Genomic DNA, 56,323 nt, shown 5'->3' with positions numbered 1-56,323 from the left:
GGAGCCGTAGATGTCGATCTTCGTCGACGAGCGCACTAAGGTCATCGTCCGATTCACCGGCGGCCAGGGCCGGTTCCACGGCCTCGCAACCGCGACTACGGCACCCAGGTCGTCGCCGGCGTCAACTCCGGCAAGGGCGGCCGTGACGTCGAGGGCATCCCCGTGTTCGACACCGCGGCCGATGCCGTGGTGCCACCGGCGCCAACGCGGTGCCGTTCGAGTCGGTGCCGCCCAAGATGGCCTCGGGCGCCGTCCTCGAAGCCGCCACCGCCGCCGATCCCGTTCATCGTGTGTATCACCGAGGGCATCCTGACGCACGACGAGGCCCGCAACTTCAACCTGCTGAAGCGCGACCACGCCGAGAGCCGGCTGCTCGGCCCCAACTGCCCGGGGTGATCAGCCCCGGCAAGCGTAACATCGGCATCACCGCCGGTGAGATCGCACTGCCGGGCGGGCCCGCGTCGGCATCGTCGGGGCCGGTCGGGCACGCTCACGTACCAGGCGCTCTACGAGCTGAAGCAGATGTGGCATCGGCGTCACCACCTGCGTGGGGATCGGCGGCGACCCGGTGCCGGGCAACCAACTTCATCGACCGCCTCTCGGCCTTCGGAGGCCGGCCCCACACCCAGCGCCGGGGATCGCGATCGGCGAGATCGGTGGCGAGGGAGGAGGGGAAGGCGGCGGTCTTCATCGCCGACCGTCGAAGCCGGTGGTCGCGCATATCGCGGTGGCCCCGCCCTGCCGGCAAGAAGATGGGCCACGCCGGCGCCATCATCAGCGGCTGAAGGCAAGGCTCAGGCCAAGATGGAGGCTCCTCGGGGCTGCGGGCGCCAGGGAGGGCCAGAACCCCACCGAGACCGGCCTGCTCATGGTCGAGGTGCTCGCCACCTTCTAGCGGGGGCGCGGCCGGCGAGGACGGCGAAGGGGGGAGGAGCACCCGTGGCAGCCCTGAGTCAGGTTGGGACCGGGCTTCGAGGGCGTGCGCGATGCCTTTCGAGCGGAACCTCGCCGAGCACGGCGAGGTGGGCGCGCCGTTCGCGGCGTACCACGGGGGCGTCAGGTGGTCGACCTTCTGGGGCGGCGTCGCTGACGCCGACACCGGCTGGCCGTGGGAGCGCGACGCCATCGCCCTGTTCTTCTGCTAATCACCAAGGGCGTCACCGCGGTGTGCGCCAACAAGCTGAGTCCGTGAGGGCCGGCTCGACCTCGAGGCGCCCGTCGCCACCTACTGGCCCGAGCGTTCGCCCAGGAACGGCAGGGACGACATCACCGTCGCCCACCTCCTCGTCGCACCAGGCCGGCCTGGCCTGGGTCGACGGCGACATGACGGCCGAGGAGGCGCCCGTGGGAGCCGGTGGTGGAGGCGCTGGAGAACCAGCACCTGTACTGGCACCTGGGGTCGCAGCATGGGTACTACGCCACCACCTTCGGGTGGCTGGTGGGCGAGGTCATCCGGCGGGTCACCGGCCGCAGCGGGGACGTACCTGCGCGAGAGGTGGCTGACCCGCTGGCCTCGACCTGTGGATCGGCCTCCCGGAGGAGCAGGAGCACCGGGTCGCACTCCTCATCAGCATGCTCCCGCCTGGCGTCAGCGTCGAGGCCCTCGCCGACCCCGGCCACGATCCGGTGCTGCAGCCCATGTCCCAGTTCCTCGGCCCCGAGTCCAGGTTGGGCAAGGCCCTGTTCGCCTGCCCGGGCGGCGCCCTCACCGATCAGGACATCTGAACTCCCGGGCCATGCGGGCTGCAGAGGTCCCGTCGGCCAACGGGGTCGGTGACGCCTGTTCCCTCGCCCGGCTCTACGCCGCCTGCGTGGGGGAGGTCGACGGGATCCGGCTGCTTGGGGCCTGCGCAGGTGGACGCGGCGGTGACCCAGCGCACCGAGGCCCGAACACCGTGCCGTTCGACATGGACATCCAGTTCGGCCTGGGCTTCATGTTGAGCACCGGCATCCTCGCTCTGGGCGGCCCTCGCCCTTCGGGCACTTTCGGGGGCGGCGGCTCCGTCGGTTGGGCCGACCCCGACGCCGAGCTGGCCGTCGGGTACGTGATGAACCGCATGGAGATGGGCCTGGCAGGGGACCCCCGCAGCGCCACCCTGGTCGAGGCCTGCTACGCGGCCATCGGCTGACGTCGGGCTACCCTCCCGACACTCACTATCACCTCCGTGCCATCGGGTGCCGGATTACCTTGCGCCTGACAGCAGTCAGGCCTGGAAGGGGACGCGGGAATGAGCAGTGCACTGGGCAAGCGGGCTGGCCGCCGAGTTGATCGGCACCTTCTGGCTCGTGTTCGGCGGCTGCGGGAGCGCCGTGCTCGCAGGCGTCTTCCTCAGCGACGGCGACGGCGGCTTCAACCTCGGCATCGGGTTCCTCGGCGTGTCGTTCGCCTTCGGCCTCACGGTGCTCACTGGCGCCTACGCCCTCGGTCGGATCTCGGGCGGCCACTTCAACCCGGCGGTGAGCCCGGGGTGTGGGCGGCCGGGCGGTTCCTGACCGGGGACCTGCTCCCGTACATCGTCGTCCAGCTCATCGGCGGGGGTGCTTCGGCGCCGGTGCCCTGGCCCTGATCATCAACGGCAAGCAGGGCTTCGAGGCCAGCGGGAACTGGCTCGCCGCTAACGGCTTCGGCGACCAGTCGCCCGGGCTGTTCAACGCCGGGTCGGCGGCGCTGGCCGAGGTGATCGCCACCTTCATGTTCCTCGTCGTGGATCATCGGGGCGACCCACAAGAAGGCGTCGCCGGTGGCTTGGTGGCCCGGCCATCGGCCTGGCCCCTCACGCTCGTCCACCTGTTCCTGATCCCGGTCACGAACGCCCGGTGAACCCGGCCCGCTCCCTCGGCCCGGCTGTCTTCGTGGTGGGCGACCACCACCCAGGTGTGGTTCTTCTTCCTCTTCCTGATCCTCGGGGGCGCTGGTGGCCGGGTTCACCTACCGGGCGCTGTTCGAGGCCGACGAGGAGGAGCCTGCCCCTCGAGGGCACGGCCACCTGACCGGCCTGGGGTGCCCTGGGGCCCGCTGCGCCAGCCGGGGTCGGACGGGGGGCTGGTAGCGTCCAGGGGTGCGGTTGGGCGTGCTTCGCATCCGGGAGCGGCACCATCCTCGAGGCGATCCTCGGGAGGGGCTTGCTGGTCGGGAGTCGTGCTCGTCGACCGTCCGTGCCGGGCGCTCGACGTGGCGTCGGCGGCGGGCCTGCCGGCGGTGCTGGTCGAGCGCGACACCTTCGGCGCGGGCTTCGACCGCGACGCCTACACGTCCTGCGGGGTCGCCGACTGCGGGAGCACGCGGGAGCTGGTTGCCATGGCTGGGTTCATGACCATCCTGGGCCGAGAGATGTTCGACGCCTTCGACGGTCGTGGTCACCACGCACCTGTCCCTCCTGCCCGCCTTCCGCGGGGCCCACGCGGTGCCCGACGCCCTGGCCGCCGGGGTGAAGGTCACCGGCTGCACGGTGCACGTCGCCACCCCGGCGGTCGACGAGGGGCCGATCCTCGCCCAGGAGGCCGTGCCCGTGCTGCCCGGCGACACCGTCGAGAGCCTGCACGAGCGGATCAAGGCGGTGGAGCGCGACCTCTACCCCCGCACGATCGCCGACCTGCTGGAGGCGTCGCCGTGAGAGCGCTGCTGTCCGTGTACGACAAGACGGGCGTCGTCGAGCTGGGTCGGGGTCTCGTCGACCTGGGCTGCGAGCTGGTGTCGAGCGGTGGCACCTCGCGGGCCCTGGCCGAGGCCGGGCTGCCCTGCACCGAGGTCGCCGACGTGACCGGCATGCCCGAGATGCTCCGGCCACCGGGTGGTGACCCTCCACCCGAGCATCCACGGCGGCATCCTCGCCGACCTCTCGCAGCCCGAGCACCTGGGCCGACCTGGAGCGCCACGGGATCCAGCCGTTCGACCTGGTGGTGGTGAACCTCTACCCGTTCCGAGCGAACCCTCGGTGGAGCTGATCGACATCGGCGGGCCGGCGATGGTCCGGGCCGTGGCAAGAACCACGCCCACGTGGGGGTGGTGGTCGACCCGGCCGACTACGGCGCGGTCCTCGACGAGCTGCGGGGTGCCGGCAGGCTCTCCGATGAGACCAGGCGCCCGGCTGGCGCGGACCGCCTTCGCCCACACCGCCGCGCATGACGCCGCCATCGTCGCCTGGCTCGACCGCGACGAGCTGCTGCCCCCCACGCTCAACCTGGCGCTCGAGCGCTCCAGTCCCTCCGCTACGGCGAGAACCCCCACCAGCAGGGGGGCCCGCTACCGGTTCGTGGGCCGCCACTCGTGGTCGGGACGACGCCGTCCAGCACGGCGGCAAGGAGCTCAGCTACCTCAACCTGTACGACACCGAGGCGGCCTGGCGGCTCGTCCACGACCTCGGGACCGCCCGGCGGTGGCGATCATCAAGCACGCCAACCCTGCGGGCGGCGGTCGCCGACCACCCCACCACCGCCTACACCTCGCCAACGAGTGCGACCCCACCTCGCCTTCGGCGGCATCGTGGCCGTCAACCGGCCGGTGCCCGGTGAGCCTGGCCGAGGCCCCCGCCGGTGTTCACCGAGGTGGGTGGTCGCCCCGGGCTACGAGCCGGGTGCGCTCGACGTCCTCCTGGCGAGGAAGGAACCTCCGGGTCCTCGAGGCAGCACCGCCGTCCCCGGTCGCCCTCGACCTCCGGTCGATCGACGGCGGTCTGCTCGCCCAGCAGGCCGACCGCGCCCGGTCGATCGGGCGGCCTGGCGGGTCGTCACCGCGGTCCCGCCCACCGAGGACCAGTGGGCGGACCTCGAGTTCGCCTGGCCGGTCTGCGCGGCCGTGAAGAGCAACGCCATCGTGCTGGCGGCGCGCGGCGGGCAGGCCGTGGGCATCGGCGCCGGCCAGCAGAGCCGGGTCGACGCCGTGCAGATCGCGGCTCGCAAGGCCGACGGCCGGGCCGCGGGCGGCGTGTGCGCCAGCGACGCCTTCTTCCCGTTCCGCGACGGCCTCGACGCGTCCGTCGCGCCGGGGTCACTGCGGTGATCCAGCCGGGCGGCTCGGTGCGCGACGACGAGGTGATCGCGGCGGCGGACGAGCACGGGGTGGCCATGGTGTTCACCGGCGAGCGGCACTTCCGGCACTGATGGCCGCGCAGCTGCTCGACGGCGCGGCCCTCGCAGCCGCGATCCGCGCCGACCTCGCCACCGCCACGGCCGAGCTGGCCGTCGCCGGCGTCCGGCCCGGGCTGGGCACCATCCTCGTCGGCGACGACGGTGCCAGCGCCACCTACGTCGGTGCCAAGATCCGCGCCTGCGACGAGGTCGGCATCGCGTCGATCCACGCGCACCTCCCGGCCGACACCGCCCAGGAGCAGCTCCTCGATGTCATCGGGCGGTTCAACGCCGACCCCGCCGTCGACGCCTACCTGGTGCAGCTGCCGCTGCCCGGTCACCTCGACGAGGAGGCCGCGCTGCTGGCCGTCGACCCGGCCAAGGACGCCGACGGCCTCCACCCGGTGAACCTGGGGAAGCTGGTCATGGGCACGCCCGGACCGCTGCCGTGCACGCCGCACGGCATCCAGGAGCTGCTCGTGGCCAACGGGGTGCCCATCGAGGGCCGCCACGTGGTGATCATCGGTCGTGGGCTCACGATCGGGCGCCCCCGGCGCTGCTGCTCGCCCTCAAGCGGCCGCACGCCAACGCCGCGGTCACCGTGGTGCACACCGGGGTCGGCGACCTGGGCGCCTACACCAGGCAGGCCGACGTCCTCGTGGCCGCGGCCGGCACCCCCGGGCTGGGGGCGACGCGCCCGTGACCCGCATCAGCGACCTGCTGCAGGCCGGCCCCACCGTCTCGTTCGAGTTCTTCCCGCCCAAGACGCCCGAGGCCGAGGAGGCCCTCAGCCGCGCCCTCGAGGAGCTCGAACCGCTCGGGCCCTCGTTCGTGTCCGTCACGTACGGCGCGGGCGGCTCCACCCGTGCCCGCACCCACGAGATCGTGGTGCGGATCCTCCGCGACACGGCGATGACGCCGATGGCGCACCTCACGTGCGCGGCCCACGCCCGCTCCGACCTCGTCGAGATCCTCGCCGGCTACCGCGAGGGCCGGCGTGGAGAACATCCTCGCGCTGGCGGGCGATCCCCCCACCGACCCGGACGCGCCGCCCACCGAGCTGCACTACGCGCTCGAGCTGGTGGAGCTGGCCCACACCGTCGGGGCCTTCTCCGTCGGCGTCGCGGCCCACCCCGAAGGCCATCCCCGCTCGCCCGACCTGGCCTCCGACCGCCGGCACCTCGCCGAGAAGCTGCGCGTGGCCGACTTCGCCATCACCCAGTTCTTCTTCGACGCCCTGCACTACCGGCGGATGGTCGACGAGCTGGCCGCTCTGGGCGTGGACAAGCCGGTGATCCCCGGGATCATGCCGGTCACCAACGTCGGCCAGGTCGAGCGCATGGCCCGGATGTCGGGCGCGGCCTTCCCGCCGGCCCTGGCCGAGCGGCTGCGGGCCGCCGACGGCCCCGACGAGGTCCGCCGGATCGGTGTCGAGGCAGCCACCGAGCTGTGCGCGGAGCTCCTGGCCCACGGGGTGCCGGGGCTGCACTTCTACACGCTCAACCGCTCCACCGCGACCCGCGAGATCGCGTCGAACCTGGGTCTGGCGCTGGCGTAGGGCGAGCCCGGTGGCGCCCGTCCGGGCGCACGTCGCCGAGCCCCGTGGCCGTTCGGGCGGCGTCGTCGGTAGGCTCGCACGGAAGCAGCGTCGCGTGGGGGAGGAGACCCGATGCACGTCCACGACAAGGTGTACATCGATGGCGCCTGGGTGGCGTCCAGCGGTGCCGGGGCCATCGAGGTGCACGACGCCTCGACCGAGGAGCCCATGGGCACGGTGCCCGAGGGCACGGCCGACGACGTCGACCGCGCCGTCGCGGCGGCCCGGGCCGCCTTCGAGGCGTGGGAGCTCACCCCCGCCGAGGAGCGGATGAAGTACGTGCAGCGCCTGGCCGAGGGCCTCCAGACCCGGATGGCCGAGATCGGCCAGGTGGTCGCCCGCGAGGTCGGCATGCCGATCAACCTGGCAATGATGATCCAGGCCGGCCTGCCGGCCGCGGTGATGAGCAGCTACGTGGAGATCGGCAAGGACTTCCCGTTCGAGGAGCGGGTCGGCGACTCGCTGGTGCTGCGGGAGCCGGTCGGCGTGGTCGGCGCCATCACGCCCTGGAACTACCCGCTCCACCAGGTCGTGTGCAAGGTGGCCCCGGCGCTGGTCGCGGGGTGCACGATCGTGCTCAAGCCGAGCGAGGTCGCCCCCCTGAGCGCCTTCATGCTGGCCGAGATCGTCCACGACGTGGGGCTCCCGGCAGGCGTGTTCAACCTGGTGTCGGGCTACGGCCCCGTGGTGGGCGAGGCCATCGCCGCCCACCCCGACGTCGACATGGTGTCGTTCACCGGGTCGACCCGGGCGGGCAAGCGGATCTCGGAGGTCGCCGCCCACACCGTGAAGCGGGTGCACCTCGAGATGGGCGGCAAGTCGGCGGCGATCATGCTCGACGACGTCGACCTGGCCGATGCCGTGCCCAAGGCGATCGGCTCCTGCTACCTGAACTCGGGCCAGACCTGCATCGCGTGGACCCGCATGCTCGTGCCCAAGGACAGGATCGACGAGGCCGCAGCCGTGGCCAGGCAGGTGGCGGAGGGCTACACCGTTGGCCACGCCCTCCAGAGCGAGACCACCTCGGGCCGCTCGTGTCCCATGCCCAGCGCGACCGCGTGCGCGAGTACATCCGCAAGGGCATCGACGAGGGTGCCACGCTGGTGGCCGGCGGTCCCGAGGAGCCCGATCACCTCGACGCCGGCTTCTTCGTGAAGCCGACGGTCTTCGCCAACGTGACCAACGACATGACGATCGCCCAGGAGGAGATCTTCGGACCGGTGCTGTCGATCATCGGCTACGAGGACGAGGACGACGCCGTTCGCATCGCGAACGACTCGATCTACGGCCTGCACGGTGCCGTCTTCTCCAACGACACCGACCGGGCGATGCGCGTCGCCCGCCGGCTGCGCACCGGCCAGGTCGACATCAACGGCCAGAAGTTCAACCCGATGGCCCCGTTCGGTGGCTACAAGCAGTCGGGGCGGGGGCGCGAGCTCGGCAAGTTCGGCCTCGAGGAGTTCGTGGAGATCAAGTCCATCCAGCTCTGAGCGCGCCGCCGCTCCGAGCACGGCGGCCGAGCGCCCGCCGGGAATCGACCGAGCAGCCCGGCCACGTCGGCCGGGCTGCTCTCGCGCTCGCCCCGCTCGATGGCCCGCAGGAGCTCGTGGACCGCGGCGCCCACCGCCGTGGGCATGTGGTTGGCAGATCACGGGTGGTCGAGCGACCCGGGACGTTCGCCCCTGGCCGGCCCGAGGGACCCGGTCCAGGCTGAGCACATGAGGATCCACGCCGGGCGTGGGTGTCGCACGGGCTCGACCAGTGTGGCGGCCTTCGCCGTGGCCTGCCTCGCGCTGGCCGCGTGCGCCGACGACAGTGACGGGGAGGCGACGACCGCCTCCGCCGAGGAGGTCGTGCCGGCGGTCGAGGAGCTCGTCGGGCGTTGGGGTGACGAAGGCGCCTTCTTCGTCGTCATGGCGGCCTTCGACGGGGGCTACACCGCCGACCAGGTGGTCGTGGCCGCACCCGACGGATCGATCGCACCGGACGGCAGCATCGACGGGAGCGAGCCCGAGCGCGCGGCGGTGGGCTTCCTCGGCGAGGCCCGTGCGTCGGAGGGGGCCCTGGGTCCTGGCGGGAGCGGATCGCCGGCCCTCACGACCAGCGTGCTCGTCCTGCTCGTCGGCGATGCCGCCGACACGCCCCAGGACCGGTACGTGCCCGATCAGGACTCGTGGCTCTCGGAGATCTTCCTCCCCGGACAGGCGGAGGTGGCCCGCCTGAACGCGGAGGAGGCCGAGGCCGACTTCGCGCGCTACGTGTCGGAGATGACGATCCTCCTCGGACGGCAGGGCTACTCGGGTCCCCAGATCATCGAGGCCATCGTGACGAGCTCTCTTGCTCCGGTCATCGGGGCCGCAGACGGCTGCAACCTGGCCATCGCTGCCGACGGCACGTATCTGCAACCCGAGTTCGCGCCGTCGGCCGACCTGGGTTGCATCCCGGCGGGCGACGAGGTGTCGCGGGAGGCCGAAGCGGAACGACAGGCCGAGGCTGAACGCGAGGACGACGACGGCGCCGACGGCTACACGAGCGACACCGACCCGACCTCACCCGACGTCGTTGGTGCGGTCACCTACGTCGGCACCGTCAGGCCGGTGGCCGGGGCCGAGGAGCTCGTCACGATCAGGGAGTCGAGCGTCGTGATCGAGGTTCGGGAAGGGACAGCCGACATGACGGTCGATGTCACCTTCGAGGCGATCTGGGTGCAGTTCGAAGGGGACGAGCCCTGCGTGAGCACGGATCGGATCGTGGTCTCCGGGACCGGCCCGGCGTCCATGACGACGATCAACGTCGAGTTCGACGAGGTGTCGTACGAGAACCTGGAGATCAGCGGTTGCAGCACCGACCCCACCGACGAGGAGGACGAGGCGCTCTCGTTCACGGGCACCATCAGCGGTGGTGTGATCACCGGCACCGTCTTCGTGTTCGACGTGACCGCTGAGCGAGGGCAGTGAACCGACGAGAGGTCTCGGGGAACGGATGGCGGGCACAGCATCGTGGGTGGGCGCCTTGGTGGCCCACGGCCCGCGGCGCGTAGTGTCGTCGCCATGAGCACGACGCCCGTCCGAGTCGCCATCACCGGTGCCGCCGGCCAGATCGGCTATGCCATCGTCTTTCGCATCGCGAGCGGCCAGCTCCTCGGCCCCGACACGCCGGTGCACCTCCAGCTGCTCGAGGTCCCCCAGGCCGTGGGGGCCCTGCAGGGCGTGGTGATGGAGCTCGAGGACTGCGCCTTCCCGCTGCTGGCCGACGTCACCGCCACCGACGACCCCCACGTCGCCTTCGGCGACGCCAACGTGGCCCTGCTGGTGGGAGCCCGCCCGCGCACCAAGGGCATGGAGCGCGCCGACCTGCTCCAGGCCAACGGGGCCATCTTCACGGTCCAGGGCAAGGCCATCTCCGACAGCGCCGCTCCCGACATCCGGGTGCTGGTGGTGGGCAACCCGGCCAACACCAACGCCCTGATCGCCATGCACAACGCGCCCAACGTGCCCCACGAGCGCTTCACGGCCATGACCCGCCTCGACCACAACCGCGCCGTCGCGCAGCTGGCCCGCAAGACGGGGCGGCCGGTGAGCGCCATCCGCCGCCTGACGATCTGGGGCAACCACTCGGCCACCCAGTACCCCGACCTCTTCAACGCCGAGGTCGACGGGCGGCCGGCGGTCGACGTCGTCGACGACCCGGCCTGGCTGGAGAGCGACTTCATCCCCACGGTGCAGCAGCGCGGTGCGGCGGTCATCGAGGCGCGCGGTGCCTCCAGCGCTGCCTCGGCCGCCAACGCGGCCATCGGTCACGTGCACACCTGGACGCTCGGCACCGCCGAGGGCGACTGGGCGAGCATGGCGGTGCCGTCCGACGGCTCGTACGGCGTGCCCGAGGGGATCATCTCGTCGTTCCCCTGCACCACCTCCGGCGGCACCTACTCGATCGTGCAGGGCCTCGAGTGGAACGAGTTCTCGCGCCTGCGCATCGAGCAGTCGGTCGCCGAGCTGGTCGAGGAGCGCGACGCGGTGAAGGAGCTCGGCCTGATCTAGCGCAGCCGTGCGTCGCTCCGTCGGCCAGGATGTGGCTGTGCGCATCCTCGTCGCCGGGGTCGGGGCCATCGGAGGATGGCTCCTCGCCCGCCTCACCGAAGGAGGCGCCGACGTCGAGGGCTGGGGCTCGCGGGGCCACCTACGAGCGGCTCGCCGCCGGGGAGCCCCTCGAGCTCCGCTCGTACGAGCGGCCCTGGTCCGGCCCGGTCCGGGTGGTCGCCGCGCCGCAGGGGCCGTACGACCTCACCCTGGTGGCCGCCAAGTCGCACGACACCGGAGCGGTGTCGGCGGCCCTCCACCCCGGGGGGTCGTCGTGTCCGTGCAGAACGGGGTCGAGAACCCCGGGGTGCTCCGCCGGCGCCACCCCGCGGTGGTGGCCGCCGTCGTCTACTCGGGCTGCGAGCGCGTCGACCCGGTCGCCGTGGTGCACCGCTCCAACGGCTTCCTCGTGCTCGACGACGCCCGCGGGCCGGCGTGCTGCGGGAGCACGGCGTTCCCTGCCACGTGGTGCCCGACGTGCGGGTGGCCATGTGGCAGAAGCTCATGGGGAACGTCACCGTGAACTCGCTGTGCGCCGTGACCGGGCTGCCCGTGGGCGCCATCCTCGACGGTGACGAGCTCGACGGCGTGGCCCTGGCGCTGCTGCACGACGTGGCCGCCGTGGGCGCCGCGGTCGGGGTCGAGCTCGAGCCCGGTCTGGCCGAGCGGGTGCTGGCCGGCATCAAGTCCCTCCCCGGTGACGCCACGCCGTCGACCCTCCAGGATCGCCGGGCGGGTCGGCCCCTCGAGGTCGATGCCCTCACCGGGGTGGTGGTGCGCCTGGCCGACGAGCACGGGCTGGCCGTGCCCACGGTGCGCACCCTCGACGCCCTGCTCCGCGCCGTCGACCCTGGCCGCCGTCGCCCGTGAGGGCGCGGGCGCGGGGGTGGTGCGCCAGGGGCGGCTCCGCCTACTTGAGGAACCTCGACGTCGTATTGTCGGCGAGTTCGTTCGACGGGTATTCACCGTCGCGCTGAGCGGCTCCGCTCGAACGGTACCACTGGGCGCACTCCTGGCCGTCGGACGCGTCGAGGTTCGGGGTCGGGTGAACTGCGCCCTCAGTGTCCGCGTCGACCGGCTGTGACTGGCGACGCCGGTCCCTGGCTCGGCTCGAGGATCGTCAGGACCCGCTGGGCGATGTCGGTGCGACCAGCGACCGCCCGGAGCTCGGCCACGAGCTTCGGATCGAGCACGGTCCCGGAACGGAGTCCGACGATCGTCGGGCCCTCGGTGGACCTCTGGGCTTGCGTCGAGTCCGGCGACGTTCCAGCGCTCGGTGCTGCCGGGCCCGTTGACGACTCGTCAGTGGAGGCACGGTCCAGGTGCCCTGCGGAGCGGGCGGATGTCGAGTCGGCGCGCATGTCTCTGTACGCACCCCGCTCTGCCGCCACCTGCGACAGGTCGTGACACCACGGCACCTCGTCGGCCGCCGGCAGGACGCCCGGTCGCGAGAGGACCGGCCGCCATGCGTGTGGCCGACTCGCTCGACGGCGCTGGACGCGCACCAACCGAATCGTTCATCGGGAGCAGAATCGGGCAGCACTCACAGATAATCACCGGGGCGGTGTGCACGGTTCTCGGGAGTCAGCAGCGGTAGCCGCGCTCGGCTCGTTCTCGCTGGGGCCGGACGGTAGGGCTCGCGGCCGAAGAACTCGCCTCCGGTGACGGCGACTGGGTGAGGACCGGCCATGCGGCGCGATCCAAGTCGAGCGGAGGGGCTTGTCGGGCCGGGCTTGACGAACCGAGGAGCCCCGCTGGGCGTCCTTTGCCAGCGGTCGGGAGCAACTCCGGGAGCAACTCCGGGAGTAGGTCCAGGAGTACGAGTGGCAGAGGGACCGGCGCCGGATGGCGCAGGCCGCTGTCGGACCAAGGGCGATCATGGTCGCGAATGATCCACCCGTCGGGCGGCCGTCGACGCGAGCGCGTGCGAGAATGGCCTTCCGTGAAAGCTGTCGACTCCCACCTGCTCACGCTCCTCAAGAAGAGCAACCAGTTCGTCGTGCCCATCTACCAGCGCGTCTACTCCTGGACGGAGACAGAGTGCGCACAGCTCTGGTCGGACATCCTCCGCGCTGGCAGCAACGACAAGCTCGGCGCCCACTTCACCGGCTCGATCGTGTACGTCGCGAAGGACCAAGGAACCAACACCTCTGCAGAGCCAGACCTGATCATCGATGGGCAGCAGCGCGTCACCACCGTGACGCTGTTGCTGGCGGCGCTCGCTGAGCGGTTGGAACAACTTCCCGAGAATGAGCGAGAGCCGATCGACGGCTTCTCGCCGAAGAAGATCCGCAATCGATATCTGCTCAACGACGATGAGGACGGCGAGCGGCAGTTCAAGCTGATCCTCTCTCAGGAGGACCGAGCGACACTCATCTCGATCGTTCAAGCGGTGCCGCCTCCCGCGGGGGCGTCCACGCGTGTGACAGCGAACTTCGAGTTCCTTCGCAACAAGCTCAACGATCCGTCGCTCGATCTATCAGTCGTCTGCCGCGGGCTGGACAAGCTCGTGGTCGTCGATGTAACGCTCACCAGGAACGTCGATAACCCGCAACTGGTGTTCGAAGCGATGAACTCGACGGGTCGCAAGCTGTCGCAAGCCGACCTCATCCGCAACTACGTCCTGATGGACTTGCCACCGAAGCAACAGGAGAAGCTCTACAACGCGTACTGGCGCCCGATGGAGCTGGAGTTCAGCGGTGCTGGCGAAGGTCAGTTCGACGAGTTCGTCCGCCACTTCCTGACCATCAAGACGGGCGAGATTCCGCGCCTCGACGACATCTACGACGCCTTTAAGGCATTCACGGCGGTCTTCACTGCAGAACAAGAGACCGTCGAGGGTCTCGTCGCCGAACTGCGCGAGTTCGCCCGCCGGTACGCCGCGATGGCCTTGGGCAAGGAGAACGACGACAAGCTCGCGCCAGCCTTCAAGGACCTTGACCAGATCAAGGCGGACGTCGTGTACCCCTTCCTCCTTGAGGCCTACACCGACTACGAGTTGAGCACCATCGACCGCGACGAGTTGCTCGAGATCGTGCGCATCGTGACGTCCTACGTGTTCCGTCGTGCCGTCTGCCGGATCCCGACCAACTCCCTCAACAAGACCTTTGCCGGGCTCGGAACTTCGCTCCGGAAGGACCGATACGTCGACAGCGTCGTCGCGAGCTTCCTTGGGATGAAGAGCTACCGAGCGTTTCCGACCGACGCAGAGTTCAAGGCCGCACTGGTCTCGACCGACTTGTACAACTTCCGAAGGCGGTCCTACTTCCTGCGGAAGCTGGAGAACCTCGGGCGCAAGGAGCCGGTCACAATCGAGGAGTACACCATCGAGCACATTCTCCCGCAGAACGAGCACCTGTCTCGCGAGTGGCAGGCAGCCCTGGGGGATGATTGGCAAACGGTGCAGCAGACTTACCTCCACACGTTGGGCAACCTGACGCTGACGGGCTACAACTCGGAGTACTCGGACCACCCGTTCACCAAGAAGAGGGACATGGAGGGTGGGTTCAAGCACAGCCCGCTTCGGCTTAACAAGGGCCTCGGCCAGCTCGACACCTGGAACGCGACCGAGATCCAGGCTCGTGCTGAGCGGCTTGCTGACGACGCGCTGAAGATCTGGACACGCCCGCAGCTACCCGACGAGGTGATAGCCGAGTTTCAGGTTCCACGTGAGCCCGGCGGATTCACCATCGAGGACCACCCCTATCTCCTGCCGCCGCAACGCAGGGCGCTGTTCGAGCGGTTGAGCAGTGAGATCCTCGCCCTCGATCCGGCCATCACGCGGCACTTCCTGAAGTTGTATGTGGCGTTCAAAGCCGAGACGAACTTCGTAGATGTGGTACCCCAGAAGGCCCGCATGCGGCTGACCCTGAACATCCCAATCGAGTCACTCCGAGACGAACGTTCGCTTGCGTGGGACGTGAGCGGCAAGGGCCACTGGGGCAACGGCACAACGGAAGTGGCGTTGTCAGAGGAGTCCGACTTCACCTACATCGTGGGCCTCGTTCGCCAGGCTTACGAGTACCAGATGGGCGGCGACTGACAGTCGGACGAGCATCACCAGCGGCTGGCGATGTACTTCTCGATCTCGGCTTCGTCGTCGATGGCCCTCGTGCCGTTGTTCATGCGGACGTAGAACATCTGCTTCTTCTGGTGTTGGCCGTTCTTGTCGACGAGGGTGACGTCGGCGTGGACGGGGTGGCCGCTGGGCTTCACGTGGACGCGGCAGAGGTTGTGGCCGTCGACGGTGTGGATCTGCGTGGTCACGTTCGTCGCAGCGGCGGCGCCGACGGCGTTGAGCACCGACTGGGTCAGTGCGAGCTGAAACAGGTCGGCGTCGTCCTTGTCGTCCTTGCGGAGCGTGGCGTAGTCGGACTCGAGGCCGAGCACCGCGCCATTGTCGGCGACACCCACGAGCAGGGTGCCTCCCTCGCGGCTGTTGAGGAACGCCGCGATCGTCTTGAGCGCCGCAGTCTCGACGGCCTTCGACGTGGTCGCCTGCTTGAGGTCCCAGCGGAACGTCGACTTGTACTCGAGGTGCGCGTCTTCGCCTCGGGCGAGCAGTTCGCCGATCGGGCAGTGCTCTTGATGGGCGACCTTGGCTCGGCCGTAGATGAGCGGGAGGTACGCGGCGATCACGTCGGAGCGGAAGTCGGGGTTGTCGAGGATCCGGTAGGTCAGGTCCTGGCTCTCGTTGAGCCGTTGGACGACGGCGTCGTCGAAGCGCTGCTCGAACGCGATCCGGAAGTTGTCGACGCTGTTCGCCGCGGCCTGCTGCTGGAGGGTGATGTCGTTGACGAGCGACGCGGCGATGCCCTCGAAGTGGAGGCGGTCGGCTTCGGTGAGCTTCAGCCCGTAGCGGTCGTTGAGCGTGGCGATGATGTGCGACAGCAGTTCCTCCGCCGCCTGGGCTCGGGCACCGGTGGGGTTGAAGATGGTCTGGATCTCACCGGTGTCGCTGGTGAGCGCGACGGAGCCTTCGAAGGTGAGCTCGTGGCGGAGGTGGGTGAGCTCGATCTCGCTGCCAAGGTCGAGGGTGGTCCCGGGGTCGCGGCGAATGAACGCGGCGAGCGCCCGGCAGAACGTGTAGTCACGCTCCAGCTTGGTGTCGCCGAAGCTGACGAGCTGGGCGAGGAACGAATAGGTACGCACGAACCGGTCGAGCGCTTCCCGGAAGCCGTCCTGATCGTCGTCGTCGAGATCGAGGAACCGGTCGATCGCCGGCTGCAGTGCAGCGTGGATGCGGGCGTGGTCCGACGCCTTGGCCATGGTGAGCAGCAAGCCGGTGACGCGTTCGATCTCGTCGACGAAGAGCACGCCGAACGGGTCGAGCGCGGCACGGGTGTCGTAGAGCAGGTTGGGGTCTGTGGGCGGAGCGACAGTCCGCCCGAACCACGGCTCGAACGCATCGCGGATGGCATCGGCGTCGTTGCGGAAGTCGAGCACGAACGTGGCGTCTTTGCCGTCGCAGGTGCGGTTCAGCCGTGACAGGGTCTGCACGGCGGCGAGGCCGGTGAGGGCTTTGTCGACGTACATCGCGTAGAGCAGGGGCTGGTCGAAGCCGGTCTGGTACTTCTCGGCGACGACGAGCACCTGGCCTTCGTCGTTGAACTTCTGTGCGGTCTGGGTGTCGGGGAAGCCGTTCATCTTGGCTTCGGTGAGGTCGACGCCGTCGTCGTTGACGGTGCCGGAGAACGCGACGAACACGGTGACGTCGCCGTAGCCGTGGGTGGCGAGGTACTTGTCGAGCGCCCGCTTGTACCGCACGGCGTGGAGACGGGAGGCGGTGACGACCATCGCCTTGGCGCGGCCGCCGATCTTGTGGGCGATGTGGCCGCGGAAGTGCTCGACGATGATCTCGGCCTTCTGCGCCAGGTTGTGCTCGTGCAGGTTCACGAACCGGGCGATCGCCCGCCGGGCCGCGGGAGCTTCGTACTTGGGGTCGTCGGAGACGGCCTTCTCGATGCGCCAGTAGGTGTCGTAGGTGACGTAGTTGGCGAGCACGTCGAGGATGAACCCTTCCTCGATCGCCTGGCGCATCGAGTACAGGTGGAACGGCTCGAACCGGTTGGTCGCCGGGTTCTTCGTGCCGAACAGCTCGAGGGTCTTGGCCTTCGGTGTCGCGGTGAACGCGAAGAAGCTCAGGTTGGCCGGCATCCCGCGAGCGGCGACAGCCTTTGCGAGGGCTTCCTCGACCGGGTCTTCCGGGGTGGCGATGAGGCCCATGTCCTCGGCCTCGGCGACGGTCAGCTCCTGTTCCTCGGTCGCGCCGAGCGCGAGCCGCAGATCCTTCGCCGCTTCGCCGGTCTGGGAGGAATGGGCTTCGTCGACGATCACGGCGTAGCGGCGCTGGCCGAGTTCGGCGACCTTGTCGAGAATGAACGGGAACTTCTGCAGCGTGGTGATCACGATCCGCGACTGCTGCCCGGCGAGCGCGTCGGCAAGCTGACCGGAGTCCGCATCGATCTTCGCGACGACGCCGTGGGCGTGCTCGAACTGGTAGATCGTCTCCTGCAACTGCCGGTCGAGGACCACGCGGTCGGTGATCACGATCACCTTGTCGAACACCTTCGTGTCAGTCGTGTCGTGCAGCGACGACAACCGGTGCGCGAGCCATGCGATCGTGTTCGACTTCCCCGACCCCGCCGAGTGCTGCACCAGATACTTCTGCCCGGCGCCGTGAGTGCGGGCGTGCGACTCGAGCGCGAGCACAGCGTCCCACTGGTGCAGACGCGGGAAGATCACCAACGGCGCTACCTTCGAACCCTTGGCCGGCTGCTCGACGTGCACGAAGCGGGCGAGCAGGTCGAGCCAGGTGTCGCGCTGCCAGACCCGCTCCCACAGGTACGCGGTGCGGTGACCGTTCGGGTTCGCCGGGTTCCCTGCCCCGCCGGCCTCGCCGAGGTTGAACGGTAGGAACCGCGTCGACTCACCGGCGAGCCGGGTGGTCATCGCCACGCGCTCGGTGTCGACCGCGAAGTGCACCAACGCCCGCCGCGACAACGCCGGCGACGTCGGATCGCGGTCGGTGCGGTACTGGGCGATCGCATCCTCGACGCTCTGCCCGGTGAGCGCGTTCTTCAGTTCCGCCGTCGCGACCAGCAGCCCGTTCACGAACAGCCCGAGGTCGATCGTCTTCGTCGAGCCAGCCTGGTAGGCGAGCTGGCGGGTGACGTTCAACCGGTTCGCCCCGTACAGCCGCACCAGAACCGCGGTGAGGCCGTGCGCCGGACGGAAGTAGGCGAGGCGGATCGTCACGCCGTGATCCACCACTCCGTGACGGAGCACATCGAGCGTGCCCCGCTTGTCGATCTCCGCTGCCAGCCGGGCGACGAACTTCGTCTGAGCGCCCGGGAGGCCACCGTGGAGCTGCTTGAGCCGCTCCCACGCTTCGGCCTGGGTGGCGCCGATGAACTCGAACAGGTCCTCGGTGTCGATCCCGGTCACCGGGTCGAACGCCGGCGGCCGTGCCTGGCCCGGGCCCTTGAGGTGGTCGTAGCCGCCGTGCTCCACCAGCCACGTCGCCACGTACTCCTCGAACGCTGCCTCGTTCGGCTTCACTGCGTGACCTCCTCGGGCAACGACGTGGGCGGACGGTCCTCGGAGGTGAACAGATCGAGGAACGGCGAGTACCGGTAGATGCGGTTGCGCTTGTGACCGGTGGTCTCCTCGATGATCCGCATCGCCACCAGCTTGTCGAGCAGCCCACCGATCGTCGTCGGGGTGCCGCCAACCTGCTCGACCGCGTACTTCACCGTCACCACCGGATGCTCCACCAACAGATCGAGCAACGGCACCGCGTAGCGGCCGAGGCTCTCCGCGGCCACCGCTCGCAGCTGGCGGTCGCGCAGGTCGGCGATCGATCCGGCCACCCGCACGGCGTCGTTCGCAGCGACAGCGACACCGGTGAGGAAGAACCGCAACCAGCCCTCCCAATCGCCCTTGGCGCGGGTGGCGCTCAACCGGTCGTAGTACTCGGTGCGGTTCTGCTTCAAGAACAAGCTGAGGTAGAGCAGCGGCCGGGTCAGCACCCGCCGCTCGACCAGCACCAGCGTGATCAGCAGACGGCCGACCCGGCCGTTGCCGTCGAGGAACGGGTGGATCGTCTCGAACTGGGCGTGCGCCAACCCCGCCGTCACCAACGGCGGCTGCGAGTCGTCGTTCAAGAAGCGCTCCAACGCAGCGAACGATCCGCTTACCTCGTCCGGCGGAGGCGGCACGAACGACGCGTTCTGCAACGTGCACCCGGCCGGGCCGATCCAGTTCTGGGTCCGCCGGAACGTCCCCGGCGACCGCTCCTGACCCCGCACCCCCGTCAGCAGCTCCTCGTGCACCCTGCGGATCAGGCGGCCAGACAACGGCAACGACCCCAGCAGGTCGAGCCCGGTGTTCATCGCTCGCACGTAGTTCACGGTCTCGGTGATGTCCGCCGGCTGCGACGCCCCCGGCGCCGCCACCTCGAACGTCAACACGTCATCCAGGCTCGACTGTGTCCCCTCGATCTGCGAGCTGAGCACCGCCTCGCGCCGCACGTACATCGCGACGAACAGGTCTGGGTTCGGCAGACTCCGCGCGAGGCCGTCCAGTCGCCCGAGCGCCAGATCCGCCTCCGACAACGCCCGCAACAGATCAGCGTCCCAACGCAGTGGCGGATCCGGCGGCAATGACTTCGGCACGAACGCCCGATAACCCGTCACCTGCTTCTCCCACCGGCCCGCCCGCGTGCTCACGACAGCCTCGCTCCAGCGCGTTGGAACAAGCGGCCCCGGGTGGGCTCTTTATTCCAGATGTGGCCCATCGTCTGGATTAGATGCCTCATCGTCCGCGGAGCCTTCGGTTCGCTGCGACGAGGTCGAAGATCTCTGGATCGAACCCGTCGGGCGCCCACTCGACCAGCTCGTCGTGCTCGGGATCTCTGGGGTCGGCGAGCGCAGCGAGGAGCCGCTCGTAGCCCGGGATGCCCCCGCAGTCCTCCGGTGGGCATGCTCGGGCGCCGTCGAGACACACCGGGTATCGCTTGCCCTCGATTGGTGACTCGATCGCCTCGACCACGACGTCGTGCTCCCAACCGTCACCGAAGTCGTAGTCCCACCGCAGCGACGCACCGACTCGCGGCAACACATGCTTCACCGTCGCTGCCTTCTCGTTGATCACGTAGTCGGCGTCCTCGTCCGGCCCGCCGAACAAGATCCCGCCCACGTCGAACATGTGCAGGTGGTGGCCCTCCCAGCCCATCACCCGCTCCAACGCCTGGTTCAGCTTCGGCAACGGCGTCTCCGACCGCACCACCAACCGCCGCCACACCGGCGGTTCGACGTCGCGCAACGTCACCCGCAGCACGTGCACCGTTGGCCCGAACGGAATCACGACGCCTCCGCGGTGATCTCCCGGGCAACGTCGAGGTGGCCCGTCACCGCTGCCTTGATGAGCGTCCGCTTGCGTTCCTGCAGTAGCCCGACGTGCTGCTCGATCGCATCCACGGTCTCATCGATGGCACGGAGCTGACGCCAAGTGCGCTCGACGATCTCATCTTGCTCGTCGATAGGCGGCAACGGAATTCGAAGCGCTTCGATGTCGGGCATGTAGATCGTCTTGTGCGTCGAACCCATGGCCAATCGTCCGAGTAGGTCGCGGCGCATGGCACGAAGACACAGCAAGAGGTAGCGGGGTCGAAGCAGGGGTCCGCACGTCCAGGTTGCGAAGTCCTGGCTCGTCGTCATCTCCTTGCCCATGATCGCCGAGTAACCAGCCGAGGCAGCGGTTCGACAGAGCACCACGGTCCCCTTCGGACGCAAGGTTGCGGAAGAGTTGGCCAGGCCGAGGTCACTGATCATCTCCCTGGTCTCTGTGATCTCCTCGATGCGGTCCGAGCGCATCTGAGCGACCTCCCCTGTCGTGACCCATGGGATCGTGCAATCGACCCACCACTCCGGATGATCTCGACTTGGTGTATGGCCGCTGCCAAGGGTCGCGACCGAACCGACCTTCACCTGCGCCCAGTGGCTCGGGAGTGGTCCGGTCCAGTGGATTGACGATGCCTTCTTGTTCGCCAAACCGGCGCCGGTTACCTCGAGAAGCGTGACTGCGAGCCGCCGTTCGTCGAGCAGCTCACGCAGTCTCTGTTTCTGTTCGATCAGCTGGGCCAGCTGTCGAGTTTGGGAATCGAGCCAACCGCTGATGGCCTGCTGTTCCGGCACGGGTGGCCACGCGAATCGGTGAGCTCTCAGCTTCTCTGCGGTCAGGTGCATGAAGGTGCTCTGGTTCCCTTCAGCCTCGAAGACGCCGGCATCGGCCGCTGCTCGGAGGGCGTAGAGAAAGAACCGAGGCTCCACCGAACGGGTCCTGCGGAGCCGGTGCAGCGCCTTCTGGTAAGTGCAGCCAGGGATCTCACCGTTCCATATTGCAGCGCGCCCGACCTCGCCTCCTTCGCACACCAGCAAGTCGCCAGGAACAAGCTCGTACTCTGCGCACTCGCGCTCAGTGAAAGTCATCTCTGCGACATCAGACAGCTCGAACTCGTCCCAACGGACGTTCGCGTTCCTGAGGTACGGCCGAACCTCCGTCCCGTCAGCGCGTCGAGCATCGACCATCTTGCCGAGCTGGACCACGAACCTGGAACGCACGGGTTCGACGGACCAATGCGAGGGGATCGCACCGACCCACCAGATTCCAGAGTCCCTCAAGCGCGTCACTCGGTCACCTCGCGAAGCAGGCGTTGGATCTCTGCCTCCAGGGCCTTCAGCTCAGCGTCGATCTCGACGAGCGGTCGGGGCGGCACGTACTTGTAGAAGTGGCGTGTGAGCGGAACTTCGTACGCAATCTTGGTCTTGGTGTGGTCGACCCAGGCGTCCGGGACGTAAGGGTGCACCTCGGCGGCCACAAAGTTGTCGATGGCGGTGCGGTACTCGATCGACTCAAGTCGGCCGGCCACATCGGCCTCGAACACCACCGCTAGGGCGGGGAGCGGAACGTTCTCGCCGTCGCGCTGGTCGGGGTCGGGTTCAGGGTTTCCCTTCTTGTCGGTGACGGCTGGGGCCTCGGGGTCGGTGACTGCGAGCGCTGCCCACACGGCCTTCGCCTGTGGCGCCGAGAGACCGAACGGCTTCAGCGCGGGATCGATCGTCTTGACGGCCGTCTTGCGGTCGGTGCTCGACCACCCGTGCAGCGCCCGCAATGCGTCGATCAACTTGGTGCGGTCCTCCTCGCTGAGCTTGGACAGGGGCTTCGCGGTGTCGATGGCTGCGAGGGTGTCGTCGCTGACCTCCCAGCGCAGTCGGAGCGGGCGTTCGACGGTGATGCGCATGAACCCGAACGACTCGTTCGGGAGGATCTTCACCCGGTCGCCTTCGGTGAAGTCGCCGTAGAGGCGGGTGATCTCGGCGATCTGGTCGGGTGAGATCTCCTTGCGCTTCTCGCCGAGGCTCTTGCGCATCTTCACGAACAGCTCGCGGGCGTCGACGAGTTGCACCTTGCCGCGCCGTTCGGGGCTCTTGCGGTTGGTGACGATCCAGAAGTAGGTGGAGATGCCGGTGTTGTAGAAGAGCTGATCGGGGAGAGCGACGACGGCTTCGAGGCAGTCGTTTTCGATGATCCAGCGGCGGATCTCCGACTCGCCCGAGCCGGCGGCGCCGGTGAACAGCGGGGAACCGTTGAACACGATCGCCAGGCGGGAGCCACCCTGATCGACCGGCTTCATCTTCGAGATCATGTGCTGCAGGAACAGAAAGCTGCCGTCGTTGATCCGTGGCAGGCCGGCACCGAAACGCCCCGCGAACCCGGCCTTGGTGTGCTCGGTGCGCACGGCGTCTTCGACCTTCTTCCACTCGACCCCGAACGGTGGGTTGGCGAGCAGGTAGTCGAAGTGGGCGCCCTTGTGCCCGTCCTCGCTGAAGGAGTTGCCGTGAGCGATGTGGGAGGCGTCCTGCCCCTTCAGCATCATGTCCGACCGGCAGATCGCATACGTCTCGGCATTCAGCTCCTGGCCGAACACCTCAAGGCGGGCGGCCGAGTGGGTGGAGCGCAGGTAGTCCTCGGCGACCGACAGCATCCCACCTGTCCCGCAGGCCGGGTCGAACAGCGTCTTCACGACGCCGGGCTTGGCGAGCAAGTCGTCGTCCTCGATGAACAGCAGCCGCACCATCAGCTGGATCACCTCGCGCGGCGTGAAGTGCTCGCCAGCGGTCTCGTTCGAGAGCTCCGAGAAGCGGCGGATCAGCTCCTCGTAGAGGTAGCCCATCTCGATGTTCGACACGACCTCGGGGTGCAGGTCGATCTCGGCGAACTTCGACACCACCATGTACAGCAGCTTCGAGTTGTCGAGCCGGGTGATTTGGACGTCGAAGTCGAACTTGTCGATGACGTCCCGAGCGCCGGTCGAGAACCCGGCGATGTAGCCACGCAGGTTGCCGGCCACGTTGCCCGGGTCGTCGAGCAGCCGGCGGAAGTCGAGCTTCGAGGTGTTGAAGAACGGCTGCCCGGCCGCCGCCCGCAGGATCGCCTCACGGTCGCCGTGCTTGGCGTGCTCGGCGAGCACCTTCGCCTTGGTCGGCTCCAGCACGCAGTCGAGGCGGCGAAGCACGACCAACGGCAGGATCACCTTGCCGTACTCGGACTGCTTGTAGTCCCCCCGCAGCAGATCAGCGACCGACCAGATGAACGCCGCGTGGTTCTTGATCGTGGCTTCCGACACGGCGCTCCCCAAGTCCCGTCTGCTGGAATACCCAGCGCTTTGGCGCCAGCCTATTCCAGTCGAGGGCATCACGCTGGACTTTGATCCTGAGGGTCGCGGCCGAGAAGTTCGCACGCATTCGATGCGTGCGACGCATTGAATGTGTATGGTAGGCGACATGGACTTCGGACAGGCCGTGAAGGCGGGGCGAGAGGCACGCGGCTGGGATCAGGGGGATCTCGCGCGGCTGCTCGGCAGCGTGACTCAACAGACCGTCAGCCGATGGGAGCGCGGAGTGTCCCGTCCGCGTCGCGAAGTCGTCGTTCAGCTCGCCGAGCTACTCGAACTCGAGCCGCTTCGCCTGTTGGCTGCGGCCGGATACGGACCCCTCTCGGACACACAGACGGGCGTCCGCCGGCCCGTGCGGCCTCGCGCCACGCTGCTTCCGGTCGCCGAGCTGAGCCCTGATCGGTTCGAAGAACTGGTGGCCGACCTGGCGCGTCGGCTGTTCCCGAACGCAAACGTTGCCCGATTCGGCGGACAGGGCCACACGCAGTACGGCTTCGATGTGGTCGCTGATGCCAACGGGGTGTTCTTGGCCGGTTTCCAGTGCAAGCGGCACCGTCACTTTGGCCCAGAGAAGGTTCGACAGGCCGTCGATGCCGCGAGTCTCGATGTCAGGCGACGCTTCATCGTGCTGACGAGGGTCGCGAGCCCGGACAGCCGTATCGAGATGGCGAAGCACGCGGGCTGGACGCTGTGGGACGTCGAGGACATTTCCCGAGAGGTGCGTGGACTGCCTCTTGATCAAGCCGTGCGAATCATCGACACCTACTTCCCGGGATGGCGCAGTGACTTTCTCGGCGTCGCGGAACCGGGCCCCTGGCTCGCGCCGGAGGACTACTTCCGGCCCCTTGGTCACGGGGCCATCTATTCGCATGAGTGGAGCCTCGTTGGGCGTGCCGGCGAGCTGACGGGCGTAGCGGGATTTCTGGCCGGCACGGACCGTGTTGGGTGTGTGGTCGGCCGGGGCGGCATTGGCAAGACCCGCCTCCTTCGGGAAGTGGCTGTGCACAGCGAAACGCAGGGATTCGAGGTGCGCTTCCTCACGGTCGGCGCCGAGGTGAGGGCGGAGCATTTCGAATTGCTCCCCAGTTCCGGCAGGCTGGTCGTGGTCGTCGACGATGCTCACGACCGTTCCGACACCGGCGGCCTCTTGCGAGGGATCCTTCTGAGGAACCCGGATGCCCACGTGTTGCTTGCGCTCAGGCCCTACGGGCTCGGCATGCTTGCAGGAGATCTGCGCCAGGTGGGACTCCATCCCGCAGAGGTGCCGCGGTGGGAACTTGACGACCTAGGACCAGATGACGCCGATGCCCTCGCGCGACAGGCGCTCGGACCCGCCGCTCCGGAGCAGTTGGTTCGCCGGCTCGCTCACCTCACTTCCGACTGTCCGCTCATCACGGTGGTGGCTGGCGTACTGATCCAGCGCGGGCAGCTCGATGCAAGCTGCCTCGATCACGAGGATTCGGTACGCGAAGAGGTGCTGCGCGCCTTCCGAGATGTGCTCGTTGCAGATCCCGTCGGAGCGGACTCAGCGATGCGTCGTGCCGTTTTGGACGCCGTGTCAGTCCTTCAACCGTTTCGATCCGATGACCCAGCCTTTCAGAACGTCCTGGCGGCCCTGGTTTCGGCGCCCTACGACCGGATGATCTCGCATCTTCGGGGGCTCGAAGACGCAGGCGTGCTCTTGAGACGGGGCAGCTCCCTGCGCGTTGTGCCGGACCTGCTCGGCGATGTCGTGCTCTCCGAGGCCTGCTTCGATGAGCGGAGCGGCGTATCCACTGGCTACATCGAACGGGCGGCAGAGGTGGCTGATGCCGGGGCGCGCCAGAACATCTTCGTGAACGCTGCGCGGATCGACTGGAAGATCCGACACGACCGCCCTGGCGCCCCGAGCTTGACTGACACTCTCTGGCTAGCGATGTCGGCGGAATTCGATGCCGCTGGCATCCTCGGGCGTCGGCATCTGGTCGAGTTCGTTCGTCGGATCGCTCACTTTGCACCTCGCGAGACTTTGGCTCTTGTTACGCGGGCCATCGAGGCACCGACGGACAGGGTCGAGGAGGTCAGCGAACTTGAGGCAGCGTTCTTGCGCCTCCACCCACCCTCGTATCGAGACGTGCTTCGAGAGTTGCCACCGCTGTTGCGCGGCGTTGGCTACCACCTCGAGTACCTGCCCGAGGCGCTTGCTCTCCTGTGGGAGCTGGCCGCGCAGGATGATCGGCCGACGAATCAGTACCCGAACCATCCGCTCCGCGTTCTAAGGGAGCTTGCGGAACTGGAACTCGGCAAACCCCTGGCCTTCAACCATGCCGTCATCGACGCCGCCTCGAACTGGCTCGCTGGGGACCGCAAACCCGGATTCCCTTCGGCGTTCGAAGTCCTCGAACCAATGCTCGCTACCGAAGGTAGCGAGGACATCGCTCGCGGGTACACCCTGACCTTCAGACCCTTCGTCTTGACTCCGTCATCGGTGTCCTCCCTCCGGGAACGCATCCTTGATCTCGCTTTCCGAGCGCTCGCCTCGTCGGATACCGCTATGGCAGTGCGAGCAGTCGAGACGATCGGGCATGCGCTGCGGTATCCACATGGACTGTTCGGACGCGAAGTCGACCAGAACGAGCGCGACGCATGGACCCCCGAGTTCGTCCGAACCCTCGGCCGGCTGGCCGACGCCGTGGCCGATCCGAGTATCGATCCAGTCGTTGCGATCGCGATCCGGAGGGCCCTGCGCTGGCACGCGCATTACAGCCCCACAGCGACTCGGGCCGCCGCAACGCGGGTCTACCAGGAACTCCCAGACAGGCCGGCGGATCAGCTAGCCGTCGTCCTGTTCGACGGCTGGGGAGAGCTGACCGATGACGATTCCGGTGACTACGAGAAGGCGCGACTCGAGCGTGAGGTCCGCACCCGCGATCTGGCAACGAAGCTCGCCTTAGGTAGCACCGATTCAGAGATCGTGCGCGCACTACGGGAGCGGCTACTCGCTCAACGCGCCCTCGGCCAGTCGAGCGGCAACGCAGGTCCCTTCGTGTGGGCACTAGTCACCGAACGTGCGTCGATCGGGGTTGCCATCGCTGAGGACGTGCTAGCGGACCCGTCTTCCCCTCTGTCTGACATCCTGGCGGTTTCTCTAGCCGCGCTCGCCGACGCTGAGCCTCTCAGCGCCGTTGACATCCTTGAGAAGCTGACCCGATCGAGCCATGTCGAACATCGACGACATGTCGCGCAAGCGCTCGGCTGGAACCGAGGCCTTCGCTCGACGTTGCTGCGCGGTGAGATCGAGATCCTTCAGGGCCTGGTCGCTGATCCGGACGAGTACGCACGCACGAGCGCCGTGCGAGCAGCGCAGCGGCTGGCGCAGAATCACCCGGATGCGTCCATCCGGCTTCTCAACCGTGTGTCGTTTGCCGACTCGGCGCACGTCGCCGACGAGGTCTTCCAGATTCTTGGCCCACACGGCGACCTCCGAGCCGACCAAGTTCCAGCGGCCGTCATCGATCGTCTGCTCGCCGAACTTGAGGCATGCCCCTCGATCGAGGGCTACTGGGTCGAAGCCTTCCTTGCCGACATCTCGGCGAACCGTCCGACAGATGTCGTCGGCCTTCTCCAGCGCCGCGTCATGGGTTGGGAATCGACCGACGAGGCAACGGACTACCGGCCCCTTCCTTTCACTTGGAACCATGAGCTACGCGTACGTGACACAGCCGACCTGCTCTCGACTCTGCGGAACATCCGGGATTGGATCGCCGAGGGAGCTGAGTCGTGGAAGCGACAGCACGCTGGCCCCGATCTCTTTGCCGCGGTAGCTGGTCGCTTCGACGCAGATGCGCTGAGAGTCATCGAGGAAGCTGTGGCATCTGGCGACAACGCACAGCTCACGGCCGCAGCCTCGATCCTCCGCGAGGTGCCACGGTCTCTGGTCTTCGAGAATGTGGATTACGTGCAACGGCTGCTTGCCCTCGCGAATCAGGCTGGCGACGAGCACGTACAACGCATCGGCGGAGCGTTGTCGGCTGCGGTCTCAAGCGGTACGCGCATGGGGATCCCCGGACAGCCGTTCGCCGAAGACGTCGAGCAGCGGGATCGAGCGCGAGAGATCGCTGAGAACCTTCCAATCGGGTCGGTGGCCCAACGCCTGTACCTCTCGCTGCAGGCATCGGCCGAGCACAGCATCAAGTGGCACGCCGACCGCGACGAGCTGATGGACGGCCGTGACTGGTAGGGGGGGGAGCGTCCCTGCAATGGGGTCGGACCGAGCGAGCTCCGGGTGGCGTTGCTGAGGGGTCCCCGTTGAGTGGTCCAGGCGCTATGCGAGTGCTGGTTGGTGTCGGGTGGTCCAGGCCTCGGCGAACTCGCTGGGTGTGAGGTCGCCGTGGGCGCTGTGGGGTCGGTTGATGTTGTAGTCGATGCGCCAGTCCTCGATGAGCACCTGGGCTTCGAGGAGGTTGTCGAACTGCCAGCCGTTGAGGAACTCGTCGCGGAGCCGGCCGTTGAACGATTCGATCCAGGCGTTCTGCCAGGGCGAGCCGGGGTCGATGAAGATCGACCCGACCCGGTTGAACCGGCACCAGTCCGCGACGGCGATGGCGATGAACTCGGGACCGTTGTCGAAGCGCACGAACGCGGGGAACCCGCGCTGCAGGGCGATCCGGTCGAGGGTCGCGACGACGCGGTCGGCGTCGATGGAGCGGTCCACGACGATGGCGGGGCACTCGCGGGTGTACTCGTCGACGATGTTCAACAGCTTCAGGGTGCGGCCGTCGACGGTGGTGTCGAACTGGAAGTCGAGCGCCCACAGGGCGTTCGGGGCGATGGGGCACATGGCGCCGACGGCGGTGCCGATCCCGCGGTGGGGCTTCTTGCGCTTGCGGTAGGGCACCCTGAGTCCTTCCTCGCGCCACAGGCGCTGGATCCGCTTGTTGTTGACCTTGCGGCCTTCCCGGCGGGCAGCCTTGGCGGCCCGGCGCCACCCCACCGTGGCCGCTCCTTGGAGAAGGCGCGAAGGAAGGCGCGCAGCTCGACCTCGTCGTCGCTCGGTATCGGCGGGTCGAGCCGCTGGGTGGACCGGTGCTGACCGACGACTCGGCACGCTCGACGTTCGGGGACCCCGAACCGTTCCTGCAGCATCACCACGGCTGCACGTCGACGATTCGGGGTCAGAAGTTTCCCTCGGCCAGCTCCTTGAGCATCGACTTGTCGAGCTCGGCCTCGGCGAGGAGCTTCTTCAGCCGGGCGTTCTCGCCCTCGAGCTCCTTCAAGGCGCTTCGCATCGCTCGCCTTCATGCCGCCGTACTGCGCGACCCACCGGTGCCAGGTCGAATCGGCGATCTGCAGATGCCGGCAGACCTCGTCGAGCTCGGTCCCGCCGGCGAGGAGCTTGTTGCCCTCGGCGAGCTTGCGGATGATCTGGTCGGGCGTGTGCCGCCGACGCTTGGTCATGGGTGCTGTCCTCCTGCCCCATCTTGGGGCAACGGACTCGCACAACACCCGGACCACTACAGGGGGGTCACTTCATTGCAGCACCAGCGTTGCAGTCACGCGCGGTTTCGGCTCTGCCACCGTGCGCCGTTGAGGTGGTGGCGAGGGCTCTACGGCTTGGGGCGGTTTGTCGCCTCATGAACCGCTGGGGTCGACGGGCACCGGTTGGACCCGGCTGGGGTCGAAGTAGCGGCCTCGCTTGCCCTTCCGGATGACGACGTGCTCGACGAACAGGGCGATGAGAGCGCGTTGCTGATCGAGGTCGAGTTGATCCCAGCTGTCGGCCGTCACGCCCTCGAAAGCCGTGCCGTCGAGGCTGGGGTCGACGGTGAACTGGTCGAGCCGTCGCCTCGCGAGCAGCAGGCGAGCGTGGATCGGGTCCTGCGCAGCAAGGAACTGCGTCCTGTTGATCCGTTGCGCGCCGTAGTCCGCCGCAAGATCGGCGAGGAACTGTTCGTCGCTCTCGATCGAGGCGATCAACTGGTGGGCGTCGCCGCCGGCGCGACGAGCTCGTGCTATGGCGATGTCGGTGTGTTCGAGCGCGGCGAGCACGTAGTCGATGACGATCTGCTCGACGTAGTCGGCCTTCACCGTGTTCGAGCCGCAACCGTGGCGGTTCGCCTTGTCGCACGCGATCGTCCGACGAGGCGGACGTTGCCCCGGCCTGAGCTGCTTGTCCATGCGCTCGCTGACGGCGGCCATTACCGATCCGCATTCGGCACAACGGCACATCCCCGCGAGGAGGTTGACTTTCGGCCGGCGACCGATGGGAGCATGGGCGAGCCGGGAACGCACCTGCTCCCAGGTCGCCCGGTCGAGGATCGGCTCCCAGTTCGCCTCGCCCACCACCTCGCCTTTCGACTCGCGCAGCCCCGTGATCCGCCCCGACCTGAGGACCATGCCCAGCGAGCCTGGTCGCCACTTCTTGCCGTGCGCCGATGGGATGCCGCGCTCGTTGAAGTCGACGACGATCGAGGCGAGTGACTGGCCAGCCAGCACACGCGCTGCGGCCTCACGGAGCACATCCGCCTCCTCCGACACGACCTCGATCCGGCCCTGTCCTACTCGCCGGTACCCGTAGGAGCGGCCCCCGCCGTGGGCGTTACCTCGCTCTGCGTTCTGGTGGTGCTTGGCACTGACGCGTTCACCGATCCGAGCGGACTCGTGCTCGGCCGCCGCGCCGAGGACCTGCGCGGTGAATCGCCCGCTCGCCGTGTTCAGGTCGACATGACCGGCAGCGACGGTCCGGATCTCAACGCCGGCGGAAGCGACCACCTTGGTCAGCTCGACCAGGTCGGCGAGCCGTCGGTACAGCCGGTCAGGGTGGTAGGCGACGATCACGTCGATCTCGCGCCGGCGGACGAGATCGAGCAGGCGCTCGTACTCAGGACGGCACGCACCGCTGTAGGCGCTCAGGTCGTTGTCGACGAGCACCTCGTCGACGCTCCAACCCTCCACCTCCGCCAGATGGCGGCAACTGTCGATCTGCCGGCCGACGCCAGCCGCCTCGCCGACCTTGTCCAACGAGATCCGGGCGTAGATCGCCGCACGCCCGAACAGCGTGCCTGTCCCTGTGCGGACGTTCGACTGTCGCCTCACCACCATCTGCTGCGCTCGCTCCTCGGGTGCTCGGGACTCCCTTCTGAAGTCCCACCTGTGGGAGCTGCTCAGCGCGACGTGATTACCTCAGAAATTTCGAGGTGGTGTTGTCGGCCAGCACCCGGCCTGCGGTCTGGCACGTCGGGCAGTACGCCACGGTGTAGGAGCGGTACTCCACCGAGCGGATCGTGTCGTGGCCCAGCGGGCAGGACTCTCCCCCCCGGTGGTGGACGCCACCGGGCCGGTCGGCCGATGCGCTCATCTCGCTGAGGCTGCGCTCGTAGGTGAGCCCCTCCTCCACGGCCGACGCGATGGCCGCGACCAGCCGCTCGGCGTCGTCGGGGCCGAGCCTGGCCGTCGGGGCGAACGGCGACAGGCGTGCCCGCCAGCACACCTCGTTGGCCAGGCGGCGCCCCAGCCCGGCGAGGATCCGCTGGTCGCGCAGCCAGCCGTGCAGGCGCATGGGGTGGGCGCGGAGCAGCCCCAGCAGCTCGTCGGGGCCGACGGCGTCGGCCTCGGGGCCGAGCCCGTCGAGGGGCGGTTGGCCCGACGGATCGCCGGCGAGCACCCACACCCCGGCCCGGTGCTCGGTGCCGGCCTCGGTGAGGAGGAGGGCCCGGCCGTCGGCGAACGTCCAGCGGGCCAGCCCGCCCCGCGGTCGGCGGGACCGGCCGGGGTCGGGGCGGAGACGCCCGCCCTGCATGAGGTGCACGAGGAAGGTCAGGTCGTCGAAGGCGAGCAGCAGGTGCTTCCCCCGCCGGGTCACCCGGTCGAGGGGGCGCCCGACGGCGGCCGAGGGAGGCGGGACCGCCGTCTTGAGTGCCGTGATCGACAGCGGGGTGAAGGCCGCCAGCACCGCCCCGGCGTCGGCGTCGGTGAGGCGCTCGGCGTGGGCCTGCAGCTCCGGCAGCTCGGGCACGGGTGCTCAGGCGGCGCCGGGCGCGCCGGCGCGCTCGTCGGGCCGGGGGAAGGTGGTGCGGGCCCGCACCCCCGCGAGGGCCTCGTCGATGTCGGCGAGGATCTCCGGGGCGGCCAGGATCCGCTTCAGGTCGCCGCCGACGCGGAGCCGGCCGGAGAGCACGGCCATGGTCGCCCCGAGCCGGCCCGAGGCCACGCCGACGGCGGTGTCGTGGTCCTCGGAGAACCACACGTCGGCCGACGGGGCCGGACCGGCGTGCAGCCTGGCCCCCAGGTCCCCGATCTCGAGGTGCCACACGCGGTCGCCGTCGGGCCCTCCGGTGACGGTGTGCTGGATGACCAGGCGATCGCCGGGCCCGAGCCCCCGGGGCCGCGGCGCCGCGGCCAGCGCCTCGTCCACGTCGGCCAGCCACGCATCGGTGAGGAACGGCGCCACGTGGCCAGGCTACGGTTCGTGGCGCCGTTCCGAGAGCCCCGGTGGGTGCACCCGGCCGCGACGGCCGGCCGGGTGCCTCACCCGCGGGCGGGGCCTGACCTATCCTCGGCACGGCACGGCGCCCGGGAGGCGATCCATGATCGAACGGCAGCGGGAGGGCGACGTCGTGCGGGTGACGTTCGCCCTGCCGGCCGACGAGGTCCACGAGCAGGTCTTCGTCGTCGGGGACTTCAACGGCTGGGATCGTGGCTCGCACCCGCTCGCGCCCGACGAGCACGGGCGGGTGTCGGTGTCGGTCGCGCTGGCCCCCGATCGGGAGTGGGCCTTCCGGTACTGCACCGCCGGCGGCACCTGGTTCAACGACCCGGGTGCCGACACCTACGAGCCCAACGAGTACGGCGGTTTCAACGGGGTCGTGTCGACCGGGTCCTGAGGGGCGGCGCCCCGCCTAGGCTGCGCCGCCGTGCGTGAGATCGGACAGGGTACGAAGGTGTTCGACGCCGAGCCCGTGCGGGGGCGCTTCGTGGCGGTCGAGGGGCCCGACGAGGTGCTCGCCCTGATGGACACCGGGGCCGGGGGGGTGGTCGCGCTGGTGCGCGACGCCGGGGCGACGTTCCTGGCGCCGATCTACCACGAGCTCACCGCCGTGCTGTGCACCAGCGGCACGCCCCGGAGCCACATCGGCATCGTGAGCCGAGAGTTCCGGGTGCCCTGCGTGATGGGCTGCACCTTCGCCGGGGGCGAGCCTGCCGACGGGACCGAGGTCGAGGTCGACTGCTCGGGCGCGCAGGGTGTGGTGCGCGGGGTCGAGGCCGGCTGATGCCCGGTGGTGCGAGCCGGCCGGGACCGGACGCGATGAGGGCCGAGGCCAACCGGATCATCGCCTACCACTCGCCCATCTCACGTGCGCTCACCGACGAGCGCACCGCTTTGGAGTCCAAGCTGATCCCGGTGTCGGCCTACGTGATCGTGTCGTGCATCGAGGCCTTCTACCGGTACCCGGAGATGATGGCCGTGATCGACGCGGCCGTGCCGGCCGAGGAGATCGGCCGGGCCGGCCGGCGGCCCGGCAGCCGGGTCAACAGCGTGCACCTGTGGTCGATCGCCAACCTCTACCTGCTCGGTCGCAAGGCGATGACGGCCTTCGACCCCTCGCTCGACCTGGTGGAGCCCACCTGGCGGGTGCTCGACTTCTGGGAGCGGGCGGCGAAGGGCTTCCGTGCCGACGGCACCCGCCAGGCGTGGGACACGGGCACCGCGACCCCGTACGCACCCGAGGTGATCGACACGCTGGTCGGTGGCGTCACCCCCGTCGACGATCCCGACCTCCGGGCCGCGGTCGTGCGCTTCAACGCCACGCTGGTGAGCTACCTGTTCCTGCTCTACTTCGACACCCGCGTCGGCACCGGCGACACCGGTCCGTACCTGCTGCCCGACGGCCGGGTGCTGCTCGTGCGCGACTACTACCGCCTCGGCCGGACCGACTTCTGGTGGTCCGACGTGGCCCGCGACGTCCCCTACCAGAACCTCACCGCTGCGCTGGTGCTCGACGGCGTGGGCTTCCGCGTCACCGACTTCGGGAGCAGCTACCACGAGCCCGAGGACTACCTCGACCACCTCGTGGGCTTCTCGCTGTTCACCACCGACACCCCGGACGGCTCGCTGCGGCCCGTGCCGCTCGACGAGCTCGACGGCATCGTGGGCGCCGTGCGGACGGCCCAGTCCGCGCACTACCGGAACATCGCGACCATGAGCCGCGAGGAGAAGATCCGCTGCGGCGCGTACGTGTACTTCACGTTCCTGCGGCCCTTCGCCGACGTCGCCGGCGTGGCCGACCGCCTGGACTGGACGGTGCCGCGGGACACCCCACCTGCGCTCTACGACCTCTTCTCCCAGTACGAGGGGGCCAACGCGGGCGTCGAGGGCGACGAGGACTACTACGCGCCCATCCCCTGACGCCGAGCGGGCCCACCGTCCCGGGTCCGACCCGGGCTGGGAGGAGTGGTGGGGCTTCGAGCTGGTCGCCGCGGGTGACGGCGGCGCGCTGGTCGGTGCCTACGCCCGCGTCGCCCTCCGGCCGGCCGAGCGCACGGCCTGGTACTGGGCCGCGCTGGTCGGTGACGGCCGCCCCCTCGTGACGGTGGTGGAGACGCAGATCCAGCTCCCCAGGCCGGGCAGCCTCGAGATCCGGGCCGAGGGGCTCTGGGCCGACCACATCTGCGAGGCGCCCTTCGAGCACTGGACGGTCGGCCTCGAGGCCATGGGCCTCGGCCTCGAGGATCCGCAGGACGCGCTGGGCTCCCGGCGGGGCGACATCGTCCCCCTCGGCTTCGATCTCGAATGGGAGGACGCCGGCCCGCCCCGGCCGCAGCCGCCCCTGCGCCCAGCGGTCACGGCGCCCGGCGGGAGCCGGTGTCCCGACCCGGGCCGCGAGGCCGCGGCGGCGTGTGCGGGCTACCACGTGGACTGCCGGGTGCACGGCGAGGTGCTCGTGGGCGCCGACCGGATCCACATCGACGGTCGGGGCGCGCGGGAGCACGGCTGGGGACCGCTGCCCTGGTGGGACGCCGCCTGGGAGCGGGGTCCGGACGGCGACGTGCTCGTCCGGGCGCCCGTGCTGGTCGAGTCGCGCGACGGCCGCCGGGCCCACTGCGAGCGGGCGCTGGTGCGGCCGCCCACCGGCGACGTGGCCTGGTGCGAGCGCCACCGGCCCGATCGCGCCCCGACGGGCCGGTGAGGGGCCGGTGAGGGGCCGCCGGTACTGTGGGTCCCCGTGCTGGCCGCTCTCGTCCCTGTGCTCGGGGCCCTGTCGCTCGACCCCGAGGAGCTGATCGCCACCTTCGGCACGATCGGCCTCTTCGCCATCATCTTCGCCGAGTCGGGGTTGCTGTTCGGCTTCTTCCTGCCCGGCGACTCGCTGCTGTTCACGGCCGGGCTGCTGGCCTCGCAGGGCAAGCTCAACTTCCCGGTGATCGTGGTCGGCTGCTTCGTGGCCGCAGTCGTCGGCGACCAGGTGGGCTACGTGTTCGGGCGCAAGGTGGGGCCCGCGCTGTTCCGCAAGCCCGACTCGCGCCTGTTCAAGCACGAGAACGTGGAGAGGGCGCAGCACTTCTTCGACCGCCACGGCTCCAAGACCATCGTGCTGGCGCGCTTCGTCCCCGTCGTGCGGACCTTCGCACCGATCGTGGCGGGCGTGAGCCACATGCACTACCGCACGTTCGTGGCGTTCAACGTGCTGGGCGGGCTGCTGTGGGCCGTCGGCGTCATCACCCTCGGCTACGTGCTCGGCGAGACGATCCCGAGCATCGACAAGTACCTGCTCCCGGTCATCGGCGTGATCATCCTGGTCTCGGTGCTCCCGGTGGCGTTCGAGGTGCTCCGCTCGCGGCGCCGCCAGGACGCGGTCGCGGCGCCGGCGGAGGATGCTGACACCCCCCAGTCCTGACGGCCGGCCGCGGCCCGCCGGGGCCGGACGCGCCGGGGCCCGCCCCTCGCAGGGCGGGCCCCGTGCACGGCCGGTGGGGGAGCGGGCTCAGCCGGTGTCGGAGGTGGTCCCGGCGTCGAGGGAGTCCCGGACCTCGAGGAGCTTCGACTTGACCTCCTGGTCGGCCTCGTCGTGGCCGAGGTCGAACATCCAGCGGTCGATGGCCGCCTTGAGGGTTGCCTTGGGGTCGTCGAAGTCGGGAGCGGCGCCGGAGGTGGCCGCCAGCGCCGCCTCGGTCTCGTTCTCGGCCATCGACTGGGCCTTGCGCTTCGAGAAGGCGATCGCCCCGAGCACCACCACCAGGGCGGCGCCGGCGATGCTGAATCGGGCCACGTCGTTGTCGCCCAGCTCGATCACCACGGGGAGCAGGAGCAGCGACACCAGGTTCATGACCTTGATGAGCGGGTTGAGGGCGGGGCCGGCCGTGTCCTTGAACGGGTCGCCCACGGTGTCGCCGATGACGGCGGCCTTGTGGGCCTCCGAGCCCTTGCCGCCCTCGTGGCCGTCCTCGATGTACTTCTTGGCGTTGTCCCAGGCGCCGCCGGCCGTCGACAGGTAGTTGGCCATGAGCTGGCCCGTCAGGATCACCGCGGCGAGGAACGCCCCCAGGGCGTACTCGTTGATGCCGAAGCCGATGATCACCGGCGTGAGCACGGCCAGCAGGGCGGGCGTGGCCAGCTCGCGCAGCGAGGCGGCGGTGCAGATGTCGATCACGGGGGCGTAGTCGGGCCGCTTCTCGCCGCTCATGATCTTGCCGTCGGCGAACTGGCGGCGGACCTCCTGCACCACCACGCCGGCGGTGCGCCCCACCGCCTTGATGGCGAGACCGGAGAAGAGGAAGGGCACGGCGCCACCGATGAGCAGGCCGATGAACACCTTGGGGTCGGCCACGTTGATGAAGATGCTCTCGAAGACGGAGCCGCCGCCCGCGATGAGCCGGTCGACGGCTTCGATGCCGAGCGTCTCGGTGCCGATGATCTCGATGAAGCTGGCGAACAGGGCGACGGCCGCGATCACCGCCGAGCCGATGGCGAAGCCCTTGGTGACGGCCTTGGTGGTGTTGCCGACGGCGTCGAGGCCCACCATGACCCGCTGGGCATCGCCGTGGAACTCGCCCGACATCTCGGCGATGCCGGCGGCATTGTCGGCCACCGGCCCGAAGGTGTCCTCGGACACCACCACACCGGTGGTGGCGAGCATGCCCATGCCGGCGAGGGCCACCAGGTAGAACGAGAGCTGGATGTTGCCGCCCCCGAGGCCGATCGCCGCGCCGATGGCGACGGCGATGGCGATGATGGCCCACACCGTGCTCTCCAGGCCGATCGACGTGCCCGACAGCACGGTGGTGGCCGGGCCGGTGCGGGCCGACTCGGCGATCTCCTTCACCGGTGAGAAGTGGGTCGAGGTGAAGTACTCGGTGATCCGGCTCGCGACCTGGGCGAGCACCAGGCCCACCACCACCGCGCCGAACATCCGCCAGCCGACGTCGTCGACGCTGCCGACGGGGTTCCCCACGTAGACGAGGGTCAGGGCGAGGGTGCCCAGCACGGTGAGGAACCCGGCCGTGGCGAAGCCGCGGTTGATGGGCGTCATGGCCGAGCGGTCGCCCTCGCGGGCCCGCACGGCGAAGACGCCCACGATGGAGGCGAGCACGCCGATGGCGCGGGCGGCCAGCGGGAAGAGGGCGCCGATGGCCCACAGCTCGGGGTTGTCGGGGAAGATCGACCGGAAGGCGGGCACGCCCAGGATGATCGAGGCGACGAGCGTGACCTCGTAGCTCTCGAACAGGTCGGACGCCATGCCGGCGCAGTCGCCCACGTTGTCGCCCACGTTGTCGGCGATGGTGGCCGGGTTGCGGGGGTCGTCCTCGGGGATGCCGGCCTCGACCTTGCCCACCAGGTCGGCGCCCACGTCGGCCGCCTTGGTGAAGATGCCGCCGCCGACCCGCAGGAACAGGGCGAGGAGCGAACCGCCGAAGCCGAACCCGATGAGGATCGCCGAGGCGGAGTTCTGGAAGATCATCATGATCACGGTGGCGCCGAACAGGCCGAGGCCCACGCAGAACATGCCGGCGATGCCACCGGTCTGGAACGCCACCTGCAGGGCCGGTGGCATGTGCCCCGTCCTCGCGGCCGCGGCCGTGCGCACGTTGCCCCGGGTCGCGAGGGTCATGCCGACGAACCCGGTGAGGCCCGACATGAGGCAGCCGGCGAGGAAGGCCAGCGTCCGGAACAGCCCGGACTGGGCGAAGCTCAGTACCTCGTCGCCGTTCGGCTTCACCACGGCCACGGAGGTGATGAACACGATGACCGCCACCGGGATGAGGATGAAGCCGATCGTGCGGAACTGCCGTTTGAGGTACGCCGAGGCGCCCTCCTGGATCGCCTTGGCGATCTCGATCATCTTCGGAGTGCCCTGGTCCTTCGCCAGGACGATCCGCATGAGGAGGAATCCGACGCCGAGGGCGACGAGAGCGGTGATGGCCGATCCGATCAGGATGAACCACTCGCCGCCGGCCAGTGTGAACTGCTGGTAGCCGCCTTCGGCGGCCAGTACCTGGGTCACCTGCACTCCGGTCCTGTGGGACGCGCCACGCTGAGCGTGACGGCGGGCACGTAGGTCGGCCGGATTCTAGGAAGCCCCGGCGGGGTCGTGCGAAACGGCCCCCCGCGGCTCAGACCCGATCGAACAGGATGGCCCGCTTCACCTCTTCGATCGCCTGGGTGACCTTGATGTCCCGGGGGCAGGCCTCGGTGCAGTTGAAGGCCGTGCGGCAGCGGAACACGCCCGACTTGGCGTTGAGGATGTCCATGCGCTGCTCGGCGGCCTGGTCGCGGCTGTCGAAGATGAAGCGATGGGCGTTCACGATCGCCGCAGGCCCCACGTACGACGACGAGCCCCAGTACACGGGGCAGCTGGTGGAGCAGCAGGCGCACAGGATGCACTTGGTCGTGTCGTCGAACCGCTCGCGGTCCTCGCTCGACTGGTACCGCTCCTTGTAGCCCGGGTCGTCGTGGTTGACCAGGTACGGCACCACCGAGCGGTACTGGGCGAAGAACGGCTCCATGTCGACCACGAGGTCGTGGATCACCGGCAGCCCCCGGATGGGCTCCAGGGTGATGTCGGTGCCGGTCCGCTCGATCAGCTGGCCGCAGGCCAGGCCGTTGATGCCGTTGATCACCATGGCGTCGGACCCGCACACGCCGTGCGCGCAGGAGCGCCGGAACGTGAGGGTGCCGTCCTGGTGCCACTTGATCTCGTGCAGCGCGTCGAGGAGCCGGTCGGTCTCGAAGACCTCGACCTCGTACTCCTGCCACCACGGCTTGCGGTCGGTCGCCGGGTCGTAGCGCTTGATGGTGAGGTGGACCGTGACCTTCGCGGCCGCCTCGGGCTGGTCGATCGGCGTCGCCTCGGTGACGGCCATCAGTACTTGCGCTCCATCGGGATGTACTTGCCTCCCTCGACCGGCCTGTAGTCGAGACGGATCGAACCGTCGTCCTCCAGCCAGGCGAACGTGTGCTTCATCCAGTTGGCATCGTCGCGGAGCGGGTGGTCCTCCCGCCAGTGGGCGCCGCGGCTCTCGGTCCGGGCCCGGCCGGACACCACCAGGCACTCGGCCAGCTCGATCAGGTAGCCGAGCTCCAAGGCCTCGGTGAGGTCGTAGTTGAACACCTCGCCCTTGTCCTGGATCGACACCTGCCGGTAGCGGGCCTTCAGCTCGTCGAGGGTCCCGAGCACGGCGGACAGGCTCTCCTCGGTGCGGAACACGGAGGCCTTGTCCATCATCTCCTCCTGCAGCTCGGTGCGGATCGTCGCGACCGACTCGGTGCCGCTGGACTCCTTCATCCGCTCGATCCGCTCGCGGGTGTCGGCCTCGGCGCCCACCGGCGGCTCGGGCATGTCGGCGGTCTTCACGAACTCGGCCATGGCCTTGCCGCCCCGCCGGCCGAACACCACGATGTCGAGCAGCGAGTTGGTGCCGAGCCGGTTGGCGCCGTGCACCGACACGCAGGCGCACTCGCCGGCGGCGTACAGGCCCGGGATCACGGTGCCCTCGGTGTCGCACACCACCTCGCCGTCGACGTTGGTGGGGATCCCGCCCATGGCGTAGTGGGCGGTCGGCTGGATCGGGATCGGCTCCTTCTTGGGCTCGATGCCCAGGTAGGTGCGCACGAACTCGGTGATGTCGGGGAGCTTGGCGTCGATCTGCTCGGGCGGCAGGTGCGTGAGGTCGAGGAGGATGTAGTCCTTGTGCGGCCCGGCGCCCCGACCCTCGCGGATCTCGAGCAGCTCGGCCCGGCTCACCATGTCGCGCGGGGCCAGGTCCTTCACGGTGGGGGCGTAGCGCTCCATGAACCGCTCGCCGTCGGCGTTGCGGAGGATGCCGCCCTCGCCCCGGGCCGCCTCCGACAGCAGGATCCCCATCTTGTAGATGCCGGTGGGGTGGAACTGGAACATCTCCATGTCTTCCATGGGGATGCCCCGCCGGTAGAGCAGGCCGGGCCCGTCGCCGGTGAGCGAGTGGGCGTTGGAGCTCACCTTGAACATCTTCCCGAAGCCGCCCGAGGCGAACAGGGCGGCCTTCGTGTGGAACACGTGCAGGTCGCCGGTGGCCACGTCGTAGGCGACCACGCCCGACACCCGCCGGTCGGCGCCCTCGCCCTCGAAGGTGATGTCGAGCACCTGGTACTCGTTGAAGAAGTTGACGTTGCGGGCCACGCACTGCTGGTACAGCGTCTGCAGGATCATGTGGCCGGTGCGGTCGGCCGAGTAGCAGGCCCGCCGGACCGGCGCCTCGCCGTGGTTGCGGGTGTGGCCACCGAAGCGGCGCTGGTCGATCATGCCCTCGGGCGTGCGGTTGAACGGCAGCCCGAAGTGCTCCAGCTCGATCACGGCGTCGATGGCCTCGCGGCACATGATCTCGGCGGCCGACTGGTCGACGAGGTAGTCGCCACCCTTGACGGTGTCGAAGGTGTGCCACTCCCACGAGTCCTCCTCGACGTTGGCGAGGGCCGCGCACATGCCGCCCTGGGCCGCGCCGGTGTGGGACCGCGTCGGGTACAGCTTGGTGATGACGGCCGTGCGGCACTTGCCGGCGACCTCGATGGCCGCGCGGAGGCCGGCGCCACCGGCACCGACGATCACCGCGTCGTAGCTGTGCTGGATGACGTTCACGGTCGAATCCTCCCATCGGGCCGTGGGCTGGACGAAATCATGGCCCGGTAGCCGTTGGTCGCGGCGAGCCCGCCCGGCCCGCGCAGCTCGAGGAGGAGCTCGAGCGGGCCCTCGGTGTGGGGCACCAGCGCCTGGAGCGTGCCGGCCCGGACGCAGGCGTCGGCGGGGACGTCGCCCCCCAACCTCCACGTGTGGGCGCCCCCCGGCCAGGCCAGCCGGGCCACCACGACGCACCCGTCGAGCGGCTCCCGCAGGTCGCTCACCACGTGCACGTCGAGGGCGAGGGGGTCGCCGGGCCGCACCACCGGCGGCAGCCAGTCGGCCACGACGATCACCGGGCGGCACGCGGCCGCCAGGGCGTGGTAGCCGAGCTTCGGGGCCCGCTCGTGGTCGAGCACCGACCAGGTCACGCCGGGGTGGCCGTCGGCGAAGCAGAACTGGGCGAACCCGCCCGTCGGGCGGTACTTGAGGCGGCGCAGGGTCTCGACGTGGAGCTTGATCACCTCGGCCTGGTAGCGCTGGGTGGCGTGGCGCCACGCCTCGAAGGTCGCGTGCTCGGCCGGCGGCACGTAGCGGTCGAAGCGATCCTTCTGCAGGGCGTGGTGGCGGCCGAGCCGCTCCCAGTCGAGGTCGGGCCAGCGGTCGGGGTCGCAGAAGGCGGCGTGCTCGGGCACGGCCTGCGCCGAACTCGCTCACGAACCGGGCCAGCCGGGGGATGGTGGCGAGGAGGCGGGGGAACCCCGACGTCTCCCCGTGGTACCAGCCGAAGTACACGTGCGTGTCGGTGCCGTCGAGCTGGGGGAGGTGGGGCAGCACGCCGCTGTGGGCGATGACCGGTCGGGACGTGTCGGCCTTCTCGAGGGCTCGCTTGATGGAGCGGTCGAGCACCGTCCTGTTCCAGGTCGGCAGCTCCTGACCCATCGCGAACCGGGTGGCCAGCCGGGCCGAGTGGACGGTGCCGGGCTCCGCCTCGAGGGCGATGGGCTCGTTGTGGCCGCACCAGACGGCGATCGACGGGTGGTGACCGAGCACGTCGACGGCCCGCGCCGCCTGGCGGATCGCCTGCTTGCGCACGCTGCGCGCGTAGCCCCACTGCAGGGGGAGGTCCTGCCAGAGCAGGAGCCCGGCGTCGTCGGCGGCCTCGTACAGCTCCGGCCGGCTGACGTGGCCGTGGACGCGCAGCAGGTCGAGGCCGGCCGCCGTGGCCAGGGCCACGTCGCCGGCGAGCTCCTCCGGGGCGGCCTCGCCCAGCGCCATGCGGGTCGGGCCCTGGTTCGAGCCCTTCACGAACAGCCGCTCGCCGTTCACCGACAGGATCCAGTTCCGCAGCGACAGCCGGCGGAGCCCGGTGCGCCGTTCCAGGCGGTGGCTCACGGCGCCGCCGGTCACGACCTCGACGCCGACGTCGTAGCGCGGCTGGTCGCCGAGGGTGTGCGGCCACCAGAGCTCCGGCTCGTCCACGCGGACGGTCCAGCGCACCTTGTTGGTCCCTGCGGCGAGCGTGCGCTCCTCGTGGTGCTCGGCCGCGAGGGATCCGTGGCGCGACACGGTGGTGCGGAGCTCGACGGCGTCCGGCGCCGCCGCGTCGAGGTCGACGTCGAGGGCGAGCAGGGCTCGCTCCTCGTCGGCCTCACGGCAGAGAAGTCGGAGGCGGGTGATCCGCACCGGGCCGGTGCGCTCGACTCGGACCGGCCGCCACAGGCCGCCCGGGTTCCAGTCGGGTCGAGGCAGTCCCAGTGCTGGAACACGCCGGTCAGCGAGCGCTTCGCGGTGAGGTCGGTGGGCCGGGGGCACGCCACCTCGACCGCGAGCACGTGCTCGTCACGGGCACGGGCGGCGTCGGTCACGTCGAGCTCGTGGGGCGCGAAGTAGCCCTCGGTGTCGCCCACGTACTCGCCGTCCAGCCACACGTCGCCCTGGTAGAACAGCCCGTCGAGCACCAGCCAGTCGCGCTCGTCGTCGGCCGGCGGGTCGGCCCGGAACCGCCGCCGGTACAGCAGCGGGCCGTCGCTCTCGGCGAACGCCGGCGTGGAGCGCCAGTGGCCCGGCACCGGCAGTTGCTCCCACCCGGTGTCGTCGAACCCGGGCTCGAGCGCGGCCCGGCGGAGGGCGTCGTCGGCCTCGGCGGCGAGCCACGTGCCCGAGAGGTCCATCGGGCGGGCGACGCTAGCCGGTCTTCCCCCCACCGAACGCTGGTGGCCCAGGTAGGTTGGCCGCATGTCTCGCCCTGCCACCCTCGGCCAGCTCCGCGAATCGGGCTGGGTGTCCGTGCCGGTCAAGGAGGAGATCCGCCGCAACGCCATCGCCCGGATCGCCGGCGGGGAGCGGCTGTTCCCGGGGGTGATGGGCTACGACGACACGGTGCTCCCGCAGCTCGAGAACGCCCTCCTCGCCGGGCACGACATCATCTTCCTGGGCGAGCGGGGGCAGGCCAAGACCCGCATGATCCGCTCGCTGCTGGGCCTGCTCGACGAGTGGATGCCGACCGTGGCCGGGTCGGAGATCAACGACGATCCCTACCACCCGGTGTCGAAGCACGCCCGCGACCTCATCCACGAGCGGGGCGAGGACACCCCGATCGAGTGGGTCCATCGCGACGCCCGCTACGGCGAGAAGCTGGCGACGCCCGACACGTCGATCGCCGACCTGATCGGCGAGGTCGACCCGATCAAGGTGGCCGAGGGGCGCTACCTGTCGGACGAGCTCACGCTCCACTACGGCCTCGTCCCGCGCACGAACCGCGGGGTGTTCGCCATCAACGAGCTCCCCGACCTGGCCGAGCGCATCCAGGTGGGCCTGCTCAACGTGCTCGAGGAGCGCGACGTGCAGATCCGCGGCTACAAGATCCGACTCCCCCTCGACGTGCTGCTCGTGGCCTCGGCCAACCCCGAGGACTACACCAACCGCGGCCGCATCATCACCCCGCTGAAGGACCGCTTCGGCAGTCAGATCCGGACGCACTACCCGCTCGAGGTGGCGACCGAGATGGCGATCGCCGTCCAGGAGGCCCGTCCGCTCGACGGTGACGGCATCACCGTGACGATGCCCGACTACATGGCCGAGATCGTCACCCAGCTGAGCCACCTGGCCCGCCAGAGCCCGCACATCAACCAGCGCTCGGGGGTGTCGGTGCGCCTCACGGTCGCCAACTACGAGACGCTGGTCGCCAACGCCACCCGCCGGGCGCTGCGCCACGGCGAGCGCGAGGTGGTCCCCCGGGTGAGCGATCTGTCCGCGCTGGCGGCCAGCACCGCCGGCAAGGTCGAGATCGAGACCCTCGAGGAGGGCCGCGACGAGGCGATCGTCGAGGGCCTGGTGAAGGCGGCGGTGCTCACGGTGTTCAAGGAGCGCCAGGCCGCCGACCGGCTGCGCGGGGTGATCAGCGCGTTCGACGAGGGGCTCGTCGCGCACGTGGGCGAAGACGTCTCGTCGGCCGACGAGGCCGCCCTGGTGGGCCAGATCCCCGGGCTCCCGGAGGCGGTCCGGTCCCTGGCTGCGTGCGAGGGCCCAGCCGCCGAGGCCAGCGCCGTCGAGTTCGTGCTCGAGGGGCTCCACCTGTCGAAGCGGCTCAACAAGGACGCGGTCGGCTCCCGAGCGACGTATCGCGGCCGCTCCTAGCGTCCGGTCAGCCGGGGCTGGCCGCACCCACGTTCGGGAGCACCGCCAGCCGGCCCACCAGCGCCCGCGTCACCGCGTCGCGGTCGGCGGCCACCACCGGCACGACGGGGCTGGCGAAAACGAAGGCGAGCACCGCCCGGTCGAGCCGCACCACGGCCGCGTCCATCACGATCTCCCGCTCGCCCTCGCCCTCGTCGTGGATCGCACGCACCCGGAAGGCGTGGAGGGCGTCGCCCAGCGGGGGCTGGTCGAGCGGCTCGGTGCCGAGCACCCGCACGGGCGTGCCCTCGTCGCTGTCGGCGGTGCGGCGGCCGATGCAGTCCGCGAAGCGGGGGTCGAGGGCCCGTTGCACCAGGCCGTCGGCGGCGGCCGGCGACGTGGTGACGAGGGTGGCGGACAGCGCGAACGCGCCGTCGAAGCGCACGAAGCGGGGCGAGACGGCCTCCGTGCTCACCACTTCCTGGGGCATCGGGCCGCCCACCTCCTCGAAGCAGGCCCGCAGGGGCAGCGCGTACGGCGGTTCGGCGGCGATCGGCCCGTCCGGCAGGGAGGTGGTGGCCCCCGCATCGCGGGCGGCTGCCGCTGCCTCGTCGACCGGGCCGCGGTGCTCCACCCACTCGTCGCCCAGGTCCACCCGGTAGAAGATGGCCCGCAGCGCCCACGCGGTGTCCTCCAGGTCCTGCTGGGCGCCGGCCAGGTCTGACGCCAGCGCGCCGGGATCCCACCGGGGCTGTTCGAGGCGCAGGTTCGACACGGCCGCGGCGACCATCGCCGCTGCCGCGGTGGCTGCGAGGGCCAGGCGGAGCACCCGGAGGGCCGGCATCCCCATGCCTCCCTGATCGGCACGCGCGGGCCCCGCCTTCACCCCTCCGAGGGTCTTCGTCGCGCTGGGCGACGCTGGGGCGGTGTCGGCGCGATCGAGACGGGTGGGGCGCCGTCCTGGTCGGCACGCGCGGGCCCCGCCTTCACCCCCTCCGAGGGTCTTCTTCGCGCTGGGCGACGCTGGGGCGGTGTCGGCGCGATCGAGACGGGTGGGGTGCTGTCTTCGTCGCGCTGGGCGACGCTGGGGCGGTGTCGGCGCGATCGAGACGGGTGGGCGTCGCCGGGCTCAGGTGGGCTACGCGCCCCTGATCGTGTCGGCGACGAGCTCGGCGCTCTCGCGTGGGCGCCGAGCCCGGTCGAACAGGCCGAACGGCACGTCGAAGCCGTGGCGCCACTCGTAGCTGTCGACGCCCGTCCAGAAGAACACCCCGCGGACGTCGATCCCGTCGGCGAGGGCCCGCTGGACCTCCGTGAGGGAGTCGCGGAGCACGTCGACGCGCCAGGCGTCGTCGGTGGTGCCGACGCCGAGCTCGGCCACGACCAGCGGCAGGTCGGGCAGCTCCTCGGCCAGGCGGTGGAGCACGACCCCGAGGCCCTCGGCCCAGGGGGCGTAGCCGAGCGGGCCCACGCGGGCGCCGGCCGGGTAGGTCCCCCGGCTCCCGTCCGGGCCGACGGCGATCGCGTGGTAGTACGAGAACCCCACCAGGTCGCACGAGCCCGCCAGGTCGGGGACCTCCTCCTCGGCCCGGCCGGGCACGGCCAGGATCCCCTCCCGCAGCGCCCGCAGCCCGACCTGCCAGACGACCTCGTCGACCTCGTCGGCGGCTCGCCGGGCCTCGGGGGAGCGGTCGGCCGCATGCACCGGCGACAGGTTGAGCACGGTGCACACCGGGAGCCCCCCGCCGCGCAGCTCCCGCCACGCGTCCCGCCAGGCCAGGTGGACGGCGCGGAGAGCGTCGCCGAAGAGCCGGGGATCCTCCCGCCACGGGGGGAGCTCGCCGGTCAGGTGGCTGCCCGCCGCCCAGGCGACGGGCTCGTTGATCGGCGTCCAGCCGGCGACCAGGTCGCCGAAGGTCTGGGCGCACACGTCGACGAACCGCGGCCAGTAGTACGAGCGGGCCCGGTCGTCGAGCAGCCCGCCCTCGTCGACGAACCACCCGGGCAGCGTGAAGTGGTGGAGGCAGGCCCACACTGCCACGCCGGCCGCGCCGGCAGCTTCCAGCACCCGGCGGTCGTGCTCCACGCGCTGGCCGTCGATCTTCCCGGGTCGGGGCTCGATCCGGGCCCAGTCGAGCGAGAGGCGATGGTGGCGGAGCCCGTACGACGCCAGCAGCGCGAAGTCGTCGGCGTAGGCGCTGGCGAAGCCGTTGCCGTCGCCCGAGGGCGGCACCCGCCCGCGCTCCTCCCACAACCGCCAGTCGCTGCCGGGGCGGCCCCTCGGCCTGGGTGGCCGAGGCCGCGGTGCCCCACCAGAAGCCGTCCGGGTACGTCACGGTCGATCGCCCGTCCGGTCGGCGGTGGGCCCAGCCGCCGGTGCCGCCGGCCCGGGCGTACCGCTGCCCCACTGCTGGGCGCAGCTCCTCGAGCAGAACGGCATGGGGCCGTTCGGGCCGGGCCGGGTGGCCACCACGGCGCCGGGGGCCAGGGCCAGGCCGCACACGGGGTCGACGACCGCGTCGGGCCCCGGCGGGGCGATCCAGAGGTCGACCAGCTCGATCGGAGCGGGTGAGCCCTTCGGCTGGCGGTGCTGGACGGGACCCACGTGGACCCAGGGGGGTGCGCCGGCGGCCACCTCGGTGGTGGCCAGCACCTCGCTGGGCCGGGCCTCCTCGCACAGGCGGGCGGCCAGGTTGACGGCGGTCCCCACGTAGTCGTCGCCCTCGAACAGCAGGGCCTCCCCCGGAGGCGATCCCCACCCGCAGGCCGAGCGGCGCAGGCGTCGCCCACCCGCCAGGCCAGCTCGACGGCTGTGGCCACGGCATCCTCCGGCTCGACCGCCACGAGCATGGCGCCGTCGCCGAGCCACTTGTCGACGCGCACCCCCCGGCGGGAGGCGACCCACCGGACGATCGAGCGGAACACGTGCAGCACGCCGGCGGCCGCGGCGTCGCCCTCGACGGCGGTGAAGGCGGTGAACCCCGACAGGTCGACGAAGACGAAGACGCGGGGCACGCGCACGCACGTCGACTTTAGTCCCCGGGCGGACGGGGCACGCCGGGCCCGGGCCAGCGCAGGCCGGTAGCCTTCCCCCATGGGGACGGGCTTCCGCTACTCGCGCTGGGACGGCACGCAGACGGGGTTCGATCTCGACGCCGAGGGGAGCAGGCCGCCGCCGAGCGTCGGACGCGGCTCGATCTCCTGCCTCCCGACCTTGCCGGCCAGGTGCGCGAGCTGCAGCAGTACGACTTCACGTCGGCCGAGGCCCAGCAGCGGTTCGAGGAGCTCCTCGACCGGCTCCGCCAGCAGCTGATGCAGCGCTACGTCGACCAGATGGCCGGGGCCATGAGCAACGTGGGCCCCGAGCAGATGCAGCGCATGAAGGACATGCTCGCCGAGCTCAACCGCATGCTCGACCAGCGGGCCGAGGGCGAGGAGCCCGACTTCCGAGTCCTTCATGGAGCGCTTCGGCGACTTCTTCCCGGAGAACCCCAGACCCTCGACGAGCTGCTCGAGGTGATGGCCCAGCGCATGGCGGCGATGCAGCAGATGCTCAACTCGATGACGCCCGAGCAGCGCTTCAGCTGCAGGGGCTGGCCGAGCAGCTCCTGGACGACATGGATCTGCGGTGGCAGGTCGACCAGCTGTCGTCGCACCTGCAGCAGCTGTTCCCCCAGGCCGGCTGGGACCGCTCGTACCAGTTCCGGGGCCAGGACCCGCTCGGGTTCGCGGACGCCGCCCAGCTCATGGAGCAGCTCGGCGACCTCGACCAGCTCGAGAACCTCCTGCGGTCGGCGACGAGCCCGGGTGCGCTGGCCGAGGTCGACCTCGACCGGGCCCGCGAGCTGCTGGGCGACGACGCCGCCCGCAGCCTGGAGAAGCTGGCCGAGCTGTCCCGGCTCCTCGAGCAGGCGGGCCTCATCGAGCAGAAGGAGGGGCGCTACGAGCTGACCCCTCGTGGCATCCGGCGGATCGGCAACAACGCGCTCTCCGACCTGTTCCGCAAGCTGCAGCGGGACAAGATCGGCAAGCACGAGATCGAGCGGTGGGGCGCCGGCCACGAGCGCACCTACGAGACCAAGCCCTACGAGTTCGGCGATCCGTTCAACCTCGACATCGAGCGCACGATCCGCAACGCCATCCGCCGCACCGGCGGCGGCACGCCGGTCACCCTGTCGCCCGACGACTTCGAGGTGGAGCGCACCGAGCACCTGGTCCGGTCGAGCACCGTGCTGATGCTCGACCTGTCGTTGTCGATGCCGATGCGCGACAACTTCCTCGCGGCGAAGAAGGTCGCGATGGCGCTCCACGCCCTCATCTCCAGCCAGTTCCCCCGCGACTTCCTGGGGATCGTGGGCTTCAGCGAGGTGGCGCGCGAGCTCAGGCCCGAGCAGCTGCCCGAGGTGTCGTGGGACTTCGTCTACGGCACGAACATGCAGCACGCGCTCCTGCTGAGCCGACGCATGCTGGCCCGCCAGGCCGGGACGAAGCAGATCATCATGATCACCGACGGCGAGCCCACCGCCCATCCTCCTCCCCGACGGCGAGGTGTTCTTCAACTACCCGCCGGTGCGCGAGACGGTCGACGCCACGCTGCGAGAGGTGGCGCGGTGCACCCGGGAGGGCATCAGGATCAACACCTTCATGCTCGACGCCAACGGGTACCTGCGCGCCTTCGTGGAGAAGCTCACCCAGCTGAACCAGGGCCGGTCGTTCTTCACGACGCCCGAGACCCTGGGTGACTACGTGCTCGTCGACTTCATCGAGCAGAAGCGGGCGCTGCGCTCGGGCGGGCCCGCCGGGGCGCCTGACGGCTTCGACGCCCTCAGCCGCCCTCGGCGAGCAGGCGCACGTAGCGGTCGTAGGTGGCGCGGTCGAAGGCGCACAGCACCACTCGGGAGACGACCTCGGTGGGCGTCGACCGGATGGCCTCCACGGCGATGCCGGCCGCCCGGTCGGGCGGGAAGGCGAACACGCCGGTGCTGACGGCCGGGAAGGCCACGGACCGGGCGCCGGCGGCGTCGGCGACCTCGAGGGCGCGGCGGTACGTGGATGCGAGCAGCGCGTCCGTCGCTCGCTCCGCCAGCGCCAGACCGGGCCGACGGCGTGGATCACGAGCCTGGCCGGGAGGCGAAGCCCGGTGTCGCCACGGCGTCGCCGGTCGCGACCCGCCCGTGCGCGGCGACCAGCTCGTCGCAGGCGTCCTGCAGGGGCGGTGGCCGGCGGCCGCGAAGATCGCCTGCACACCCCGGACCCGGCCTGCAGCGCGCCGTTGGCCACGCTGACGATGGCGTCGACCGGCAGCGCGTCGTGATGTCGGCCTGCACCGCTTCGATGAGCATGCCGGCAGTGTGCAGCCTCCGCCGGACGGGCGCGCGATACCTCAGTCCCGCGCCCGAGTGGTGGATTCCCTCTTGCGTTTGTCCCTCGGAGAGGCGAAGATCACACCCATGTAATTACAGGGCTGTGCCGCGCTGGTCGGATGGCTGGCGGGCCAGCCTCCGAGCGCCCGGCCATCGCCCTGGCGGAGGGGGGACATCGATGCGGATGCCAGTGGGGAACGACGATCCGGACGACCGTGGCTGGCAGGACTACGCCAACTGCCTCGGCGTCGATCCCGACCTGTTCTTCCCCGAGCGCGGGGCGTCCACCCGGGAGGCGGTGTGCCGGGGCTGCGTGGTGGGAGGACTGCCTCGAGTACGCTGGGCCAACGGCGAGAAGTTCGGGATCTGGGGGCATGAGCGAGCGGGAGCGCCGTCGCGTCCGCCGCCAGCGAGCCCTCGCCCGCCGGTCGGCGTCGGCCTGACGTTCGGCGGGCGTCCCTCACCAGGGCGTGCGCCGGGCCGCGATCCTGGCTTGATGGTGCGGCTGGGGTCGAGGTCGAGCTGGTCCCAGCGCCGGCGGGGATCGCGGCCAGCACCGCCGCGGGCACCAGGCCCACCAGCTCGGCCCGGGCCACCGGCCCGCGCCGCCACTGCGTCGTAGACCGCCGCCGGCCCAACCTCGAGCGGGGCCACGAGGTTGCACGACACCTGCACCTCGCGGCCCACCACCAGGCCGAGGGCCCGCACCGCCGGGCCCCGCAGGTCGCGGGCGATGGCACGGGCTCTCGACGCGTCCGGTTCGGCCAGCCACAGGTTGTAGGCCACGAGGACGGCCCGGGCGCCCACGGCGCAGGCCCCGGCGGTGGGGTGCGGGTGCGCCGGCCCCGTGTCCGGAGCCAGCTCAAGGCGTGCCGGCGCACGTCGGGCGAAGTCGCTCGGGGCCGTAAGAGGAAGCAGGGGGCTGCAGCTCGGCTCCCGGCCCACCGGGCCAAGCGATCGCTGACAGGGCCTCGGCGAGTCGTCGGGGCCGAGGGGCACGAGGGACCCACGTCGAGCACGCCGATGCGCGGGTGGGCGCCCTGGTGCTCGCCCAGATCGAGCAGGTCGAGGGCTGGCCCGGGCCACGGAGCGAACGGCGCCCTCGCCGAGGAGGGAGATACCGTCCGGTAGTGGTCGGGGTCGGTGTGCACGTCGAGCAGGTCGCTTCGCCGGCGCCGGCGATGGCCCATCCCACCTGGCGGGCGGCGGCCCTCGCTCACGTTCCACGACGCACTCGAACGCGGGCCAGCCTGGCACGGCGAGGCGAAGCGTTTCGGACCGGGTGGCGCGACCGGTGCCGCCGGGGGGGCAGCAGGTACGCTCGCACCGTGAACCTCGGTGCTCCCCGAACTGCTCATCGTCTTGCTCATCATCCTCCTGGGTGTTCGGCGGGACGAAGCTCCCTAACTGGCCCGCTCGCTCGGCCAGGCCCAGAAGGAGTTCAAGCTGAGCGTGCGAGGAGCGAAGGGCCGACGAGGAGCGCAAGGACGCCTGACCGGCGTCGCTGAGGCGGGCGGGAAACCATCTCGCCCGCTGCGTTCGCGTTCTCCATGGCGAGTCGCTCCGACGCTCGCCTCGCCACCCGTCCGGCTCGTGAGCCGGGAGGAGGCGTCACGAGGCTGGGGCCTCCGCTGTCGAACCGCCTGGTGCGGCCGACGACCGGGGCGGGGTTCCCTTACGTGGGAGGAGGTGGCCCGGGATCACGGGCGCTTCCTCTACACGGTGTCGTACCGGCTCACCGGCAACCACGACGACGCGGAGGATCTGGTGCAGGAGGTGCTGGTGCGGGTGCGGCGCGGCTGGACACGTACCGTCCCGGCACCCTTACAGTCGGCTGGTTGGGCCGTATCGCCACCAACGCCTTCCTCGACGAGGCAAGCGAGGCGCAAGAAGCGCGGCCTCTCCACGTGGTGCCCGCCACGTGCCCGGGCGGTTGCTGCCCGGCGGCCGAGCCCGAGGCGGAGCTGGCCGCGTCGACCCTGCCGACGACGTGCAGGCCGCGCTGCTCCGCCCTCGGCGACTACCGGGCGGCGGTGGGCTCTGCGACGTGGTGGGGATGGGGCTACCAGGAGATCGCCGATGCCCTCGAGGTGCCGGTCGGCACGGTGCAGCCGCATCCATCGTGGGCGGGCCTGCTGCGGGAGTCGCTGTCGTGACCGTCGATCGCTCCGGCGCCGGTGGCGCCATCCGGGCGACGAGCTCAGCGCCCTGCTCGACGGCGAGCTCAGCCGATCGTGCCGTCGGGGTCCTAGCCCTCGAGGCCTGCCCGTCGTGTCGGGCCGAGCTGGCGCACGTCGAGGGCCCGCTCGGTGGTCCGGGCCCTGGCGATGGTCGAGCCGCCCGGAGGGCTGTTCGACCGTCTGACCCGGGGCCGGAGCCCGGCTGACCCGATCGGTGCGTGGCTAGGGCGTCGCCGCCAACCTGGTGGCCACCGCCGCAGCGTGGCTGCTGGTGCTCCGCGGTCACCAGCGGGTCACCCGCTGTCGGCCCAGCCGCCCGTGAGCCGCTTCGTCGACGAGCACGCGGCCGCCGCCGGTCTGCCCCTCCCCACCGGGTCCCCACCCGAGCCGGCCGCGCCGCCGGCCGAGGGGCCGCTTCCGGGTGCCGGTGCGCCTCGGCGGGCCACGATCCTCGGCTCGGCATCGGTCGACGGCGACCTGCTGCAGGCCCGGTACACCGACGGGCTCACGGTCGTGTCGCTGTTCCGAGCAGCCGGGCCGGCTCGACTGGAGCACCCTCCCTCCCCGGCCAGAAGCGGGTGAGAGCGTCGACGGTCACGACTCGTGGGTCGCCCGTGTCGGCCAGTCGTTCGTGGTGATCGGGCGCGGGACCTCGACGTTGGCGCTCGTCGGGCCGGGCCCGGCCGAGCGGCTGCTGGCCCTGGTGCCGGCCCTGCCGAGCCCCCGCCCCCGTCGCTCGGCGACCGCCTGCGGGCCGTGGGACACGACCTGGTCGACGTTCCCGTTCGGCGGCTGAGGCGCTCGTTCGGCGGCTGACGCTTTGGGTCGGGTGTGCCGCGCAGACCGACCGGCCTTGGGCGCACAGCAGGCCGCACCTGTCGGTGCGGCCGCAGGTCGAAGTCTCGTCGAGGGGATCAGGCGGAGGCGGCCGCCAGCGTCGCCGCTTGAGGATGCGGCGGCGCTCCGACCGGACGCACCGCCCCCACACCCCGTGGTCGATGCGCTGGGTGAGCGCGAACTCGAGGCACGGGCCCTGGACCGGGCGGGTGCGCAGATCCTGCGGGCCACCTCGACGCCAACACCGTCGCTCGGGAAGAAGACCGAGGGGTGGTGCTCGCGGCAGTTTCCCTTGTCCAACCGAAGTCGCTGTCCATCACGCCTCCTGCTCTGTTCAAGTATAAGTACGGCGTCCGGCTGGATTTGGTTCCCGGACGGGCGTGAACGTGACGAACGTCATGCTCGCCACCGGGTCGACCAGCCGTTCCTGAGGAGCCCGCCGAGATCTGCCGATCCGGGAACCACAGGGCGAGGCAAGCTTCGTAAGCACGACTGAGACCGACCGACCGCCCGTGGTCGGATGCCTGCAGCGGATCCACCGGAGGCGACGATGAGCGACACCACACCGACCGAGCGACGCGACGAGGCCGAGGCCACCGGCAAGGTCGCCACCGAGGGCCGGGGTCGAGCCCCGAGGGCGATCCGCCCCGCTGGGGAGGGTGCTCCGACCACCCGGCCACCCCACCGAGGGGCGGTGACGCCGTCCCACGCGCCGATGACACCGCCCACCTCGCCACCGAGGGCGCCGCCGGCTTGAGCCCCTCGGGCCGGGCGCCCGCGGCAACCGCCAGGCTTCCCGCCGGCCGGCCCGGGCGGCCGACGCCGCCGGCCCCGCCTGCCGCCCGCCGCCCCTTCCCCCGCCCCCACCCGCCGGCCCCCAGGCGCAGCCGGCCCGTCAGGCCCTCGGCTGGCGCCGGGGCTGATCGGCGGCCTCGCAGGTGCGCTGGTCGGGGCGCTGGTGGCCGGCGGGCTGGTGGCCGTGGCCGAGCGGACACCACCGGACCCGTCACCCCGGCCGGTCGAGGTGTCGGCCGGCCAGCCGACCCTGCCGCGCTCGCTGGCCGGTGAGCCGCTCGACATCCGGGGTGTCCTCGAGAGGTGCGGCCCTCGGTGGTGTCGATCGAGACCGGCCAGGCCCGCGGCGGCACGTGTACGCGCGCCGCGCCGGATCGGGGCGTGATCATCTCCGCCGACGGCCTGGTGCTCACCACAACGCCCACGTCATCGAAGGGGCCATGCCATCCGCCAGGTGAAGCTGTTCCACGGCACGAGCCTCAGGCCGACCTCGTGGGCAGCCCGCCAGCCGACGACGTGGCCCTGATCCGGGTGCGGGCGAGCGCCTCCTCCGCCCGCCGATCTGGGCAGCTCCGACGCGCTGCAGGTGGCTTTCGAGGTCGTCGCCATCGGCAACGCCCTCCCAACCTGGAGGGCACGCCCACGGTGACGACCGGCAACGTCGGCCACCGGCGCGCAGCATCGGCACCGACGGCGCCTCGCTGCAGAACCTCATCCAGACCGACGCCGCCATCAACCCGGGCAACTCGGGCGGCGCGCTGGTGAACGTCGCCGGCGAGGTGTTCGGCATCAGCACCGCCATCATCGGCGACGCCCAGAACATCGGGTTCGCCATCGCCATCGACCCGACTGTCCGCTCGCTCATCGAGGAGCTGCGCCAGGGCAGCGGCCAGACGCGCGCCTCGGCGTTCCTCGGCGTGCCGACTGGTGCCGCTCGACTCGGTCGATCCCTCGGTGCTCGACAACTTCGGGATCACCACCGACCAGGCAAGCGGTGGTGGCCGAGGTGGTGCCGAACAGCGCCGCCGACTAGGCCGGTTTGCAGCCCGGCGACGCCCATCACGGCGGTCGGACGGCGAGGAGATCACCGCGAACTCCCGGGTCGGCGACATCGTCCGGGCCAAGGAGCCGGGTAGGAGTCGATCACCATCGAGTTCGAGCGCTAGAGCGACACCCAGACCACCACGGCCGAGCTCGGCTCGCCGCTTAAGCAGACGGCCAACTGAGCCCGCCTTCGCGCACCTCCCCGACTACACGGCGGACGAGGCCCGGGCCGGCCGGTCCGGGGCCTCACATCTGCTGTTAGGCTTTCGCGGTTCGTCCCCGACACCCCGAGGAGCATCCGATGTCGATGGCACCCGACAGAGACCGGGCCCGCATGCCCGCGGCCACGTGCGGAGTCGTCTACCTCGGCGGTGGCGCCCCACTGGGAGGTGCGGTCGACTCATTGACCGCTCCGTGATCGACGACTTCCGCTCGCGTGATGGCCCGGTTGCTCCTCCTGCCACCCCACGACCCCAGTTCCGGCGCAACCGGGAGCGGGTGGTGCGCGTGACGCCGAGCAGGAGGACCTGCAACCCGACTGGGATCTCAGCCTCCCCGAGACCGACGGGGGCCACCGCCTGACCGGGAGCCGCTCGTCCCGCTGGCCACCTGTAGGCTGCGGCAGTGGCGTCGGGGCTGGGGGAACGGCGGAGCAGGTTGGCGATCACCGACACCCCGGCCAGCCGGTTCCTCAACCGGGAGCTGAGCTGGCTCGACCAACGCCCGCGTGCTCGCCCTGGCCGAGGATCCGGCCGTCCCCTGCTGGAGCCCGGGCCAAGTTCCTCGCCATCTTCAGCTCGAACCTCGACAGAGTTCTTCCAGGTCGGGTGGCCGCCCTCAAGGACCAGCAGGCGGCGGACGTGGGGTCCACCACGCCCGACGGCCGCACCCCCGGGAGCAGCTGCGGGAGATCGCCGACGAGGTGGCCGAGGCTCGTCAGGCGCCAGGAGCGCATCTTCCTCGACCAGGTCGCGCCGGCCCTCGCCGACCAGGGCATCCACTTCTCGGCGTGGGACACCTGGACGACGACGACCGCAAGTACCTCGTCGATGTGTTCGAGCACCGGATCTTCCCCGTGCTCACGCCCGTGGCAGTCGATCCCGGGCACCCGTTCCCTACATCTCCAACCTGTCGCTCAACCTGGCCGTGCTGGTGCGGGATCCGTCGGGTCCCGGCATGCGAGTTCGCCCGGGTGAAGGTGCCACCGCTGCTGCGCGTGGTGATGCCCGACGGCGAGCGCTTCGTGCCGCTGGAGCAGGTGATCGCCGCGCTGCCCACGCTGTTCCCGGGCATGGAGGTCGTCGACCACATTGCCTTCCGGGTCTGCAACGCCGACCTCACCCTCCAGCGCGGGGGGGGCCGACGACCTGCTGGCGGCGGTCGAGATGGAGCTACGCCGCCGGCGTTTCGGCTGCGCCGTGCGCCTCGAGGTGGACCACGGGGCTGTGTCCCCGGAGATCTGCGAGCTGCTCGTGCGCAGGCTCGACCTCGACGACGACGACGTCTTCGAGCACGGCGCGCCGCTCGACCTCTCTCAGGCCTGTGGGCGCTGCGCCCTCCAGCCGCGCGGACCTAAGACGAGCCGTGGGCACCCGTAGTCCCGGCCCGGTTCGCCACCGCGCTCGACCGCGGCCGCAGCCTGTTCTCGGTGATCCGCAGGCACGTGCTCGTGCACCACCCACGACTCGTTCACGGACACCGTGGGCGAGTTCATCAGCACAGGCTTCGCTCGACCCCGGCGTCCTCGCCATCAAGATGACGCTCTAGCGTCGGGCGACAGCCCCATCGTGAAGTCGCTCATCCGGGCGGCCGAGCAGGGCAAGCAGGTGGCTGCCCTGGTGGAGCTGAAGGCCCGCTTCGACGAGCAGGCCAACATCGCCTGGGCCAGAGCGCTCGAAGAGGCGGGCGTGCACGTGGTGTACGGCCTGGTCGGGCTCAAGA

36 protein-coding genes and 12 pseudogenes are annotated in these 56,323 nt (G+C 70.3%); 30 read left to right on the top strand and 18 right to left on the bottom strand.

Annotated features, from left to right (window positions below; all coding sequences use genetic code 11):
- Positions 1-10: 10 nt before the first annotated feature.
- The 14 genes and pseudogenes from IPM45_17960 (at position 11) to IPM45_17895 (ending at position 14,785) form a co-directional block, all read left to right on the top strand.
- Positions 11-895, top strand: a pseudogene (locus IPM45_17960) (succinate--CoA ligase subunit alpha).
- Between the two features lie 91 nt (positions 896-986).
- Complete coding sequence (locus IPM45_17955) at positions 987-1,145, top strand: hypothetical protein (protein MBK9181400.1); 159 nt, start codon at positions 987-989, stop codon at positions 1,143-1,145.
- A 212-nt stretch (positions 1,146-1,357) separates the two neighbouring features.
- Entirely contained in the window at positions 1,358-1,777 is a 420-nt protein-coding gene (locus tag IPM45_17950; protein ID MBK9181399.1) for a serine hydrolase, read from the top strand.
- Positions 1,778-1,895: 118 nt separating this feature from the next.
- A complete protein-coding gene (locus IPM45_17945; GenBank protein ID MBK9181398.1) occupies positions 1,896-2,129 on the top strand; it encodes a serine hydrolase in 234 nt (77 codons plus the stop codon).
- A gap of 124 nt (positions 2,130-2,253) precedes the next feature.
- Positions 2,254-3,050: pseudogene (locus tag IPM45_17940) on the top strand (aquaporin).
- A gap of 281 nt (positions 3,051-3,331) precedes the next feature.
- Positions 3,332-5,100: pseudogene (gene purH, locus IPM45_17935) on the top strand (bifunctional phosphoribosylaminoimidazolecarboxamide formyltransferase/IMP cyclohydrolase).
- Positions 5,100-5,770: pseudogene (locus tag IPM45_17930) on the top strand (bifunctional 5,10-methylenetetrahydrofolate dehydrogenase/5,10-methenyltetrahydrofolate cyclohydrolase). Before purH ends, IPM45_17930 begins: the two co-directional pseudogenes overlap by 1 nt.
- 5 nt (positions 5,771-5,775) lie before the next feature.
- A pseudogene (locus IPM45_17925) lies at positions 5,776-6,625 on the top strand (methylenetetrahydrofolate reductase).
- A 111-nt stretch (positions 6,626-6,736) separates the two neighbouring features.
- Positions 6,737-8,154: pseudogene (locus IPM45_17920) on the top strand (aldehyde dehydrogenase family protein).
- A gap of 228 nt (positions 8,155-8,382) precedes the next feature.
- A complete protein-coding gene (locus IPM45_17915) occupies positions 8,383-9,621 on the top strand; it encodes a hypothetical protein (protein ID MBK9181397.1) in 1,239 nt (412 codons plus the stop codon).
- Between the two features lie 93 nt (positions 9,622-9,714).
- A complete protein-coding gene (locus IPM45_17910; GenBank protein ID MBK9181396.1) occupies positions 9,715-10,704 on the top strand; it encodes a malate dehydrogenase in 990 nt (329 codons plus the stop codon).
- Positions 10,705-11,017: 313 nt separating this feature from the next.
- A complete protein-coding gene (locus IPM45_17905) occupies positions 11,018-11,266 on the top strand; it encodes a hypothetical protein (GenBank protein ID MBK9181395.1) in 249 nt (82 codons plus the stop codon).
- A complete protein-coding gene (locus IPM45_17900; protein ID MBK9181394.1) occupies positions 11,212-11,613 on the top strand; it encodes a hypothetical protein in 402 nt (133 codons plus the stop codon). Before IPM45_17905 ends, IPM45_17900 begins: the two co-directional genes overlap by 55 nt.
- A 1,072-nt stretch (positions 11,614-12,685) precedes the next feature.
- Complete coding sequence (locus IPM45_17895; GenBank protein MBK9181393.1) at positions 12,686-14,785, top strand: DUF262 domain-containing protein; 2,100 nt, start codon at positions 12,686-12,688, stop codon at positions 14,783-14,785.
- A gap of 14 nt (positions 14,786-14,799) precedes the next feature.
- On the opposite strand, the gene IPM45_17890 is transcribed toward IPM45_17895, so the two are convergent.
- The 5 genes from IPM45_17890 to IPM45_17870 form a co-directional block, all read right to left on the bottom strand.
- Complete coding sequence (locus IPM45_17890) at positions 14,800-18,303, bottom strand: putative DNA binding domain-containing protein (protein ID MBK9181392.1); 3,504 nt, start codon at positions 18,301-18,303, stop codon at positions 14,800-14,802.
- Positions 18,300-19,472, bottom strand: a complete 1,173-nt coding sequence (locus IPM45_17885; GenBank protein MBK9181391.1) for a Fic family protein — start codon at positions 19,470-19,472, stop codon at positions 18,300-18,302. The genes IPM45_17890 and IPM45_17885 overlap by 4 nt, the downstream gene beginning before the upstream one ends.
- 85 nt (positions 19,473-19,557) lie before the next feature.
- Positions 19,558-20,073: a plasmid pRiA4b ORF-3 family protein gene (locus IPM45_17880; protein MBK9181390.1), complete on the bottom strand. Its 516-nt coding sequence runs from the start codon at positions 20,071-20,073 to the stop codon at positions 19,558-19,560.
- A gap of 32 nt (positions 20,074-20,105) precedes the next feature.
- A complete protein-coding gene (locus IPM45_17875) occupies positions 20,106-21,332 on the bottom strand; it encodes a restriction endonuclease subunit S (protein ID MBK9181389.1) in 1,227 nt (408 codons plus the stop codon).
- A 98-nt stretch (positions 21,333-21,430) separates the two neighbouring features.
- Complete coding sequence (locus IPM45_17870; protein MBK9181388.1) at positions 21,431-23,500, bottom strand: SAM-dependent DNA methyltransferase; 2,070 nt, start codon at positions 23,498-23,500, stop codon at positions 21,431-21,433.
- A gap of 88 nt (positions 23,501-23,588) precedes the next feature.
- Between IPM45_17870 and IPM45_17865 the strand changes: the two genes are divergently transcribed.
- A complete protein-coding gene (locus tag IPM45_17865) occupies positions 23,589-27,698 on the top strand; it encodes a helix-turn-helix domain-containing protein (protein MBK9181387.1) in 4,110 nt (1,369 codons plus the stop codon).
- Between the two features lie 84 nt (positions 27,699-27,782).
- Here IPM45_17865 and IPM45_17860 read toward each other — a convergent pair.
- The 4 genes and pseudogenes from IPM45_17860 to IPM45_17845 form a co-directional block, all read right to left on the bottom strand.
- Positions 27,783-28,915 (bottom strand): annotated as a pseudogene (locus IPM45_17860) (IS3 family transposase).
- Between the two features lie 174 nt (positions 28,916-29,089).
- Positions 29,090-30,553 (bottom strand): recombinase family protein, encoded by a 1,464-nt coding sequence (locus IPM45_17855; protein MBK9181386.1) that lies wholly within the window; start codon positions 30,551-30,553, stop codon positions 29,090-29,092.
- 82 nt (positions 30,554-30,635) lie between these two features.
- Complete coding sequence (locus IPM45_17850) at positions 30,636-31,472, bottom strand: Fpg/Nei family DNA glycosylase (GenBank protein ID MBK9181385.1); 837 nt, start codon at positions 31,470-31,472, stop codon at positions 30,636-30,638.
- A 6-nt stretch (positions 31,473-31,478) separates the two neighbouring features.
- Positions 31,479-31,907, bottom strand: a complete 429-nt coding sequence (locus IPM45_17845; protein MBK9181384.1) for an SCP2 sterol-binding domain-containing protein — start codon at positions 31,905-31,907, stop codon at positions 31,479-31,481.
- Positions 31,908-32,043: 136 nt separating this feature from the next.
- Here IPM45_17845 and IPM45_17840 point away from each other — a divergent pair, with 136 nt between their 5' ends.
- From IPM45_17840 to IPM45_17820, 5 genes are all read left to right on the top strand, one after another.
- A complete protein-coding gene (locus IPM45_17840; protein MBK9181383.1) occupies positions 32,044-32,340 on the top strand; it encodes an isoamylase early set domain-containing protein in 297 nt (98 codons plus the stop codon).
- Positions 32,341-32,370: 30 nt separating this feature from the next.
- Entirely contained in the window at positions 32,371-32,727 is a 357-nt protein-coding gene (locus IPM45_17835; GenBank protein ID MBK9181382.1) for a hypothetical protein, read from the top strand.
- A 35-nt stretch (positions 32,728-32,762) separates the two neighbouring features.
- Positions 32,763-33,863 carry a hypothetical protein gene (locus tag IPM45_17830; protein ID MBK9181381.1) on the top strand — a complete coding sequence of 367 codons (1,101 nt, stop codon included), beginning with the start codon at positions 32,763-32,765 and terminating at the stop codon, positions 33,861-33,863.
- A gap of 187 nt (positions 33,864-34,050) precedes the next feature.
- Positions 34,051-34,644, top strand: a complete 594-nt coding sequence (locus IPM45_17825; protein MBK9181380.1) for a hypothetical protein — start codon at positions 34,051-34,053, stop codon at positions 34,642-34,644.
- 57 nt (positions 34,645-34,701) lie between these two features.
- Complete coding sequence (locus IPM45_17820) at positions 34,702-35,352, top strand: VTT domain-containing protein (GenBank protein ID MBK9181379.1); 651 nt, start codon at positions 34,702-34,704, stop codon at positions 35,350-35,352.
- A gap of 87 nt (positions 35,353-35,439) precedes the next feature.
- Here the strand turns inward: IPM45_17820 and IPM45_17815 are convergent, their stop codons facing one another.
- From IPM45_17815 to IPM45_17805, 3 genes are all read right to left on the bottom strand, one after another.
- On the bottom strand, positions 35,440-37,956 hold the full coding sequence (locus IPM45_17815; GenBank protein ID MBK9181378.1) for a sodium-translocating pyrophosphatase: 2,517 nt from the start codon (positions 37,954-37,956) through the stop codon (positions 35,440-35,442).
- A 109-nt stretch (positions 37,957-38,065) separates the two neighbouring features.
- A complete protein-coding gene (locus IPM45_17810) occupies positions 38,066-38,815 on the bottom strand; it encodes a succinate dehydrogenase iron-sulfur subunit (protein MBK9181377.1) in 750 nt (249 codons plus the stop codon).
- Positions 38,815-42,231: a succinate dehydrogenase flavoprotein subunit gene (locus tag IPM45_17805; GenBank protein MBK9181376.1), complete on the bottom strand. Its 3,417-nt coding sequence runs from the start codon at positions 42,229-42,231 to the stop codon at positions 38,815-38,817. Before IPM45_17805 ends, IPM45_17810 begins: the two co-directional genes overlap by 1 nt.
- A gap of 552 nt (positions 42,232-42,783) precedes the next feature.
- On the opposite strand from IPM45_17805, the gene IPM45_17800 reads away from it, so the two are divergent.
- Entirely contained in the window at positions 42,784-44,184 is a 1,401-nt protein-coding gene (locus tag IPM45_17800) for a sigma 54-interacting transcriptional regulator (protein ID MBK9181375.1), read from the top strand.
- A 7-nt stretch (positions 44,185-44,191) separates the two neighbouring features.
- Here the strand turns inward: IPM45_17800 and IPM45_17795 are convergent, their stop codons facing one another.
- From IPM45_17795 to IPM45_17780, 4 genes are all read right to left on the bottom strand, one after another.
- Positions 44,192-45,013 carry a hypothetical protein gene (locus IPM45_17795; GenBank protein ID MBK9181374.1) on the bottom strand — a complete coding sequence of 274 codons (822 nt, stop codon included), beginning with the start codon at positions 45,011-45,013 and terminating at the stop codon, positions 44,192-44,194.
- A gap of 288 nt (positions 45,014-45,301) precedes the next feature.
- Positions 45,302-46,396, bottom strand: a complete 1,095-nt coding sequence (locus IPM45_17790) for a family 1 glycosylhydrolase (GenBank protein MBK9181373.1) — start codon at positions 46,394-46,396, stop codon at positions 45,302-45,304.
- Between the two features lie 99 nt (positions 46,397-46,495).
- On the bottom strand, positions 46,496-46,873 hold the full coding sequence (locus tag IPM45_17785) for a hypothetical protein (GenBank protein ID MBK9181372.1): 378 nt from the start codon (positions 46,871-46,873) through the stop codon (positions 46,496-46,498).
- A 401-nt stretch (positions 46,874-47,274) separates the two neighbouring features.
- Positions 47,275-47,622 (bottom strand): hypothetical protein, encoded by a 348-nt coding sequence (locus tag IPM45_17780; GenBank protein MBK9181371.1) that lies wholly within the window; start codon positions 47,620-47,622, stop codon positions 47,275-47,277.
- 158 nt (positions 47,623-47,780) lie between these two features.
- Between IPM45_17780 and IPM45_17775 the strand changes: the two genes are divergently transcribed.
- Positions 47,781-48,905 (top strand): hypothetical protein, encoded by a 1,125-nt coding sequence (locus tag IPM45_17775; GenBank protein ID MBK9181370.1) that lies wholly within the window; start codon positions 47,781-47,783, stop codon positions 48,903-48,905.
- Between the two features lie 83 nt (positions 48,906-48,988).
- Here the strand turns inward: IPM45_17775 and IPM45_17770 are convergent.
- Positions 48,989-49,505: pseudogene (locus IPM45_17770) on the bottom strand (macro domain-containing protein).
- A gap of 199 nt (positions 49,506-49,704) precedes the next feature.
- Between IPM45_17770 and IPM45_17765 the strand changes: the two are divergent.
- Positions 49,705-49,969 (top strand): annotated as a pseudogene (locus tag IPM45_17765) (WhiB family transcriptional regulator).
- A gap of 435 nt (positions 49,970-50,404) precedes the next feature.
- Here the strand turns inward: IPM45_17765 and IPM45_17760 are convergent.
- Positions 50,405-50,899: pseudogene (locus IPM45_17760) on the bottom strand (hypothetical protein).
- 316 nt (positions 50,900-51,215) lie between these two features.
- Between IPM45_17760 and IPM45_17755 the strand changes: the two are divergent.
- The 7 genes and pseudogenes from IPM45_17755 to IPM45_17725 all read left to right on the top strand — a co-directional run.
- The gene (locus IPM45_17755) at positions 51,216-51,890 is read left to right on the top strand and encodes a hypothetical protein (GenBank protein MBK9181369.1); all 675 of its coding nucleotides are present in this window, start codon (positions 51,216-51,218) and stop codon (positions 51,888-51,890) included.
- A gap of 134 nt (positions 51,891-52,024) precedes the next feature.
- Complete coding sequence (locus IPM45_17750; GenBank protein ID MBK9181368.1) at positions 52,025-52,288, top strand: hypothetical protein; 264 nt, start codon at positions 52,025-52,027, stop codon at positions 52,286-52,288.
- A 1,610-nt stretch (positions 52,289-53,898) separates the two neighbouring features.
- On the top strand, positions 53,899-54,474 hold the full coding sequence (locus IPM45_17745; GenBank protein ID MBK9181367.1) for a trypsin-like serine protease: 576 nt from the start codon (positions 53,899-53,901) through the stop codon (positions 54,472-54,474).
- A 435-nt stretch (positions 54,475-54,909) separates the two neighbouring features.
- Positions 54,910-55,386 (top strand): annotated as a pseudogene (locus tag IPM45_17740) (hypothetical protein).
- Positions 55,284-55,730 (top strand): annotated as a pseudogene (locus IPM45_17735) (RNA degradosome polyphosphate kinase). Before IPM45_17740 ends, IPM45_17735 begins: the two co-directional pseudogenes overlap by 103 nt.
- A gap of 37 nt (positions 55,731-55,767) precedes the next feature.
- Positions 55,768-55,980 (top strand): hypothetical protein, encoded by a 213-nt coding sequence (locus IPM45_17730; GenBank protein MBK9181366.1) that lies wholly within the window; start codon positions 55,768-55,770, stop codon positions 55,978-55,980.
- A 189-nt stretch (positions 55,981-56,169) separates the two neighbouring features.
- Positions 56,170-56,323, top strand: a 154-nt coding sequence (locus IPM45_17725; GenBank protein ID MBK9181365.1) for a hypothetical protein, incomplete at its 3' end; no start/stop codon positions are given.

Source organism: Acidimicrobiales bacterium (assembly GCA_016716005.1).
Classification (GTDB): domain Bacteria; phylum Actinomycetota; class Acidimicrobiia; order Acidimicrobiales; family JADJXE01; genus JADJXE01.
This window is presented reverse-complemented; position numbering and strand designations above follow the sequence as displayed.

Bases quoted from the DNA above. Each gene is read 5' to 3' on its own strand.
- IPM45_17955 (MBK9181400.1), top strand. From the start codon at position 987: ATGCCTTTCGAGCGGAACCTCGCCGAGCACGGCGAGGTGGGCGCGCCG.
- IPM45_17915 (MBK9181397.1), top strand. From the start codon at position 8,383: ATGAGGATCCACGCCGGGCGTGGGTGTCGCACGGGCTCGACCAGTGTG.
- IPM45_17910 (MBK9181396.1), top strand. From the start codon at position 9,715: ATGAGCACGACGCCCGTCCGAGTCGCCATCACCGGTGCCGCCGGCCAG.
- IPM45_17875 (MBK9181389.1), bottom strand. From the start codon at position 21,332: ATGGTCGATGCTCGACGCGCTGACGGGACGGAGGTTCGGCCGTACCTC.
- IPM45_17870 (MBK9181388.1), bottom strand. From the start codon at position 23,500: ATGCCCTCGACTGGAATAGGCTGGCGCCAAAGCGCTGGGTATTCCAGC.
- IPM45_17865 (MBK9181387.1), top strand. From the start codon at position 23,589: ATGGACTTCGGACAGGCCGTGAAGGCGGGGCGAGAGGCACGCGGCTGG.
- IPM45_17840 (MBK9181383.1), top strand. From the start codon at position 32,044: ATGATCGAACGGCAGCGGGAGGGCGACGTCGTGCGGGTGACGTTCGCC.
- IPM45_17830 (MBK9181381.1), top strand. From the start codon at position 32,763: ATGAGGGCCGAGGCCAACCGGATCATCGCCTACCACTCGCCCATCTCA.
- IPM45_17810 (MBK9181377.1), bottom strand. From the start codon at position 38,815: ATGGCCGTCACCGAGGCGACGCCGATCGACCAGCCCGAGGCGGCCGCG.
- IPM45_17800 (MBK9181375.1), top strand. From the start codon at position 42,784: ATGTCTCGCCCTGCCACCCTCGGCCAGCTCCGCGAATCGGGCTGGGTG.
- IPM45_17795 (MBK9181374.1), bottom strand. From the start codon at position 45,013: ATGGGGATGCCGGCCCTCCGGGTGCTCCGCCTGGCCCTCGCAGCCACC.
- IPM45_17780 (MBK9181371.1), bottom strand. From the start codon at position 47,622: ATGAAGGACTCGGAAGTCGGGCTCCTCGCCCTCGGCCCGCTGGTCGAG.
- IPM45_17775 (MBK9181370.1), top strand. From the start codon at position 47,781: ATGGATCTGCGGTGGCAGGTCGACCAGCTGTCGTCGCACCTGCAGCAG.
- IPM45_17730 (MBK9181366.1), top strand. From the start codon at position 55,768: ATGGAGCTACGCCGCCGGCGTTTCGGCTGCGCCGTGCGCCTCGAGGTG.